At 51.0% G+C, this 55631-nt stretch carries 50 protein-coding genes and 1 pseudogene (1 of these 51 only partly in view); 39 read left to right on the top strand and 12 right to left on the bottom strand.

The window, feature by feature from the left end; translation table 11 throughout:
* Positions 1-242 precede the first annotated feature (242 nt).
* The 7 genes and pseudogenes from ABID13_RS20725 to ABID13_RS20695 all read left to right on the top strand — a co-directional run.
* Complete coding sequence (locus tag ABID13_RS20725; RefSeq protein WP_048929357.1) at positions 243-467, top strand: hypothetical protein; 225 nt, start codon at positions 243-245, stop codon at positions 465-467.
* A 19-nt stretch (positions 468-486) separates the two neighbouring features.
* Positions 487-1347, top strand: coding sequence for an aldo/keto reductase (locus ABID13_RS20720; RefSeq protein WP_045092326.1), 861 nt, complete (start codon positions 487-489; stop codon positions 1345-1347).
* Positions 1348-1368: 21 nt separating this feature from the next.
* Complete coding sequence (locus ABID13_RS20715; RefSeq protein WP_197092167.1) at positions 1369-1620, top strand: hypothetical protein; 252 nt, start codon at positions 1369-1371, stop codon at positions 1618-1620.
* Positions 1571-2083, top strand: coding sequence for a nitroreductase family protein (locus ABID13_RS20710; RefSeq protein ID WP_048929356.1), 513 nt, complete (start codon positions 1571-1573; stop codon positions 2081-2083). Before ABID13_RS20715 ends, ABID13_RS20710 begins: the two co-directional genes overlap by 50 nt.
* Positions 2084-2107: 24 nt before the next feature.
* A complete protein-coding gene (locus ABID13_RS20705) occupies positions 2108-2581 on the top strand; it encodes a flavodoxin (protein WP_048929355.1) in 474 nt (157 codons plus the stop codon).
* A 13-nt stretch (positions 2582-2594) separates the two neighbouring features.
* Positions 2595-2891 carry a Dabb family protein gene (locus tag ABID13_RS20700; protein WP_048929354.1) on the top strand — a complete coding sequence of 99 codons (297 nt, stop codon included), beginning with the start codon at positions 2595-2597 and terminating at the stop codon, positions 2889-2891.
* Positions 2892-2982: 91 nt separating this feature from the next.
* Positions 2983-3348: pseudogene (locus tag ABID13_RS20695) on the top strand (family 1 glycosylhydrolase); the annotation flags it as partial.
* Between the two features lie 197 nt (positions 3349-3545).
* Here ABID13_RS20695 and ABID13_RS20690 read toward each other — a convergent pair.
* A complete protein-coding gene (locus ABID13_RS20690) occupies positions 3546-4301 on the bottom strand; it encodes a GntR family transcriptional regulator (RefSeq protein WP_007867362.1) in 756 nt (251 codons plus the stop codon).
* 39 nt (positions 4302-4340) lie between these two features.
* Positions 4341-5201, bottom strand: coding sequence for a sugar phosphate isomerase/epimerase family protein (locus tag ABID13_RS20685; RefSeq protein WP_045092321.1), 861 nt, complete (start codon positions 5199-5201; stop codon positions 4341-4343).
* A gap of 219 nt (positions 5202-5420) precedes the next feature.
* On the opposite strand from ABID13_RS20685, the gene dctP reads away from it, so the two are divergent.
* The 16 genes from dctP (at position 5421) to ABID13_RS20605 (ending at position 25232) form a co-directional block, all read left to right on the top strand.
* A complete protein-coding gene (gene dctP, locus ABID13_RS20680; protein WP_048929353.1) occupies positions 5421-6524 on the top strand; it encodes a TRAP transporter substrate-binding protein DctP in 1104 nt (367 codons plus the stop codon).
* Positions 6525-6563: 39 nt separating this feature from the next.
* Positions 6564-7052 carry a TRAP transporter small permease gene (locus tag ABID13_RS20675; protein ID WP_007867353.1) on the top strand — a complete coding sequence of 163 codons (489 nt, stop codon included), beginning with the start codon at positions 6564-6566 and terminating at the stop codon, positions 7050-7052.
* Positions 7053-7065: 13 nt separating this feature from the next.
* Positions 7066-8343, top strand: a complete 1278-nt coding sequence (locus ABID13_RS20670) for a TRAP transporter large permease (RefSeq protein ID WP_007867351.1) — start codon at positions 7066-7068, stop codon at positions 8341-8343.
* Between the two features lie 29 nt (positions 8344-8372).
* Positions 8373-9224, top strand: coding sequence for an aldo/keto reductase (locus ABID13_RS20665; protein ID WP_045092319.1), 852 nt, complete (start codon positions 8373-8375; stop codon positions 9222-9224).
* A gap of 324 nt (positions 9225-9548) precedes the next feature.
* Complete coding sequence (locus ABID13_RS20660; protein WP_007867344.1) at positions 9549-10187, top strand: orotate phosphoribosyltransferase; 639 nt, start codon at positions 9549-9551, stop codon at positions 10185-10187.
* A gap of 346 nt (positions 10188-10533) precedes the next feature.
* Positions 10534-11406: a tyrosine-type recombinase/integrase gene (locus ABID13_RS20655; RefSeq protein ID WP_007867341.1), complete on the top strand. Its 873-nt coding sequence runs from the start codon at positions 10534-10536 to the stop codon at positions 11404-11406.
* Positions 11407-11684: 278 nt separating this feature from the next.
* Positions 11685-12191: a hypothetical protein gene (locus ABID13_RS20650; RefSeq protein WP_007867340.1), complete on the top strand. Its 507-nt coding sequence runs from the start codon at positions 11685-11687 to the stop codon at positions 12189-12191.
* A 64-nt stretch (positions 12192-12255) separates the two neighbouring features.
* Positions 12256-13503 (top strand): bacterial transcriptional activator domain-containing protein, encoded by a 1248-nt coding sequence (locus ABID13_RS20645; protein ID WP_007867337.1) that lies wholly within the window; start codon positions 12256-12258, stop codon positions 13501-13503.
* 179 nt (positions 13504-13682) lie between these two features.
* Entirely contained in the window at positions 13683-18827 is a 5145-nt protein-coding gene (locus ABID13_RS20640; protein ID WP_048929352.1) for a Cna B-type domain-containing protein, read from the top strand.
* A complete protein-coding gene (locus tag ABID13_RS20635) occupies positions 18820-19479 on the top strand; it encodes a hypothetical protein (protein WP_007867333.1) in 660 nt (219 codons plus the stop codon). Before ABID13_RS20640 ends, ABID13_RS20635 begins: the two co-directional genes overlap by 8 nt.
* 12 nt (positions 19480-19491) lie before the next feature.
* Positions 19492-20235 (top strand): BsaA family SipW-dependent biofilm matrix protein, encoded by a 744-nt coding sequence (locus ABID13_RS20630; RefSeq protein WP_048929351.1) that lies wholly within the window; start codon positions 19492-19494, stop codon positions 20233-20235.
* Positions 20236-20252: 17 nt separating this feature from the next.
* Entirely contained in the window at positions 20253-21218 is a 966-nt protein-coding gene (locus ABID13_RS20625; protein ID WP_045092313.1) for a BsaA family SipW-dependent biofilm matrix protein, read from the top strand.
* Between the two features lie 116 nt (positions 21219-21334).
* Complete coding sequence (locus ABID13_RS20620; protein ID WP_007867322.1) at positions 21335-22270, top strand: BsaA family SipW-dependent biofilm matrix protein; 936 nt, start codon at positions 21335-21337, stop codon at positions 22268-22270.
* Between the two features lie 15 nt (positions 22271-22285).
* Positions 22286-22783, top strand: a complete 498-nt coding sequence (locus tag ABID13_RS20615; protein ID WP_007867320.1) for a signal peptidase I — start codon at positions 22286-22288, stop codon at positions 22781-22783.
* A gap of 50 nt (positions 22784-22833) precedes the next feature.
* Positions 22834-24468 (top strand): BsaA family SipW-dependent biofilm matrix protein, encoded by a 1635-nt coding sequence (locus ABID13_RS20610; protein ID WP_007867317.1) that lies wholly within the window; start codon positions 22834-22836, stop codon positions 24466-24468.
* The gene (locus ABID13_RS20605; RefSeq protein WP_048929350.1) at positions 24468-25232 is read left to right on the top strand and encodes a class B sortase; all 765 of its coding nucleotides are present in this window, start codon (positions 24468-24470) and stop codon (positions 25230-25232) included. Before ABID13_RS20610 ends, ABID13_RS20605 begins: the two co-directional genes overlap by 1 nt.
* Before the next feature lie 44 nt (positions 25233-25276).
* On the opposite strand, the gene ABID13_RS20600 is transcribed toward ABID13_RS20605, so the two are convergent.
* The 6 genes from ABID13_RS20600 to ABID13_RS20575 all read right to left on the bottom strand — a co-directional run bounded on the left by ABID13_RS20600 (position 25277) and on the right by ABID13_RS20575 (position 31164).
* On the bottom strand, positions 25277-25999 hold the full coding sequence (locus ABID13_RS20600; protein ID WP_045092310.1) for an ABC transporter ATP-binding protein: 723 nt from the start codon (positions 25997-25999) through the stop codon (positions 25277-25279).
* Complete coding sequence (locus ABID13_RS20595; protein WP_045092309.1) at positions 25986-26840, bottom strand: ABC transporter ATP-binding protein; 855 nt, start codon at positions 26838-26840, stop codon at positions 25986-25988. The genes ABID13_RS20600 and ABID13_RS20595 overlap by 14 nt, the downstream gene beginning before the upstream one ends.
* Positions 26840-27955: a branched-chain amino acid ABC transporter permease gene (locus tag ABID13_RS20590; RefSeq protein ID WP_007867306.1), complete on the bottom strand. Its 1116-nt coding sequence runs from the start codon at positions 27953-27955 to the stop codon at positions 26840-26842. Before ABID13_RS20590 ends, ABID13_RS20595 begins: the two co-directional genes overlap by 1 nt.
* A gap of 10 nt (positions 27956-27965) precedes the next feature.
* Positions 27966-28847, bottom strand: a complete 882-nt coding sequence (locus ABID13_RS20585) for a branched-chain amino acid ABC transporter permease (RefSeq protein ID WP_007867304.1) — start codon at positions 28845-28847, stop codon at positions 27966-27968.
* Between the two features lie 122 nt (positions 28848-28969).
* Entirely contained in the window at positions 28970-30130 is a 1161-nt protein-coding gene (locus ABID13_RS20580; protein ID WP_007867301.1) for an ABC transporter substrate-binding protein, read from the bottom strand.
* A gap of 161 nt (positions 30131-30291) precedes the next feature.
* The gene (locus ABID13_RS20575; protein ID WP_045092308.1) at positions 30292-31164 is read right to left on the bottom strand and encodes an AraC family transcriptional regulator; all 873 of its coding nucleotides are present in this window, start codon (positions 31162-31164) and stop codon (positions 30292-30294) included.
* 172 nt (positions 31165-31336) lie between these two features.
* Between ABID13_RS20575 and dapF (ABID13_RS20570) the strand changes: the two genes are divergently transcribed.
* From dapF (ABID13_RS20570) to ABID13_RS20540, 7 genes are all read left to right on the top strand, one after another.
* Positions 31337-32197, top strand: a complete 861-nt coding sequence (gene dapF / locus ABID13_RS20570; protein WP_007867296.1) for a diaminopimelate epimerase — start codon at positions 31337-31339, stop codon at positions 32195-32197.
* Positions 32198-32346: 149 nt separating this feature from the next.
* Complete coding sequence (glnA, locus tag ABID13_RS20565; RefSeq protein ID WP_007867293.1) at positions 32347-33684, top strand: type I glutamate--ammonia ligase; 1338 nt, start codon at positions 32347-32349, stop codon at positions 33682-33684.
* A gap of 41 nt (positions 33685-33725) precedes the next feature.
* A complete protein-coding gene (locus ABID13_RS20560; protein ID WP_007867290.1) occupies positions 33726-34274 on the top strand; it encodes an ANTAR domain-containing response regulator in 549 nt (182 codons plus the stop codon).
* Positions 34275-34293: 19 nt separating this feature from the next.
* Positions 34294-35124 carry a diaminopimelate epimerase gene (gene dapF, locus ABID13_RS20555; RefSeq protein WP_007867287.1) on the top strand — a complete coding sequence of 277 codons (831 nt, stop codon included), beginning with the start codon at positions 34294-34296 and terminating at the stop codon, positions 35122-35124.
* A gap of 247 nt (positions 35125-35371) precedes the next feature.
* Positions 35372-36592 carry an LL-diaminopimelate aminotransferase gene (locus tag ABID13_RS20550; RefSeq protein ID WP_007867284.1) on the top strand — a complete coding sequence of 407 codons (1221 nt, stop codon included), beginning with the start codon at positions 35372-35374 and terminating at the stop codon, positions 36590-36592.
* Between the two features lie 26 nt (positions 36593-36618).
* Complete coding sequence (locus ABID13_RS20545) at positions 36619-37059, top strand: Lrp/AsnC family transcriptional regulator (protein WP_007867282.1); 441 nt, start codon at positions 36619-36621, stop codon at positions 37057-37059.
* Positions 37060-37133: 74 nt separating this feature from the next.
* Entirely contained in the window at positions 37134-37916 is a 783-nt protein-coding gene (locus ABID13_RS20540) for an N-acetylmuramoyl-L-alanine amidase (RefSeq protein ID WP_007867280.1), read from the top strand.
* 154 nt (positions 37917-38070) lie between these two features.
* Here the strand turns inward: ABID13_RS20540 and malQ are convergent, their stop codons facing one another.
* Genes malQ through ABID13_RS20525 form a run of 3 tightly spaced genes read right to left on the bottom strand, consistent with a single transcriptional unit; the run spans position 38071 to position 42681 of the window.
* A complete protein-coding gene (gene malQ / locus ABID13_RS20535) occupies positions 38071-39570 on the bottom strand; it encodes a 4-alpha-glucanotransferase (protein WP_007867278.1) in 1500 nt (499 codons plus the stop codon).
* A gap of 59 nt (positions 39571-39629) precedes the next feature.
* Positions 39630-40472, bottom strand: coding sequence for an endonuclease/exonuclease/phosphatase family protein (locus ABID13_RS20530; protein ID WP_007867276.1), 843 nt, complete (start codon positions 40470-40472; stop codon positions 39630-39632).
* A gap of 10 nt (positions 40473-40482) precedes the next feature.
* The gene (locus ABID13_RS20525) at positions 40483-42681 is read right to left on the bottom strand and encodes a PTS transporter subunit IIBC (RefSeq protein ID WP_082173803.1); all 2199 of its coding nucleotides are present in this window, start codon (positions 42679-42681) and stop codon (positions 40483-40485) included.
* A gap of 387 nt (positions 42682-43068) precedes the next feature.
* Here ABID13_RS20525 and ABID13_RS20520 point away from each other — a divergent pair, with 387 nt between their 5' ends.
* The 6 genes from ABID13_RS20520 (at position 43069) to ABID13_RS20495 (ending at position 51569) form a co-directional block, all read left to right on the top strand.
* Positions 43069-44097 carry a LacI family DNA-binding transcriptional regulator gene (locus ABID13_RS20520; RefSeq protein ID WP_007867269.1) on the top strand — a complete coding sequence of 343 codons (1029 nt, stop codon included), beginning with the start codon at positions 43069-43071 and terminating at the stop codon, positions 44095-44097.
* Between the two features lie 290 nt (positions 44098-44387).
* Positions 44388-44627 carry a hypothetical protein gene (locus ABID13_RS20515; RefSeq protein WP_007867266.1) on the top strand — a complete coding sequence of 80 codons (240 nt, stop codon included), beginning with the start codon at positions 44388-44390 and terminating at the stop codon, positions 44625-44627.
* A 359-nt stretch (positions 44628-44986) separates the two neighbouring features.
* Positions 44987-47146 carry an anaerobic ribonucleoside-triphosphate reductase gene (nrdD, locus tag ABID13_RS20510; RefSeq protein ID WP_007867263.1) on the top strand — a complete coding sequence of 720 codons (2160 nt, stop codon included), beginning with the start codon at positions 44987-44989 and terminating at the stop codon, positions 47144-47146.
* 1 nt (position 47147) lies between these two features.
* Positions 47148-47666 (top strand): anaerobic ribonucleoside-triphosphate reductase activating protein, encoded by a 519-nt coding sequence (gene nrdG, locus ABID13_RS20505; protein WP_007867260.1) that lies wholly within the window; start codon positions 47148-47150, stop codon positions 47664-47666.
* A 163-nt stretch (positions 47667-47829) separates the two neighbouring features.
* Positions 47830-50712: a response regulator gene (locus ABID13_RS20500; protein WP_045092305.1), complete on the top strand. Its 2883-nt coding sequence runs from the start codon at positions 47830-47832 to the stop codon at positions 50710-50712.
* 44 nt (positions 50713-50756) lie between these two features.
* Complete coding sequence (locus ABID13_RS20495; RefSeq protein WP_045092304.1) at positions 50757-51569, top strand: hypothetical protein; 813 nt, start codon at positions 50757-50759, stop codon at positions 51567-51569.
* Between the two features lie 207 nt (positions 51570-51776).
* Here the strand turns inward: ABID13_RS20495 and ABID13_RS20490 are convergent, their stop codons facing one another.
* Positions 51777-52682 carry an AraC family transcriptional regulator gene (locus ABID13_RS20490; RefSeq protein WP_007867250.1) on the bottom strand — a complete coding sequence of 302 codons (906 nt, stop codon included), beginning with the start codon at positions 52680-52682 and terminating at the stop codon, positions 51777-51779.
* 295 nt (positions 52683-52977) lie between these two features.
* Here ABID13_RS20490 and ABID13_RS20485 point away from each other — a divergent pair, with 295 nt between their 5' ends.
* The 3 genes in view from ABID13_RS20485 to ABID13_RS20475 are tightly spaced (at most 57 nt apart) and all read left to right on the top strand, a layout consistent with a single transcriptional unit that may run on beyond the window.
* Positions 52978-54054 carry an NAD(P)-dependent oxidoreductase gene (locus ABID13_RS20485; RefSeq protein WP_048929349.1) on the top strand — a complete coding sequence of 359 codons (1077 nt, stop codon included), beginning with the start codon at positions 52978-52980 and terminating at the stop codon, positions 54052-54054.
* 1 nt (position 54055) lies between these two features.
* Positions 54056-55396, top strand: a complete 1341-nt coding sequence (locus ABID13_RS20480; RefSeq protein WP_048929348.1) for a mandelate racemase/muconate lactonizing enzyme family protein — start codon at positions 54056-54058, stop codon at positions 55394-55396.
* 57 nt (positions 55397-55453) lie between these two features.
* Positions 55454-55631, top strand: partial view of an RraA family protein gene (locus tag ABID13_RS20475; protein WP_085952484.1) — the start only. 485 nt of this gene lie beyond the right edge of the window; only the first 178 of its 663 coding nucleotides appear in the window; the start codon lies at positions 55454-55456; its stop codon lies beyond the right edge, outside the window.

The raw sequence follows: 55631 nt of genomic DNA, 5'->3' as shown, positions 1-55631 counted from the left end.
GTTGCATTTACCCATGTCATGGTGCATTTACAACTTCGTGAAATTTCCAATGTGCATTTACAACTTCAATGTTGCATTTAGGATTTCAACTAACCGGGTAGGGGTAGGAGTAAAATCTGCAATACAAAAAATGAATTTCCACGCACTCAATATAGGCATTTTACATTTTGAAATGATCATTCTATACTGTAGGTGTACCAAGAAAAACGGTGCATCTACAGTTTTTTATAGGGAGAGGTGCTATGGACGAAACGGAAAAAATGGCAGGGCAGCTTCGGGAGATGGGATTTTCTAAAGCAGAAGCTGCATATTATCTGAAACTGCTTTCTGCCGGAGAATGTTCTAATTCCGAAAGGCTGCGGATTCTTGGCGCGAAACGTAAGACAGCCTTGGATGAAATCCACAGATTAGAGAGCGCTATCATGAGCATGGACACCATGCGAAACGACATCAGAAACAAAAAATAACAGTCAGGAGGAACATCAAATGGAGTATGTCACATTAAGTAACGGAGCAGCAATGCCGATGCTGGGGTACGGCTGTTTCCTGATCAGCCCGGAGGAGTGTGAGCGTTGCGTCACAGATGCCATCGAGGTCGGGTACCGGGCGATTGACACGGCACAGGCTTACTACAACGAAGAAGGAGTAGGTAACGCTGTCAGCAAGGCGGTTGCCGCAGGCAAGGTGAAACGGGAAGAACTGTTCATCACCACCAAGGTCTGGATTATGAACGCCGGATACGAAAAGGCAAAGGCTTCGATTGACGAGTCCCTGCGCAAGCTGCAGGCCGGTTATATTGACCTTTTGCTTGTCCATCAGGCGTTCAATGATTATTATGGTACATGGCGGGCTATGGAGGAAGCATACAGGGACGGCAAGGTGAAAGCCATCGGTGTCAGCAACTTTTATCCCGACCGCTTCATGGATTTAGCGCTGTTCAGCGAAGTCAGACCGATGGTCAACCAACTGGAAACCCATGTGTTCCAGCAGCATAAGAATGACCGCAGATTCATAGAAAAATATGGAGCAAAGGTGGAGGCATGGGCTCCTTTCGCCCGCGGAGAAAAAGGTATCTTTATAAACCCGGTCCTGACATCCATTGGCCAGAAGTATGGCAAGACAACCGGGCAGGTTGCGCTTCGGTTTCTTGTACAGAGCGGTATTCCTGTGATTCCAAAGTCCGCTCATAAGGAGCGTATGGCTGAAAACTTAGATATCTTTGATTTCCAGTTGAATGCTGAAGAAATGGGGCAGATTGAGGCTCTGGACCAGGGCGTGAATCTATTTATGAATCATGAAGATGCGGCCCAGATTGAAGATTTCTTTGCCCGGTTTGGCGTGAAGTAAAGGACGGAGGCAGAAACGGATTTGTCTGATGAAGGTGCCCACGACCCTAAAACGATGAGCTGTCTTCGCGATTACTACACCGGTTTGTGCGGCTATATGCACTTTCAGTATATGGGTATGATATTGGGAACCGGATGTGGCAGCCCTGATATGACCCGCAAAACCAGCCACATGAAAAAGCCTATGAGCTTGGAAAATCATTATAAATCAGGAGGAAAACAATATGGAATTTCAGAAAGTAATGAAAGAACGCTATGCCTGCAAAAAGTTTGACGGCCGCCCGGTGGAAACATCACAGCTTCATGCCATTCTGGAGGCAGGACGGCTGGCCCCCACCGCAAAAAATCTTCAGGAGCAGCACATCTATGTGGTGCAGTCTGAAGAAGCGCTTGCCAAACTCGACAATGCAACTCCCTGCCGCTATGGCGCGGCAACGGTTGCTGTTGTAGCGTTTGATAAAAACAATGTCTTTACTTATCCGGGTGAAAAACGGGATTCCGGAGTTGAGGACGCCAGTATCGTGGCAACGCATATGATGCTTGCGGCCAAGGCTGAGGGGGTGGACAGCTGCTGGATCAACTTCTTTGATCCGGAGGAAATGGCAAAGGAACTGGGACTTCCCGAAAACGAAGAAGTGCTGATGTTGCTGGATTTGGGATATGCGGCAGAGGGGACAAAACCCCTTGCAGCGCACAGTCAGCGTAAAGAGATTTCTGAAACTGTCAGCTATATGTAAACAATAAAAATGGAGGAAATGATCATGAGTAAAACATTGGTAGCATATTTCTCTGCCAGCGGGGTAACCGCAAAGCTGGCAAAATTGTTAGCAGATACAATTGGTGCGGATCTGCATGAAATTCGGCCTGAAAAACCTTATTCAAGCGCGGATTTAGACTGGATGAATAAAAAGAGCCGCAGCAGTGTGGAGATGAACGATAAATCCTTCCGCCCCGCTGTTGCAAACAAAGTGGAGAACATGGAACAGTACAATCGGGTGTTTGTAGGATTCCCCATATGGTGGTATGTGGCCCCTACGATCATCAATACCTTTTTGGAGCAGTACGACTTAACTGGCAAGAAGGTCATTCCGTTTGTCACCTCCGGGAGCAGCGGTATGGGAAATACCAATGCCGAACTTACGGAGTCCTGTAAAGGAGCCGTACTCTGCGATGGCAGGCGGTTCAATACAAATGTAAAAGCCACAGAGCTGAAAGCCTGGGCTGAAAACTTTTAAGGAGGAATCATCAATGATACGGCATATTTTTATGGCTACCGCAAAAGAAGGAACTCCCGATGAAGTAATCAATCGGAAAATGGATGAAATGCGTGCAATGAAAGACAGCGTTCCTGCAATCCAGGCAATCACTGTGGCAAGGAATCTGGGCTGGGCTGGTCCTGCAAATGTAGTCACCATGACTGTTGATGTAAAGGATAAGGCGGGATTTGACGCGCTGCTTGCAAGCCCGGCACATTGTGAAGTCGCAGACAAAGCAGTTGAGGCGTTCCGTACCGATAATTTCGTGATGGCGCAAATTGAACTTTAGAGTGTGTCTTAAAAATGCTTGTGTCCGGCTGGCGGCACCGCTTTCCATGCAAAAGCCGGTAAGCGTGCCATAGGGAAAGATAAAAACAAGGAGGGACGGTTTGAATGAAATTTACGACCGTTACCATCTGCCTATGATGGTAGTGGAAAATGGTTTGGGAGCCCATGATACGGTGGAGGCAGACGGAAGAATCCGTGATGATTACAGGATAGACTATCTGCGGCAGCACATTGAGCAGATGAAGCTGGCCGTTGAGGAAGATGGGGTTGACTTAATCGGATATACCCCGTGGGGCTGTATTGATCTGGTTTCAGCGTCTACCGGGGAAATGGCAAAACGGTACGGTTTTGTATATGTCGATAAATTTGATGATGGAACCGGGGATCTTTCCCGCAGGCGTAAGGATTCTTTTTACTGGTACAAAAAGGTCATAAAGACAAACGGAGAGGCTTTGTAAAACATGGGAAGCCATTTCACTGATAGGGATGCTGGGACCGGCATCCGGGATGTATGGAAAACCTTATTTGGAACCATTGAAGGCGGTAAAGCGGTATTGCCATGGTGAAATATGAATCACTGAAAAACTCCTTCCTGGGATGGAAACAGGAAGGAGTTTTTTTGCATTGGCTGCAAGAGATTATGGATCAGGTTTGATCAGGGCCCGGTTCCGCCCTCGGTCCCATTGGACGTCCCTTCCTCCGGCTCCTCCTTGGGGGTACGTGTAAAATACCGGAGCAGACATAGGGAATTGGAGGAAAGCCCGTTGCCGAATAGGTTGATATAATCCTCCTTGGATGAGCGCACATGGTCAATGACGGCCTGGCGTCCTTTCTCATAGTCCTGGTCCCGGATGGCATCCAGTATGGCCTGGTGCTTGACACAGGCTTTGCTCTGCAGGGAATTTTCAAGAAAGGAGAGAAAACGCATTCTGGTCAGCTGAAGCAGGATCTCGTCATGGGCTTTGACCAACCGCTTGTTATTGGAAAGGGCAACCAGCTCGTTATGAAACTGCTGATCATAGAAAAAATGCTCCTTGGCCTGGCCTGCTTCATTGGTGGATTTCATATTATTGGTGATATCCTGAAGGGCTTTCAGCTGGTCAGGTGTGATCCCTCTCCTCCATGCAAGCATGAATGCCGTGGTTTCGATCCCCTCTCGAAAATCAAAGAGATCCTGTATATCCTCTGTTGTTATGGTTGAAATGCGGTAATTCTTCTTGCCGCTCTGTTCTTCCAGCAGCCCCTCATTCTCCAGCCGCATTAATGCCTGCCTGATGGGAGTACGGCTCATGTTCAGTTCCTTGCTGAGAAGATAATCGGATACGATTTGACCGGGGAACAGATCAAAATCAAAAATCTGCTGCCGTATTGTCTCATAGGCCTTTACAGCCAGACTGCTTTCTTTTTCCATCATATCCTCCTGTAACAGCTTCCAAATGATAGAACCATTTTAATCCATTTTCAGTGAAATGTCAAAGTGATTAGGGGAGGGCAAGGATAAGTTGCGGCATGTGTTATGAAGGTAAGCGGCAGAGGCTTCTATGTCAAACAGAAGACTGTTCTGGATGTTTCCTTCCACTGCCAGTGTGCCCTTGTAATCCATTTCTATCAGCTTTTCATAGATAGCGGTAAAGTCCATGCTTCCCAGCCCGGGGAATGCACGGTTGTTATCGGAAATATGAAGGTGAGGATAGTAGGACTGATACGCTTTCAGGGAATCCAGCACAGAGGTTTCCTCTATGTTCATATGATATGTATCAGCCAGAAGGCGTATCAGGGGGCTGTCCAGACAGTCAATGATCCTGGCCCCGTCCTTCAGGGTTTTGATAATGGATGATTCCTTGTGGTTGGTGGCCTCCAGGAGGACCAGGACCTGCTTTTCTTCTATATACGGCTTCAGCTCCATCATGGATGTAAGGAAATGCTGTTCCCCGTCCCTGCTGCCGCTCTCAGGGCCTCCTTTAAAAAATCCCAATATGATCCCGCACCCCATAGCGGCAGCGTAATCAATATTCTGACGGCACCCTTCAACGGCCTTTTGCCGTTCACTGGGAATGGCGCTGCTGAGGGAGAGATGATGTGTTTTGGCATAGGCGCCGGTTGCAAGCATATCCATCTTAAGGCCGTACTCTTTTAATAAACCATGCAGTTCCTCCGGTTTGATCAATCCTAAATCAGGTAAATTTAATTCCACACCATAAAATCCTTCTCTGCGCAAAAGCCGGAACAGCATCCTGATTTCAGGAAACTGTTCTTTTGTCTCCAAGACACATTGAAAACTGGTCTTAAAGGGAAACGATACTTGTTTCATACCCGGTTGTATCCTCCATATAAATTTAATTGTAGTTTACGTTCAGCTTGAATATAGTTTAAAACAGAATACAAAATTTGTATACAAAAATTGTATACGAAAAATGGATTCAAAATTTGTGCACAATTACCATTGCGAAAAATATGGTCATTTATTACAATACCACCATAGAGATGGCTCTAAAAACTAACAAAACGTATAATCAGGGAGGTTCTTCAAATGAGAAAGATGATGAAACGTATGGCAGCAGTGACAATGGGAATGGCAATCGCAATGACGGCAACCGCCTGCTCTTCCAATTCAGGAAATGCAGCTCCTGCATCCACTCAAAAGGAAGGCACAGACGCTGCCCAGTCCAAAGAGGAGAAAGAAGAAAAAGGAACAGAGGCGGCCGGTGAGAGCTACACATTGATGTTCGGACATGCCCAGACCGAGACCCATCCATACCAGGCATGTTTCCAGGAATGGGCGGATGCGGTTGCAAAAAAGACGAATGGCGGACTTGTCATTGACCTGTACCCCAGCAACACACTTGGCTCAGAGGAGGATATCATTAACTCATTTAAGGATTCAGACACAAACTGGGGCTACAACACGGATTTTGCCCGTCTGGGAACCTATGTACCGGAGCTGGCAATGTTCAATCTTCCATATTTTGTGGAAACCATGGATGATATCAATGCGGTCAAAGAGCTGGATATGGTAAAAGAGTGGATCCAGGAACTGGAGGCTGAGAACGATATTAAGGTAGTGTCCCTGAATCTTGTGCAGGGTTACAGGAACGTGGTGGCAGGCAAGGCGGTGACCAAACCAGAGGACCTGAAGGGACTTACCCTCCGCTGCCCCAATACGGAGATCTGGAGAGCGGCTGTGAGTTCACTTGGATGCAGCGTTCAGGGAATGGGACGCGGGGACATTTATAATAATCTTGTAAACAAGGTGATCGATGGTTACGAAGATGTGTATCCCTGTATTGTTTCCGAAAGCTATTATGAGATCAAGAACGTGAATACGATTTCCGAGACACATAATATTCTGCTGTTAAATCCCGTGGTAGTTGACGCCGGATGGTTCAACAGCCTTCCCGAGGAGTACCAGACCATTCTGATGGAAACCTGCGATGAGGCAAGCAGCGCCTGCTCGGAAAAGATGCTTGGTGAGTTTACGGAAGAAGCAAAACAGAAGTGTATTGACGAGGGTATGACTGTGATCGACCATTCAGAGATAGATGTTGATGCGTTCCGGGAAGCTGCAAAGACATCTTATGAGCAGCTTGGGCTTACAGATACATATAACCAGGTGATGGAAGCACTTGGAAGATAGGGATGAGTGATTCCGGTATAGAGAGAGGTAAAACTGAGGATGAAAAAGTTTTTTGAGATTCTGAACAAGGCAGAGCTTGCAATTACAATGACCTGTGTAGTGGGTTTTACATCCGTATTAATGCTGGGGGCCGCGGTGCGCCTGACAGGCCATCCCTTAAACTGGTGTAACGATGTGGCCCTTTTGATGCTGGCCTGGACTACATTTCTGGGCGGGGATGTGGCGTTCAGGGCAGGAAGAATGGTGAATGTGGATATATTAATAGGTAAGCTTCCGGTTGCACTTCAAAAAGCAGTGGCTCTGATCGTATACGCCGTTTTGCTGGTCATGATGTTTGTGATGGTAAGGCAGGGGCTTCAGCTATGCGCCAATGTGGGCAAACGGACCCTGGAGGGGATTCCCTTTCTAAGCTATGTATGGGTTGCCGCCTCCATACCGGTTGGTTTTTCCCTGATGTTCATAACAGCTGTTAAGCGTCTGTATGACCTTATGAAAACAACAGACAGCACAGTCATATCAAAGATGTAAGGAGAAAAACATTATGATTACTGTCTTTATCGTATTTTTGATCCTTTTGATCATAGGTGTGCCGGTTGCATTTGCAATCGGTGCATCGGGAATGGTGTTCTTTTTGCAGAATACTCATTTTCCTCTTACCCATGTTGCACAGCTTCCCCTTACCCAGGTCCAGAGCATATCCATGCTTGCCATTCCTCTGTTTATCCTGGCCGGAAACCTGATGAATAACGGAGGGGTCACAAAACGCCTTGTAAGTCTTGCAACACTGCTCACCGGACATATGAGAGGCGGCCTTGCCCAGACCAGCGTGGTGCTCAGCACCCTGATGGGAGGCGTGTCCGGCTCAGCTACCGCGGATGCAGCCATGGAGGCGCGTCTTTTGGGCCCGGATATGATCAAGAGCGGTTATTCCAAAGGATTTTCCGCCAATGTGCTGACCTTCACTTCATTGATCACAGCCACGATCCCTCCGGGAGTAGGGCTGATCATCTACGGTACAACAGGAAGCGTTTCCATTGGCAAGCTGTTCTCAGCCGGTATCTTTGTGGGGCTTTATATGATGATCGTCCTGATGGTGTCTGTGGCAGTTATTGCCAGAATGAGGGGATACAAGCCCATACGCCGGGAACGAGCCACTTTAAGGGAGATCGGCATTAACCTGAAGGAGACCATATGGGCGGTTATGTTTCCTGTGATTCTGCTGGTGGGCATCAGGATGGGATTTTTCTCACCTTCCGAGGTGGGAGCATTTGCCTGCTTTTATTCTGTGTTTGTGGGCGCATTTATCTATAAGGAACTGACCGTTCAGTCCTTCCTCAAGGCATTGAAGGACAGCATTGGGGATATCGGCTCCATTATGATGATCGTATCCCTGACCGCGCTGTTTGGTTATGGGATTCCCATTGACAAGATACCTCAGAAGATGACTGCATTTATTACAGGGATCACAACCAATCCGGCGCTGGTGCTTGTACTCATCATAATACTTCTTGTATTTGTGGGAATGTTCATGGAGGGCTCGGTTGTAATTTTGCTTCTGACCCCCATCCTCCTCCCCATGTGCCAGTCCGTGGGGATTGACCCGGTCCATCTGGGGCTTCTCATGTGTGTGATAGTTACCATGGGCGTTAATACGCCGCCGGTTGGAATGAGTATGTACACGGTCAATACCATACTGGACTGTTCGCTGCAGGAATACACAAAGTCCATGATCCCATTTTTAGCCGCGATCCTTCTGGCCATTGGACTCCTGGCGTTTTTCCCGGATGCGGTTTTATTCCTGCCGCGATTGCTTTATTAACTGAAGAATAGGATGAAAGGATCATTCAGATGAATCATTTAAGCGACTGCTTTGTTTTAAAGAATGGGGTAAAGATCCCCTGTCTGGGATATGGCACATGGAGGACACCGGAGGGGAATGAGGCGGTGCAGGCAGTAAAAGATGCCATTGCCGCCGGGTACAGACATATAGACACAGCCCAGCTCTATGGAAATGAAAAGAGTGTGGGAACGGGAATCCGGGAATCGGGGATTCCAAGAGAAGAATTGTTTGTAACAACCAAACTTAAGAATACGGAACAGGGATATGACAAGACTCTGGCCGCATGTGAGGAAAGCCTTCGGCTTCTGGGACTGGAATACCTGGACCTGTATTTGATCCATTGGCCCATTCCTGCACTGTACCGGGACAATTGGAAGCAGGTCAGCAGGAATACCTGGAAAGCCTTTGAACGCTTATATGATGAAAAACTGGTCCGTGCCATTGGACTGAGCAACTTCCTGCCTCATCATATTGAAAATATTGAGGCGGAGGCCAATATACAGCCAATGGCGGACCAGCTGGAGATACATCCGTTTTTTACCCAGAAGGATACAGCTGCTTACTGCAGGAAAAAGGGAATCCAGGTACAGGCCTGGAGTCCCCTTGGCCATGGCACCGTGTTAGACAACCAGGTGCTCTGTGAGATTGGCAGCAAGTACCATAAATCATCTGCCCAGATTGCCCTGCGGTGGGAACTGCAGCAGGATATTATTCCGATCACCAAGTCCATGAACCCGGGGCGGATGGCTCAAAATGCAGATATATTTGACTTCTGTCTTACAGCCCAGGAGTGTGTCCGCATCACCGGATTGGGTGAGGATGGAAGGACGGGGCCGGATCCGGATCATATCGGCTTTTGATCCGACCGCTGCCAGAATCAGGCTCATCAAGGCGAATTTGAAGGCCTGGCCGAGGGCCCGGCCGAACCGGGAGATGCGTGCTGGAAGGCGCCTGTTTCAGGGACGTGGCCGATCAGGTTTCCGGAAACGCTGTACAGTTCAATGATCTTTAGTTCCAGCTCACTTTCATGGAGGGGATTTTCCATTGGGCACTGTTGCCAATGACCTGGCTGCATGTTCTGGATTCATGCCCTGGATTCACTCAACCCTTGTATCAGACGTGATTCTTTAGTATAATAATAGATAGATACCGATGTTGTGAACCACTGAAAAGGGGGCGTTTTTATGGATAACAAGTATGTGAAGATACATACAACCGGCTGTGAGGCACCGCTTAAGGTTACACCCGGACACTTTGCCACCAATCATGCCCATATCAATTATTACATTGATATGACTACTCTGAAGACAAGGCTCAGTGAGGCGCAGGAGATTGCCAAAAGCCTGATGGGAATGTTCCTCTATGACACGGTTGTGGACACCATTGTGTGCCTGGAGGGAACCCAGGTGATCGGAAGTTTTCTGGCTCAGGAGCTGACCGGAGCCGGAGTTCTCTCCATGAATGCCCACAAAACCATCTACATTGTGACGCCGGAGTACAACAGCAACAGCCAGATGGTATTTAAGGAAAATATCCTGCCCATGATACGGGGCAAGAATGTGATCCTGCTGACCGCATCGGTCACAACCGGGCTTGCCCTGAATAAGGGGATCGAGTCTGTCCTGTATTATGGAGGGGTTCTGAGAGGGATCACGGCCATATTCAGTGCTCTGGATGAGATAAACGGGCATAAGATCACTTCTATATTTAATAAAAGAGATGTTCCGGAATATGCGTTCTATGATTACAGGGACTGCCCGTTCTGCAAACAGGGCAGGAAGCTGGAGGCGCTGGTGAATTCCTACGGGTATACCAGCCTGTAAGGATAAAGCATTATAAGAATCATACCCTTGTCCACTGAGGGTATCAATTGTGCCGGACATCTGTCCGGCATGTTCCTTCTGCTGCATTTCCTTTGCAAAGGGGATCCGCTGCTTGATTTTTTTAACAATAAAATGTTATATTTATTTTTGTACGGGAAAAACAGAAATGGGAGTATGATTTGCGAAATAAAAAACCAAGCTAAAAGGAGGCCTTATACGGGCTTCCTTTTCTATATTTACCCGGCAAAATAAGAAACATAAAGTGTACTCTCGGAATCTCAGCCGCAAAGATGGGTGCCGGGGAGACTCCGAGAGTACACTAAACAATCTAGTAGGAGGAACGGACATGTTGAAACGAACAATTGCAGGCGGAACGATCGAAGAATACTGTCTCTGGCTGCAGCATAATGAGATGAGCCAGGGAACCATTTATAAATACAGATATTATCTGAACCAGTTTGAACAGTTTATGGATGGGTCAGCAGTTACCAAAGAAAGGGTTATGGCCTGGAAGGAAACACTTAGGGGAAATCTGTCGCCGGTGACCGTTAACGGCGCCCTGGCTGCTGTCAATGGATTTTTCCGGTACTTGGAATGGAATGACTGTCTGGTTAAGTTTATAAAAGTGAAGCAGCAGGTCTTCTGTTCCGGACAAAAGGAACTGAAACGTGAGGAATACCTGCGGCTGGTGGAGGCTGCGCGTGTAAATGGAAATGAGCGGCTATGCCTTTTGCTTCAGACCCTGTGCTCCACAGGCATACGAATATCGGAACTTTCCTATATTACGGTGGATGCGGTGGAAAATCAGATTGCACAGGTGGACTGCAAAGGAAAGGTCAGGACCATCTTTCTCACACAGCAGCTGTGCAGGCTTCTTAAGGAGTATGCGGGGAAAAGGAAGATACAGTCCGGCGCCATTTTTGTGACACGAAGCGGAAAGCCCATGGACCGCAGCAATATATGGCGTGAGATGAAAAAAATCGGAATAAAGGCAGGGATCGATCCGAAAAAGATATTTCCCCATAATCTGCGCCACCTCTTTGCAAGGGTGTACTACAGCCAGGAAAAGGATCTGCTGCGGCTGTCAGACATACTGGGGCACAGCAGTGTCAACACGACACGTATCTATACAATGGAAAGCGGGGAAAAACATGTCAGACAGTTGGAACGAATGGGGCTGCTCATAGAACATTACAACAGAATTCCTCTTTTGTTGTAAACAAAAGGATATCGTTTGGAGTTATTATACTACATATTTTTTATGTTTGCCATAGAAATGTGATTGCCTCATACATTTTTTTGAATTATCGGCACAATAAATAAGCTGGTCTAAATCAAATTTTTTCCAGCCTGTTTATTGTGCTTATTTTATTGTTCCCTCAGATGATCCGGGGAATTGAATGGATGAGGAGACAGTTACAAAGGAGAAATTTACAACAAAAGAGGAATTCTGTTGTAAATAGAAGCCAAGGTACTTTAAGTAAAGGGGACGAAGAGATGGGCAGTGAGATCATACAGGACGAAGAAGCCATGAAACGCATTGAGGAGCTGGTGGTATCGGACCGGTCCAGCACCATGCTGGTCTGTATTCAGGGAACCGAGGAGGGGGAAGTGTGCGGGGAAATTTACAGCTGCTACCTTAAGGAACCCATATGGTTCAGCGGAGTGGGAGACATGGTGCTGAAACTGGATGAGATGTGCAACTGGGTTGGTATGCCTCATGCAACAACGGATCCGCGCTTCCTGAATATGGAGACGGAAAGGCGTTACAGGGAAGCCGGTTCCCATCATCCACAGGCGGACAGGAGCAACCTGACGTACACCATGGACCAGATTCCCTTTAAGCAGGCGTTAAAGGCCAGGGAAGTGCTGATCGTCTATGTGAAATACAGACAGTTCTCCAGTTTGCAGGGAAGCATCAGAGGAAAGATCACCAAGGGCAAGGTGGTAAATTTCAGAAGCGCCCTGGAACTGATGCGCATGATCAGCATGATACAGCTGTAAACCAGGAGCAGGGAGCTTTTCAGGGCAATGGCTCCGGCACATGATGATAAAGGAGGCGGACCGTATGGGCGGTAAGATTCTGCGTGTACAGATGCTGGGTAAATTTACAATGCGTTATGGGGAGGACCACATACTGTTCCATAAAACAGGCAACGCTAAATCCGTGCGTCTTTTCCAGATGCTGCTGCTATCAGGAGAGCAGGGGATTGCAAAAAGTGAGATTATGGATTTCCTCTATGGGTGGAGCGAGGGGACTGACGCGGGCAACCGCAATAAAAACCTGAACAATCTGTGCTACCGGCTCAAGGGACAGCTGGCGGCCTCCGGCCTTCCGGAGGAGGAATATGTAGTTATACAGGATGGGATATGCAGGTGGAAGAGCAGCTTTAAGGTTGAATTAGATGCGGCCTATTTTGAAACACTGGTACATAAGGCAGAGGGGAGCCGGGGAGGTGAACGGACCGCGCTGTTCCTTCAGGCCAATCAAAACTATTACGGAGAGCTGCTGCCCATGAACCAGTCCGACATGTGGTTTTATGAGAAGAGTGAATCTTTTAAACGCCTATATGTGCAGACGATCCGGGAGTTGGAGCAGGCGTTTAAATCCAATAATGACTACCAGAACCTGCTGAAGCTTTACACCAGGGCATCTGCCGTCTATCCCTTTGAGAATTGGCAGACAGAGCAGATACGGTGCTGCCTGGAAATGTACCGGTATGAGGAGGCCATTGATATTTATAACAGAACCATGGAACTCTACGCAAGGGAGATGGGGAGTCCGCCGGCGGAGGAGATGCAGAAGTGTTTTGAAGACCTGGAACTGTTTGAACGGAAACATAAACGGAGCATTCAGGCATGGCACATAACGGACCGGTATTTTATGGGCAGGGAAGGAGATATCACCAGGGCCATATTTGAGGAAGGCGTTATCACGGGAGCGTATTACTGTACATATCCAAGCTTTATTGACTACTGCCGCCTGCTGCTTCGGGCCAGGGAGCGCCATGACCTGAACCCGGTGCTGATGTTCCTCACCCTGGGGCAGCAGGAAAAAAGAAGAGGGCAGGACAACCGCATATACCAGATGGAGCTGCTGAAGGACGTGATCGGCAGTTCCCTGAGAAAAGGGGATGCGTATACACGGTACGGAAACCGCCACTATATCCTCCTTCTCACAAGGATCAACAAGGAATCCTGCAGTATCATATTTCAGCGGATCGAATCCGCCTACAATAAGATGCCGGGCAGCCGGGGAGAATTGTGGTACCATGTGACCATGACCCAGGAACTGGAAAAGTCCATGCTGGAATAAAACTTTTATCGCCATTGCAATGCGGGATGGCGATATTTTTGCGCCGCACATAGAAAATTGGGAAAATGCATTGGATGTGGCAGGATGCAGGATACCCCCTTTGATAAAATTAGCATTAAGGAACAGTGTCCTAGATTAAGAAAAATATAAGAGTTTGCAGAACATACAGGAGGTAAATGATGAATCGGAGATTGGAAGCGGGCTGGAAGAGGATAACGTCTGGTTTTTTGGCGTTTACCATTGTAAGCATACTGATACTGGGCAATTCCGGGATTGCATTTGCCGAAGAATATGGCGACAGGTTCTACCGGGAGGAGACGGATCTGTCGGAGCTTGGCGAATTTTCCAAGGCCATGGTCAGCAATGCCAGTTTCAAAAATTCAAAAAAGGATGATGTGGTAATCAGCATTTTTTCGGAGGAGGGGGACTTCCGCCCAGGGGGGCTGGTCAGCTTGGATGTTCATCTTAAGAATGAGACGGGAACTGTGGTCACAGATGGCACACTGACATATAGCGCAAAGGGGATTCAGGCGGACTCGGCGGAGTTTTTTCTTTTGGAGGAGTCAGAAGAAGATGCATTTGATACCGGCATACCGGATGATAGTATAGCGGATGATGGCACACTGGAAACAGGTATTCCGGAAAATGAGGATGGCACAAAAGGGCTGGAGCGGATCGATGGGATCGAACTGGCTCCCGGGCAGATTTATTCAGTACGTTTTACATTTTCCATTGATGAAGATATTGAGGGGGTACGGAACCAGCAGGTAAAATTCCAGTTTAACGGAAAAGGTGAAGAAAAGAGAATACGCGTCCGTGAGAATTTTTTATATACGGTCAATTATCTGAATATGGATTCCGTTGAATTCCAAGATGGAAACCGAATAGGAACAGGTGAGATGGTCACTATGGGAATCCGTGCATCCATGTTTGATTTTGACGCAATCCTGGAAGATTCCTTTAAGGATGAGGCAGATATTGCTCCTGCTACACCGTCAGAGGCTGTTCCGGTCGTTCCACCGGCTACGCCATCTGAAGCACTTCCTGCCACGCCGTCACAGGCCCGGCCGGATATACCTACAAAGCCGGTACAAGAGATGACGGAAGAAGGCCCGGGCATACCCCGGGAAACTGAGGCCCAGGCACCCTCTGATTCGGGAGAAAACCAGACAGAGGAAACCACAGAGGCATTGCCGACAGTGTCAGGGGAAACCGAGACACAGGCACCCACGGAGACTGAGGGAACCACTCCTCTGCCCTCCGCTGGGGAAGCGGCCGCCGAGCAAGGGGAAACCGAGACACAGGAATCCACAGAATCTTCACCCACTGATTCAGGGGAAAACCAGACACAGGCATCCATGGAGGCAGGATCAACAGATCCAGAGGAAACCACAGCCCAGGCGTCAGACGAGTCAGGACTAACAGAAGCAGCAGACACAGAAACAGCAGACACAGAAGCGGCAGACACAGAAGCGGCAGACACAGAAGCAGCACCAACCATGTCATCAGAACACGCTCAAGGGGATTTGACAGAGACAGGGGTGACAGAGCAGGACCAAAGTGAAAAAATGGGGTCTGAATCCGTGGTTGTAATTGAATCAAAATCGGAAGATCCTTCAAATGGACATAAAGATACCGCTGCAAAAGATGCCGGGGAAACCCGGAAAAATGCAGATGAGGAGGAAAGCGAAGATTATACGGTAGACCTTGGGAAAGTAAATTACAGGATTGAAATGTACAACGCCAAGTTAAACGGCTTTAAGGTGAGAAAGGCAATGGTGGATGATGTAAGGGAGAATATGCTGATCTGTTCGTACCGCGTGTCCGGGAATGTGAGCCCCGGGATCTATTTTGGAAAGATTACCCAGGAGAGCAAGATAAAAGGAAAAACCTGCAAATCCACCCAGGGATTCTCACTGATTGTAACAGGTGACGGGGAGATCTCCCTGGAAGGCCGGATTGGGAATGCTGCCGTTACGGTAAGCGGACCAGTGGATTCCTTTCCTGAGGCGGACCAGATGGCTGTGAGAGTCTCCGAAGTAGGGCAGGAGCATATGGCCCAGGTGGACGAGGCGTTGGAGAAAAAGTCTCAGGAGGAGGGGATCTCTATTCAATCCTACAAAGCCCTGGATATAAAGCTCTACGCGGACGGGGTTGAGGTTGAACCGGTAGGCCCTATCAATGTAGCCTTTAAAAATCTGGAGCTGGAAAAGCGTGATCCTGCGGCTGCATCCAACACGCTGGCGGATGTACCGGGTGCAATCCAGGTGTTGTCCCGGCAGGAGGAACCGGCAGACCCCAGTGAACGGATCCAATCCGGAGGAGATGAGATCAAAGTCTACCATCTGGATGAAACGCAGGTTGTAGCAAATGAGATGAACAGCACGGTGGCATCTGACGGAACTGTAGTGATGGAAACAGATCATTTTTCCATATACATTGTGGTCAACGTGCCGGAGGCAAAAGAAGTGCCTGTGACAGTGGAACACTGGGCACAGCTGGATAAGATGACATTTGACAATAGTGGTAAAATAAAGGAATCTGTCTCCGGGAACAGACTGTATCCGGGAGCCCAAAGCGGAAGCACGTATGCAAAGCAGGAGGTAAAAATATACAGCGATGATAACCTGACCCTGCCCAATGGATCAGGCACAGGGGTGGATTACTCTATTGCAGTCTCCAACTGGAGTAAGGTTGCCCTGGGCGGTAATTATACGGTAAAAAGCGTGACCATAACCAATGCGAATTACCCCAATGGACAGACCTTTACGGAAAATGCCACAGACCAGAAGATCTATCTCACTGCGGCCAACAATAAGATAAAAATCAACTATGTGCCTACCTCGGGCACCATTAAGGGATATACGGGATTCCACGATTATAATGTTACGGTGGAAGGAAAGACCACGGATGGGAACCATGGAACCCTTAACACCAGCAAGGTGGGAATGAACAATACCTCCCTGGGAAACAGCTCCACCCGCATCGGCGTTGGGATCGGAGGAAACGGCCAGGCACAGATACGCCATGGTTATACAGGGGTGCCAAACAATGCAGGTTCCGTGGTGACAGGGATTCCCAAAGAAACCCTGGCCGCAGACAATACGATTAAGTTTAATTATCAGGATCCGGGCCTTTTTGCAACCCAGGATATCACCACCAGTGAAACATATAAGGACGGTAAAAAGGTGACCTATTATGCCAAGAAATACCTGCCGAACTATCAGCTGGGTTTTGAACGCCAGGGGGACACCTATACACTGGAATCCGTATATGACAGTTCGGGAAAAACACTTTTGAAAAACCTGGATCAGATCGTCTATACATGTGACAGCTGGAACGGATCCAAAAAACTTTATTCCAACCTGTTCTGGCCTTTGGACAGTGTCAGTTACAACAACGCGGTTAACGGAAAAAACAGAGATCCTCTGTTTGGCTATAACCATTACGGATTCCCTCAAAATGATGAGGACGTGAACAAAAAGGGGATCACCCACAACTGGTTTTTTGGAATGCGCTATGACTTTGAGTTTGTCCTGGGAGATTACACCGGGCCCATGGACTATTACTTCAGGGGAGATGATGATTTCTGGCTGTATGTGGACGGCAATTTGGTAAGTGACGTTGATCTGGGAGGAATCCATTCCGCGGAAGGCGCTTATGTGGACCTGAAGTCATGGATGCAGAACAAGGGCCTTCTAAGCGATAAGAACCAGAAACATACCATGTCGGTCTTCTTTATAGAGAGAGGAGGAACCGGTTCCTGCTGTTACATGAAATTCACACTCCCAAGCGTCACATCAATCCCAACCCCGGAATCCGAGACGGTTTCCCGCACGGTCCGGAAGCTGTGGCTGGATGGAAATAATGAGGATAAGAAACGGCCTGAATATATCTATGTCCAGCTGAAACAAGATGGCGCTTCCTACGGTAGTGCGGTCAGGCTGGAGGCCTCCAATGGCTGGGAGTATACGTGGGATAACCTGCCCAAATATAAGGAAGTAAATTCAAATGAGGAGCATGTTTATACCGTAGAGGAAATAGGAACAATTGTTGGTTATACATCAAGCATCAATGGGATGACCATCACTAATACCCGGCTCACGGATATCAATGTGAGGAAACAGTGGGTCGGTGGTGCCGGAGAGGGTTCTGTTCAGGTGGGATTGTTTAAGGATGGAAGTACAAGGACGGGTGACATTATCACACTGGACAGCTCTAATAACTGGTACGGCACATGGCAGAATCTGCCGGGGTATGATTCTGGAGGGACAAGGATCAACTATGTTCCCTATGAGGTTGACTCTTCCGGTAATAAGGTGGAAGCCGGAAGCACGGTACAGATTGGTGAGGGACAATATATTGTCACTTACAGCAGCGATCACTCTGTGATAACCAATACTTATAATCAGAAAGACCTGGCAGTGAAAAAAGTATGGGTGGATTATGAAAATGCCTACCATACGCGGCCTGAGATATTGGAGGTCCAGCTGTATCAGAATGGGGCGGCCTTTGGCGAACCTGTAAAACTCAGCGATGCCAACAAATGGACAGCAGGTTGGAAAGACCTGCCTGTAAAAGCCGATGGAAGCTCCCCGCCGTATGTTTACACGGTGAGAGAACTGGACCAGGCGGGCCAGCCCATAGAGGATGGCAGTACGGCGGTATTATCCTCCGGATACTCTTATTCAGCATCCTACGATTCCAGCGGTACGGGGACATCCGCCAATCCGTTTCAAATAACCAATACCCTTTTGGCGGCAAAACTGAGGATCAAAAAGACAGTGGAACAGAACGGCCTTGAAAATGAACCCATTGATTCTTCCTACAAGTTTGTGATACAGGTTCTGGACAGTAAGGGAGCTGTCTATACACAGACTGCTCTTGGAAATGGAGAGGAAAGCGGGGCAATCCTTGTGATTCCTTCCAAGGAAGGGCAGATCTTTTCCATTGCGGAGATCGTACCAATGGAATACACCATGTCACGTATGGAAAGCGAACCGGCAGACGCGCTCTCAGGAGCTGAGAACGGGGACAAAGTTACAGTGAAACCAGGTGACGATATCCTGGTGATTCTTACAAACACCCCTGACCATGAGAGCTATTTCCATCACACCGCATCAGTCACCAATGTAAAGGGATTTACAAATGGGGAGGGAACGGATTTCAGGCCGGAGAACCCGTTTACAGAATATCATGGAAGTGACAATCCTCAGTATATGGCATCGGCCTTTACCTCGGACTGCATCATGGTGTTTGTTGAAGACAGAGGTGTAGCGCGCGGCCAGAGAAAACTGGAGAAAGGAGATGATCTTTATGGATAAAAGAAAGGTCTTATCCAAGCTGCTGCCAATGATCGTGCTGGTATCCCTATCCATTGCAGCCGGAGTAACAGGCGCCGCGGTCATCCACTCCATGCAACTGGAAAATCCCATAAAGACGCCTGTTGTAGAAGGGGGTATAACAGAAAACCTGGACCAGGGGGCAAAGGAGGTTTCTTTTACAAATAATGGGGAGGCAGATGTGTTTTTAAGAGTTGCATTTGCGCAGTCATGGATTGCACAGGATGGCACGGTTCTCCCTAATCATATAGTGGATGCATCCGGCCAGTCTCTGCCTTTGGCTGTCCCCAGCCTTTCATTGGACGGCAATTGGGAAAGCGGGGAGGATGGATGGTATTACTACAAAAAGGTGCTTCCCGGTTCCGTATCAGGCATCCAGGACCGCAGTACGGAAAAGCTGGTCCGGGGCGTGGATTTTATAGATTTGTCAGGGATAGAGGACCAGAGGTATCAAAATGCGGAGTATAAATTCCATTTCACAATGGAGATCGTGCAGTCCAGCGATGACTGGAATGTCAGCTTGAAGGCAGTGCAGCGGCTTTTTGACAGGGACATTTCAGTGACGCCGGATAACTGGGACAACAATAAATATGGATGCAGTATTAACTGGAATGTTGATTCCGGAAAAAATTAGGAGGTGGTTGTTTTGAAACGATTAGAGATCCATACACGGCTGAAAAACAAAAAGACAGCCGGTCTCCTGATACTGGTTATATTGCTCCTGTCATTTGCAGTCACATTGGCATATTACAGTGATGTGATGACCCTGGCCAATCCCCTGGGAACTTCCCACAGCGGGGCGGCCATGGTGGAAATTTTCGACCCGGAGAGCTCGTTCCTGCCCGGAGAGACAGTGATTAAAAAAGTTTCGTTCCAAAACGCAGGTGAAATGGACCTGTTCCTGCGTGTTGAAGTACCGCCACAGGAGAGCTGGTGCCAAAAGGGACAGGGGAGCAGCCCGCCTGTTATCCTTGAAAAGGAGGCTGGCTACGACACGGATCATGTGATCAAACATTGGAATCCGGGAGTCTGGACCGATTCCGGCCAAGCAGAGGGAAATGTAGATTATATGAACATGGAGACTGAGTTCTGGTCAAAGTCATATACGGATGAGAACGGAAAGAGCTACCGGTATTATAAACAGGTCCTCCCGGCAGGGAAAACCACGGACTGTATCCTTGAGAGCATCAGTTTAAGCGATGAAGTGTCAAATGACCGGCATGACGTGGATTACAGTGATAAGATTTATAAACTGACCTTCCATGCAGAGGCGGTTCCTGTTGAGGAACATGATTCGGCACTGGGGGTACAGTCACAGTGGAATATGGTGGTTCAGGAAGACAGCAGCGGCGTACTGACATGGAGTCAGGGCAGCCGGGCCGGTGAATGATACAGGAGGACAGGAGAATGAGAATAAATGGAAAAGTGATAGCAGTGGCCGCAATGCTGGCAGTGGCCGGGATCGGCGGGACATTTGCTTACTTTAACCAGACTTTGACAGCCGCCAACATATTTGATACAGGGAAATATGATACGGAACTGGTTGAAGAGTTTAAGCCTTCGGAGGGTGAGAACTGGGGGCCTGGAACCAGTGTGAATAAAGATGTGACAATCCGTAACACAGGTACCCTACCCGTGGTAGTGCGGGTGAAATTCCAGGAAAAGTGGGTCAGAGGACAAGAGGAATTTTATTTTACAGACACCTCCCAGGAAAAGGAGCGGCCGGTCGCCATTGGAAGCCCATCCAATGCCAACAATGCATTTGAGAATGTTTACCAGGGTGACCCGGAAGACGGAATTGCCGATCCTGACGCGGATGACTCAGTGGTATTTAAAAGCATGATGCCGGACGGCGGCTGGGTTTATAATCCGGCGGATGGATATTATTACTATATGTATGTCCTTCCCGGCGCAGTAGAGAAAGAGGATGGCAGCCATGAAATTGCGGAGACAACCAAGCTCCTTGACGGAGTGACCCTGGCGGAAAATGTGGATATGGGTTCCTACAAGGAGATCCGGTATTATGCCACCACGGGTCAAAGACCTGAAAATGGAAGCAACGACTGGGTGGAATTCGCCACGGCCAGCAATGCGTCCAGCCCTCTTGGATATGATTACATTTCCACCAGGGAAATGAATGAGCGCCTGAAAGCGGATGGAAACCAGATAACCTTTATGAAATCAGTTACTGATCTCACAGATGCCAGGCTGGCCGGGTACAGTGACGCTGATTATACCCTGGTGGTGGCAGCCCAGACCGTACAGGCAACGGACCAGGCCGTCAACACGGTTTTTGGAGAAGGCGGTGTCTTTGATTTTAAGCAGCTTGGATGTGAGTGGAAGCTGATCAGCGAATCAGAGGTCCAGAAGTAAGTTCAGCTGTCCATAAAAGAATGATCAAACAGGTTATTGCCGCCTATGTTTTTTGATGGACGGACCAATATAACAAAATAAAAGCATAATAATATGAAAAAGCAGGAGGAAAAGACATGAAGAAGTTAAATAAGAAAGCAGCAGCAGGAATCGGGCTTGGAGCATTAGCCCTGGTGGGAGGAACATTTGCGTACTATTCACAGACGGCATCCCTGGATAACCCGTTGAGCACGGGCAAATATACCACCCAGCTGGTGGAGGATTACACGCCGCCAACGGAAGATTTAAAGCCGGGCGCTAAGTGGGATAAGAATGTAGGGGCGGAGAATACCGGAGATTATCCCGTCCTTGTCAGGGTAAGCATGAAAGAAAACTGGTCCTACAAGGGAGAAACGGATCCCTACAAAACCATATTGAGCGAATCGGAACTGTTTGACAACGGGACCTATGCCGGCGGAATCTTTGACGCAGACCAGGTTAATGACACCGATGGCCTGGCACCCGCAGAAGACGGCACCGTGGTACATAAGAACATCCTGACCAATGACGGCTGGATCGATGGAGGGGACGGATACTGGTACTGGAACGGCGTTCTGGAGAAAAAGGGATCAGATAAGTCCAGCACCACCCACCTGTTGGAAGGGCTGACCATGGCCACGGATATCGACCTTGGCCACTATGAGACAAAAGAGTACTATGCCGTTGCGGCAACACAGCCGGATCTGGATAATACCAGTGCCTGGACATTGATCGACTGGACCCAGGTTAGTGATGAGAATAATGACGGCCTTAAAGATATACGCGACCTGGCAGCTGTCACGTCTATTCCTGAGGGAGAGAGCCTGTTCCGCAAATCCGAATCCAATTTGGACAGCAATAAGAAGGGCTACGGGGATTCCAACTACACACTGACCGTTACCTCTGAGTTTGTCCAGGCCACCGCTGATGCAGTAAACGATTCCTGGAAAGATTTCGATATCACTGCATTGACCAATGTACAAGTTAATGCAGAGGACGGCGTGAATCTTGAGAATAAAACCGTTACACCATAATACAGAGGCTGATGAATGAACGTTCTGAAACAATTGTTTAATATCCTTTCATGGCCCGTGTATCTGTGCATTGTGGGATACCTTCTGATCGCAGCGCCCATGCTGGCCGGTTACCGGCCGGTGGTGGTGCTCAGCGGAAGTATGGAGCCCGCCTTTCCTGTTGGGAGTGTGATCTACTATAAAGGGGCCGCCTTTGAGCAGATTCAGGAGGGAGACCCCATCACCTTCCATGCAGGTGAGGATGGCTCGCTGGTCACCCACAGGGTGGTGGAAAAACAGGAGCTGAGCCGTGATTTTATCACTAAGGGAGATGCCAATGAGACTGCGGACCCCAACCCGGTTTCATATGACCGAGTGGCAGGCAGGGCGGCTGATGTGAAGATCCCCTATGCCGGATACTTTGTCACCTGCGGCAGGACACCCCAGGCAATTGGGGTCATGGGAGGGATCCTGGTGATTGGGATATTACTTGATTTTATCTGCCCGGGAAAGAAGCGGGAGGAAAAGGCATAAACGCCTGTTGGAAGCAGAGCTGTAATCCGTTTGGACAGGAGATTGATGTTATGAAAAAAGGCAAGATCATGTTATTGGGCCTGGCAGTTCTGGCGGCTGCATCGGTGGGAACTACCTGGGCGGCGTGGTCCCAGGTAATACGGACCGGCAATGAATACAGGGTTCCCAGGTACAAAACCAGCCTTGAGGAGCATTTCCGCCAGCCGGATGACTGGCAGCCAGGTATAACCACACAAAAGCAGGTATGGGTATCCAACAACCTGAAAGCAGAGGACGGCAGCCTGGAGAGCGGTGTGCCCGCCATTGCCAGGGTGGAGATCCACCAGAGCTGGATCAGGCGGGAAAATGTTTACGTCCTGGATCAGAATGGCAATGAGACAGCGGTCCCTCCCCTTGAGGGGGAAGCGCTGCCCCCTGACTTTGTAACAGACCAGGGAGAGCGCCAGTATGCGGCAATTCCTGCATTTAATAAAGAAGCCGTTATGGTGCTCCGGTCCGGAATGGCTCAGGATGCCGGCATACGCCTGAATTTGCCCTATGCAGACAAGGTGGAGGATGCCAGGGGAAAGTGGCTCCTGGTGGATGAGGAGCCGTCTGAGACAGGAAATTATATATTGTATTACATAGGGGTGATACAGCCGGGGGAAGACTCGCCGGTGTTTTTGGAAAGCGTGACCATGAACCCCCTTCTGGAGAACACCATAACGGGAAAAGACACCTATTATGAGAAGACAGAGGATGGTTACAAGCAGATTACCGTGACCCGCACCAATGCCAAATACGGGTATGACAGCAGCAGATATACCATGGATATAAAGGCCACCACGGTGCAGGCCACCAAGGCGGCGGTGGAGCATACGTTCACCGGCGGGTTTAACCAGGAAGTGATCCGCTACCTGGCCGATCAGGTGGCGGATCCCGGCGTCTATGACGCCTCAGGCCTGGAAAAGAAGCTGACCCTGGTCTACAACCGGGGAAGCCAGAGGCTTGAGTATGTACCTTACCGCTCAGGGACCGGGGAGGAGGAAGGGAACTGGTTTATGAGTTTTACGGACATGGTTCCGGGAGGTATTTACAAAGACCGCCTGAAGGTGGAGAATACCACATCCAACCAGACTGCCAGAGTCTATATGCGGATCGATCCAAGAGAGCAGGAGCAGATAAAAGACGAGCTCCTGGAAAAGATCACCATGAAAGTCATATTCCAGGGCAGTGTCCTCTATGAAGGAAAGGTGACCGGCGCCAGATACGGGGAAGGTGAGAATCTCCAGGAACTGATCCCCCTGTGTTATCTGAAAAGTGGTACATCCGAGGAAATCCAGGTGGAGCTGCAGCTGGATCCATCCATTACCTGTGACCCGGTAACGGGAGCGTGCGTCTATGCCGACCAGCTGGCCAAGATCGACTGGGAATTTATGATCCAGACATTCTCAGATAATGGCGGAGGAGGTGGTGGAGGCGGCGGAGGCGGCGGAGGCCGAAGAAGCGTAACCACCATTGATGACACAGAGGTTCCCCAGGCTGTCATGATCCCTGATCCTGAGATCCCGTTGGCAGCACTTCCAAAAACAGGGGACACCACCCCGCTGCTTATGCTGGGAGCCATGACCGCGGTCAGTTTCCTTCTGCTGTCAGCCCTGGGGGTTCTGTGGTTCAGGACTCGCAGGAAAGAGGATCAGGTGTGATGGTCAAAAAGCAGGGGATCAGGCGTACCGTCCTGACATTGTCCATTCTTTCAGTCCTGGCAATCTTTCTGGTGTCCGCGGGACTGCTGTGCCGTTCCCTGTATGAATACAGGAAAGGGGAAAAGGAGTACGGGGAGCTTCGGCAGTATACAGCCAAGGCTTCCGGACAGGAACCTGATCCCCAGTCTCCGGGCAGCCTGCCCGCCGGGGGGCAGGAGCCCATGCTGGCTGTTGATTTTGAGGCCCTTAAAAAGCTGAATCCCCATATCATTGCATGGATCCACATTCCCGGGACGCCGGTAAGCTATCCTGTGACCCGGGGTGAGGACAATTCCTATTACCTGACCAGGACATTTTCCGGTGCATATAACGGGGCCGGATGCATTTTCATGGATTACAGAAGCAGTCTGCCCTCAGAGGGCGGGAACATGGTCCTCTATGGACATAACATGAAAAACGGTTCCATGTTCGGTTCCCTGAAGCGTTACTGGGATAATGAATATTATAGGGAACACGCCTCCTTTTACCTGTACACGGCAGAGGGGGATAATTTCCTGTGCCATATTACGGACCGCCGCAGGATCCCTGCGCAGACCGACTTTTTTTCCAACATGCGGGATAAAGAGGAGGAAACAGGTGAAAGTGGCAAAGCAGACGAAAGTGGCAAAGCGGACCGAGATGCCGGGGTCACACTGGTGACCTGTGTGGCCGGGAAAAATGAGGAACGGCTGGCAATAGAGGCGGATGCAAAGCGGATAGAATGACAGATAAAAGGGAGAGGCCCAGTCCATGGAGCCTCCCCCTTTTATTAACCCATATTTGAATTGCTTTTCTTTTTTCCCAGATACGCGGCCTTTACCGACTCGTCCGCCAGCAGCTCCCTGCCGGTACCGGTCAGTGAGATCCGCCCTGTCTCCAGCACGTATCCCTGGTCTGCGATGCGCAGTGCCATGTTGGCGTTCTGCTCGATGAGGAGGATGGTCACTCCCTGTTTATTGATCTCCTTGATAATATTAAATATATCCTGGACGATCAGGGGGGCCAGGCCAAGGGACGGCTCATCCATCATCATCAGCTTAGGATGGCTCATCAGAGCTCTTGCAACGGCCAGCATCTGCTGTTCACCGCCGGAAAGAGTGCCGGCCAGCTGCCAGCTTCGCTCCTTTAGGCGGGGAAACAGGTCGTAGACCCAGTTGATGTCGTCTTCCAGGGAATCGCTTCTCAGATAAGCGCCGATCTTAATATTTTCAATCACCGTCATGTCGGGGAAGACCCGCCGCCCCTCAGGCACCAGGGTGATGCCCTTGGCCACGATATCAGGTGTATCCATGCCAAGGAGTTCTGCATTGTCAAACTGGATGGAACCGCCGGAGGCTTTTACCAGGCCGGTGATGGAGCGCAGGGTGGTGCTCTTGCCCGCTCCGTTGGCACCGATCAGGGTGACAATGGATTTTTCAGGAACCTCAAAGCTGATTCCCTTCACCGCCTCGATCCCGCCGTAATTTACTCTCAGGTCTTTAATCGTTAACATCGTCACTCACCCCCAGGTATGCTTCAATTACTTTTGGATTGTTCTGGACCTCATCCGGTGTGCCCTGGGCAATGAGCTTGCCAAAATCCAGCACATAGATACGGTCTGATATCTGCATAACAAGATCCATGTGGTGTTCGATCATGAAAATGGTCAGGTGGTAATCGTCACGGATCTGTTTGATAAAATCAGTGAGGTCCTGGGTTTCCTGGGGATTCATGCCCGCAGCAGGCTCATCAAGGAGCAGCAGGCTGGGGCTGGTTGCCAGTGCCCTGGCGATCTCCAGGCGGCGCTGGAGGCCGTAAGGCAGGGAGGAGGCAGTCTCATCCTTCAGATGCACCAGGCCCTGCATTTCCAAAAGGCTGAGGGATTCATCCCTCATCCGTTTTTCCTCCGCGTGGTTTAGGCGCAGGGCGGCGGAAAATACATTTTGTTTTGCCCGCATGTGCTTGGCAATGAGTACATTTTCAAACACGGTCAGGTTGCCGAACAGACGGATGTTCTGGAAGGTCCTGGCAATCCCCAGCCTGGTAATCTGGTCCGGCGTCTTGCGCACCGGTGTCAGGGCAGTGGGCTCCACATCACCTGCATAGAGACGGCGCATCTTGCCCTGGGGCGTATCCGCCAGTATGACCTGGCTGTTAAAGGATACAGAGCCATAGGTGGGCTGGTAGATACCGGTGACACAGTTGAAGGCGGTTGTCTTTCCAGCGCCGTTGGGACCGATGAGGGCCACGATCTCGTGTTCATTTACATCCAGCGACAGTCCGTTCACAGCAACCACGCCGCCAAACTGCATGGTCACATGATCCATATGAAGTACATTCTTAATGGTGTCCATTACTGTGCGCCCCCCTTCTTTGAGGCTGAGGCCTTTTTCTTTTTCCCCTTTAGCTTATGGGGGATGCCCCTGATCAGGCGGAACAGCCCTTCCCAGGAAAACTCCTTGTTTCCCATGATGCCGCGGCTGTAAAAGAGCACCACTGCCATCAGCAGGATGGAGAAGATGACCATACGGAAGCCGGAACGGAACAATGGGATGTGAATACCGGCAATGGTCAGCGGATCGTCAAAGAAACGCAGTGCCTCGCGGCCGGCAGTGACCACAAAGGATCCCAGCACGCTGCCTGTCACGCTTCCGATGCCGCCCAGGACCACGATCAGCAGGATGTCGTATGTAAGGGCCACCTGAAAGGTCTTGGAATCAATGGAGCGCATGAACATGGCCAGCATTCCTCCGCCCACGCCTGTGAAAAAGGAGGAGATGACAAAGGAAAGCTCCTTGTAGTGGAACAGGTTGATGCCCATGGACTGGGCGGCGATCTCATCCTCACGGATGGATTTAAAGGCCCGGCCATAGGAGGAATTGATCAGCAGCATCATAAGGCCGATGCACAGGGCTGCCAGTCCGAATACCGCAAAGATATTGGGAAATCCCGGAATGCTCTTTAAGCCGTAGGAGCCGTTGGTAATGGTGTCAAACATGGGGGCTGCGATAAAGGCCCGGATGATCTCTGAAAATCCCAGGGTCGCAATGGCCAGATAGTCGCTCTTAAGGCGCAGCACAGGGATTCCGATCAGGGCTGCCAGCCCTGCTGCGGCCAGTCCGCCAAGGAGAAGGGCCACGGGAATGGGAAGCTGTACATTGGCGATCACAGGGGAAATGCCGCTTACATAATACACGCTGGCTCGGGAGCCCACCGGGATGGTGAAAATGGCCACAACATAGGCGCCAATGGCCATAAAACCCGCCTGGCCCAGGGAAAACAGTCCGGTAAAGCCGGTTAAAAGGTTCATGGAAACAGCCACCACCGCATAGATGGCGCTTCGTTCCAGAATGGATATCTGGTAGCTGTACTCCGCTTTGTCAGACTGAAGAAAGGCCAGGATGCCGATCAGCACGGCCAGGGCAATAATGGTATAAACTTTGTTTTTGTTCTTTGTCATATTTTTCATGTTGGCCACCTCACACTTTATCGGTTGTCTTCTCACCAAAGAGGCCGGTAGGACGGATGAGAAGCATAACGATCAACAGGATAAATGTAAATGCATCGCTGAAGGTGGACTGGCCCATGGCAACCAGGGCTGTCTCTCCAAGCCCCAGGATAAAGCCTCCGATCACAGCGCCGGGGATGCTTCCGATCCCGCCGAATACAGCTGCCACAAAGCACTTGAGCCCGGGCAGGGCGCCGGAGAACGGGAATACGGTCATACGGTCCGTGAAATAAAGGATGGAGCCGATGCCGGCCAGCAGGGAGCCGATGGCAAAGGTAAAGGAGATGGTTTTATTGATCTTGATACCCATCAGGGATGCTGTCTCATAATCCTTGGATACGGCCCTCATTGCCATTCCGATCTTGGTGTGGTTGATCAGGGCGATCAGCAGGTACACCAGGATCAGGGTCAGGACAGGGGTCAGAAAGGTCACGAAGGAAGCGGACAGTCCGCCGATCTGATAGATCCTTTTCAGGAAAGGGATCTCCGGATAGCCTTTTGGAAGGGCTGTGAACAGATAGGTGGCAAGGTTCTGCAGCAGGTAGGAAACGCCGATGGCAGAAATCATAACGGACATCCTTGGGGCGGAGCGCAGGGGGCGGTAAGCCACGCGCTCAATGGACACACCCAGTACAACGGTGACAAGCAGCGTCACCGGGATCGCGATGAACCATGGAAGACTTGCCATTGCGAAGATCATAAAATAACCTGCCATCATGAAAATGTCGCCGTGGGCGAAGTTGATCAGACGGAGGATGCCGTAGACCAGCGTATATCCAATGGCAATCAGCGCATAGGCGCCTCCAAGGGAAATACCGGTCAGGCACTGCTGAAGAAATGTTGTTAAACTCATAAGAGTCTGCCTCCTGTTTTTTAATAGTAGTATCCTGAATGGGCATAAATCGGTAAAGCTGGAGAAAGGCCGCAGGGCATTGGCTGCCGCCTGCGGCCTCTGTGTCATATGTAACTATGGTCTTACTCTACCGTTGTGGTTGTAAGGAACTGGAACTTGCCGTCCTTGATCGTCTTGATGAAAGCGATATCCTTGTTGGCATCACCTGTCTCGTTAAAGGTAATGCTTCCTGTGACGCCATCGATCTGGACACCCTGTAACGCGTCACGGATCGCGGATGTGTCAGTGGAGCCTGCTGTCTCAATTGCCTTGATGGCCGCCAGGTAGGAATCATAGCCCAGGGCGGATACGGCCGGAATGATATCCTCCTGCTTATTCTCTACCAGATACTCCTTAAAGCCCTTGATGAAAGAGGAAGCCTCGTCATTGGCCGGCTCGGCCTCGTCAAAGAAGGTGGAGAGCACAACGCCCTCGGAATCCTTGCCTGCATTCTCAATGATGGTTGAGTTCTCCCATGTATCACCGGCAGCAATGGTTGCGGTGATCCCCAGTTCCCTTGCCTGCTTGATAATAAGGGGGGCAGTGGTGATGGAGGAAGGAGCAAAGATGATATCAGGGTTAGCCGCCTTAATATTGGTCAGGATTGCCTTAAAATCAGTCTGGTTGGTCTGGAACTGCTCTTCACTCACGATATCGCCGCCTAATTTGGCAAATGCGTCCTTAAAGAAAGAACCCAGTCCTGAGGAGTAGTCATCGCCCAGCTGTGTGATCACGGCCGCGCTCTTCGCACCGTTTTGGAATGCGTAGTTGGCCATTACAGTGCCCTGGAAAGGATCGATAAAGCATACACGGAAGTAGTAGTCATTGCCCTCGGTTACCTGTGGGTTGGTGCAGGAACAACCGATGGCCGGAATCTTTGCATCTGCGAAAATCTGTCCCGCGGCAATGGACACACCGGAGCCATAGCTTCCCAGAACAACGCTTACCTTCTCGCTTACCAGCTTCTGGGCAGCATTGACAGCCTCGGTCTTGTCGGACTTGTTGTCAACCTCCACCAGCTCTACCTTGTAGTCTTCGCCGTTTATCTTTACAGTGGGATGGATCTTATTGGCATAGCGGATGCCCAGTACTTCCTGGAAGCCGCCGCCTCCGTTCTCTCCTGTGGTTGGCTCAAATACGCCGATCTTGATGACTTTGTCCTCCGCCTTTTTGCCGCATCCTGCAAGGGCGCCAACAGCCAGACATGCAGCCATGGTAATAGCCATGATTTTCCTGATTCTCATAATACATTCCTCCTGTTTTGCTTGATAGTTCATTGATCACAGCGGATTTGCCAGCGCGTGTTCATGCAGCAAAGACAACTGTCCTCAATGGGAAAACAATGAATATATTATAACAGATATTATAAAAATTTCAATGAATTTTAAAAAATACTTTATTATTTTTAGGTTTTTTTAGCACACATGGAGCGTTTGGGCAGCTCTCCAAAGTGCTGCTTGTAGGCTCTGAGAAAGGTGGAGTAATTGTTAAAGCCCGACAGATAGCAGGCCTGGGTTGCCCCCGTGCCTTCGGCCAGCAGGCTGCGGGCCTTTAAAAGGCGCTTTTCCGTGATATAGTTTCCGATGGTGTATCCTGTTTCCTCCTTAAATATGCGCATCATGTGGTAAGGGCTGACGCAGTTTAAGGCGGAAAGGCTGCGGATGCTCAGGTCCTCGCAGAGGTGTTCATTAATATAGGAGATGAGGCCTGACACACGGTAATTCAGGGCGCCGTTCGGAAGATACTGGGCATTATCGTCCAGAGACACACGGTTTAATTCCACCAGGAACTGAAGGCACAGCAGGCGGCAGTACAGGGGGCCTGCAAACTCCTCCTCCTGCCAGTTCTGGGCGTGTTCCAGTTTCTTTAGCAGGGAGATGGTAAGATGGCGGGCTTCATCCTTTAGCCGCAGCACATTGGAGTGGCGGTAGGCGGCGGTGGAAAAGCAGCTGTCCAGGGAGGAGGCGCCTTCCCGGTACCGGTCCAGAAAATCAGGAGACAGATACAGGATCAGCCGCTCATAGGGGGAGGAGGCATCCACCTGGGGGCAGTGGATCTGTCCGCGGTCCACCAGCACGATGTCGCCGGGACGGAGGGAATAGGATCGTCCCTCTATGATATAGGTCACATTTCCCTCCAAAAGTACCACGATCTTGAGAAAATCGTGGTAGTGGGGCTCATAGGCGCGCTGTACTTTATCTTTTATGTGGAACAGGCGGAATTCTCCCTGAAGGAATCCCTGCTTTGGGGTGGCGGACGGATCGCTGTTTATATACATGTAATTACCTCCTTTTTTATAGTATAAAATAAATACAGCAGGATTTGCAATATAAAATAGCAATATATCTATATAATTGTAAAAAAATGCCTGTTAAAATATAAACAGAATATGCTGATTGGTGACCCGGGAACGGGGCGACTGGTGCAGAAAAAATATGGAGGGCAAGCAATTGAGGATAACAGTTGAAAAATATCATGGACTTGGAAACGACTATCTGATCTATGATCCCAATAAAAATAAAATGGAGCTGAATCCGTCTAATGTACAACTGATGTGCAACCGGAATTTTGGCGTGGGCGCCGATGGGGTGCTGGAGGGGCCGGTGCTTGACAATGACAGGATCTCCATGGTGGTGTGGAATCCGGACGGAAGCGTTGCCGAAAAGAGCGGCAACGGGGTGAGGATCTTTGCCAAGTACTTAAAAGACGCGGGCTATGTGCAGAAAAAGGATTTTACCATCTATTCCCAGGGCGGTGAGGCGGCCATCCACTATCTCAACGAGGAGGGGACCAGGCTTAAGGCTTCCATGGGCAAGGTCTCTTTCTGGAGTGATGACGTGCCTGTGGAGGGACCCCGCAGGGAGATCATCAATGAGACCATGGTCTTTGGAAGGATCCCCTACCCTGTCACCTGCCTGTCCATCGGCAACCCCCACTGCGTCATTCTCATGGATGAGATATCAAAGGACCTGGTGTGCAGGATCGGGAAATATTCCGAGAGCGCAAAGCAGTTTCCGGAAAAGATCAATACCCAGATCATGAAGGTGCTGGACCGTACCCACATACAGACCGAGGTCTATGAGAGAGGGGCGGGCTATACCCTGGCATCGGGAAGCGGGTGCTGCGCAGCGGCGGCCGCAGCCTACCGCCTGGGCCTGACAGATCCCAAGATGGTGGTCCAGATGCCGGGCGGCACACTGGAACTGGAGATCGATGAGCGGGGCATTGTGCACATGACCGGTGATGTGGGGTATGTGGGCACCATTAAATTAGGTAATCATTTTACCGAACAACTTCGCGCATTAAAGTGATATTGGTGAAAACCACGAAATCATTAAATCGCATTGACAAATAAAATATCTGCTGATATATTTTTGTTAGTATTGAGGCGGGAGCGCCACAAAGCGCCCTGCCTTTTGTATTTTATGGTTTCACAGTCTGCAAGAGAGGGAGAGGAAAGATGAGCAAATACAGTAAGGAAGACATTGTCCGCATGGTGGAAGAGGAGGATGTGGAATTTATCCGTCTTCAGTTCACGGATATTTTCGGCATGCTTAAGAACGTGGCCATTACCTCAAGCCAGCTGAACAAGGCACTGGAGAACCGCTGCATGTTTGACGGGTCCGCCATTGAAGGATTTGTCAGGATCGATGAGTCCGACATGTACCTGTATCCGGATCTGGATACCTTTGAGATATTTCCATGGAGGCCCCAGCAGGGCAAGGTGGCAAGGCTGATCTGCGATGTGTATAACCCCGATGGCACGGCCTTTACCGGGGATCCCAGGAATGTGCTGAAACGGGCGGTGGAAAAGGCCAGGGATATGGGGTTTGTGTTTAACGTTGGGCCGGAGTGCGAGTTTTTCCTGTTCCATACGGACGAGGAGGGAAGGCCCACCACCAACACCCATGAGACTGCGGGATATTTTGACGTGTCCCCCATTGACCTTGCGGAAAATGTGCGCAGGGATATTGTGCTCAACCTGGAGGAGATGGGCTTTGAGGTGGAGGCCAGCCACCACGAGATTGCTCCGGCGCAGCATGAGATCGATTTCCAGTACACTGATGCCCTTTGCGCGGCAGATAATATCATGACATTTAAGATGGCGGCCAAGACCATTGCAAAGCGCCACGGCCTTCATGCCACCTTCATGCCCAAGCCCAAGGAAGGCGTCAACGGCTCCGGCATGCATATCAACATGTCCCTGTCGGATATGCTGGGAAAGAACCTGTTTGTGGATGACACCGATGCCCTGGGCCTGAGCGCCACTGCATATTACTTTATGGCGGGCATCCTCCACCATATGAAACCCATGACCATCCTCACAAATCCCCTTGTCAATTCCTACAAGCGCCTCATACCGGGATATGATGCGCCCATCTATATTGCGTGGTCGCCCACCTCCAACCGCAGTTCCCTGATCCGCATCCCCTCCCCAAGGGGAGGAAACACGAGGATCGAGCTGCGCTGCCCGGATTCCGCCATGAACCCGTATCTGGCCCTGGCCGCCTGCCTGCGTGCCGGCCTGGATGGGATTGAGAAAAAGATGGCGCTTCCCGCCTGTGTGGAGGGCAATATGTTCACCATGGAGCCAGAGGAGATGAGGTCCAGGAATGTGGAGCGCATCCCGGAGACCCTGGGAGACGCCATTGAGGCATATGAGGGGGATTCATTTATAAAGGGAGTGCTGGGGGAACATATTTACACCAAATACCTGGAGGCAAAGGAAAAGGAATGGCGTGACTTCAGGGCCCAGGTGACGGACTGGGAAGTAAGCGAATATCTGTATAAATACTGATTGCTTACTCTCAGCGGACAAGGGACTTGGAGGTGAGACATGTGACTAATATTATCGTGGCATTCTCCAAACCGGAGGATGGAAAGAATATAAAGGGGATCCTGGTGCGAAACGGTTTTCAGGTGGTTGCTGTCTGCACCTCGGGCGCACAGACCCTCTCGGCGGCGGAAGGCTTAAGCAGCGGTATTGTGGTAAGCGGTTACCGGTTCGAGGATATGCTGTATGACGAGCTGCGCCAATACCTGCCGGGGACATTTGACATGCTCCTTATCTCTTCGCCCAGCAGATGGAGCGGCCAGGCCCCCGGCAATGTCATCTGCCTGCCCATGCCTTTGAAGGTCCATGATCTGCTAAATACATTGGAAATGATGGTCCAGGCCCAGATGCGCTTTCGCAGAAAGATGCGCGGCAAGCCAAAGGAGCGCAGCGAGGAGGAGCAGAACCTGATCGCCCGGGCAAAGCAGCTGTTGATGGAGCGGAACAACATGACAGAGTCGGAGGCTCACAGATATATCCAGAAATGCAGTATGGACAGCGGAACCAATCTGGTGGAGACAGCCCAGATGGTGATCAGTCTGATCCATGTGTGAGTTTTGACGGGAGGGAACGATGAATTTTACAAAGATGCAGGGAATTGGAAATGATTATGTATATGTGGACTGTTTTAAGGAAAAAGTAGAGGAGCCGGGCAAGACTGCAAGGTTTGTCAGCGACCGGCATTTTGGGATCGGTTCAGATGGCCTGATCCTCATCTGCCCCTCGGATGTGGCGGACTGCAGAATGGAGATGTACAATGCGGACGGCTCCCAGGGCATCATGTGCGGGAACGGAGTGCGCTGCGTGGGCAAGTATGCCTACGACCACGGCCTTGTGCCAGCGGACCGCAGACAGATCACCGTGGAGACGCTGGGAGGGATCAAGAACCTGGATCTGGACATACTGGATGGCAGGGCGGTGTCCATCACGGTGGACATGGGTGAGGCTTTCCTCACTTCTGAGCTTCCCGAGGACATCACGGTGGATGGGACGGACTACCGGTTTGTGGGTATTGATGTGGGGAATCCCCATGCCGTCTATTATATGGAAGAAATTGACAGTCTTGATCTGGAGAAGATAGGACCGGCCTTTGAACTGCATGAGAGGTTCCAGCCCCACCGGGTGAACACGGAGTTTATCCAGGTGGTGGACAGGGGACATCTGAGGATGCGCGTATGGGAAAGGGGCAGCGGTGAGACGTGGGCCTGCGGTACCGGAGCCACGGCCAGTGTGATGGCATCTATCCTCATGGGGTATGTGGATGACCAGGTGCAGGTCAGCCTGCGGGGCGGAAGCCTGCAGATCCGGCTGGACAGGGGAACGGGACATCTGTTTATGACAGGTCCTGCGGTGGAAGTATTCAGCGGAAGTATTGACATACCACGGGAAATATATTATGATTGACAAAATGACTTTAGTCATTTAACACTTTAAACTACATGTAATCAAATACACACTCTCAGGGACCAAGGGCACGAAGATGTGCGGTTATGTCTCTGTACAGGTCCTGTGATGGTGAACATTTGCTGTCTTAGCGCCCTGTATGGAGCCAGGCGGGTTTCCTGGGAGCGTTTATGTTTAAGAGCGCATCTGCTCAGTGTTCTCCCGGGGATACTCCGAGAGTACACTTCATAACAAGGAGGAGCAAATTATGTTTAAGATCAATGAAAACTATCTGAAACTGCCTGGCAGCTATCTTTTTTCCACCATTGCCAAAAAGGTGGCGGCATATCAGCAGGCCAATCCGGACAAGACCATCATCCGCCTGGGGATCGGTGATGTGACCCTTCCCATTGTCCCGGCCGTGGTGGAGGCCATCCATAAAGCAGCTGACGAGATGGGACATGCCGAGACATTTCACGGCTATGCGCCGGATCTGGGATATGATTTTTTAAGGGAAGCCATTGTGCAAAAGGATTATATGGCATGGGGATGCCGGATATCCCCGGATGAGATCTTTATTTCCGATGGGGCCAAGAGCGACTGCGGCAATATACAGGAGATATTCAGCCCGGACAGCAGGATCGCGGTGTGTGACCCGGTGTATCCGGTGTATGTGGATTCCAATGTCATGGCCGGCCGCACGGGTGAATATGATGAAGCAAAGGGAATGTGGAGCAATGTGATCTATATGCCCTGCCGGTCAGAGAACCACTTTGTGCCGGAGCTGCCAAAGGAGACTCCGGATCTGATCTATCTGTGTAATCCCAATAACCCCACAGGCACCACGCTCACAAGGGAGCAGCTAAAGGTGTGGGTGGATTATGCCAACCGGATCGGGGCCGTGATCCTTTATGACGCCGCCTATGAGGCATATATAGCCGAGCCTGAGGTACCTCACAGCATTTTTGAGATCCAGGGGGCCAGGACCTGTGCCATCGAGTTCCGCTCATTTTCCAAGAAAGCGGGATTTACCGGCGTCAGGCTGGGATTTACCGTGGTGCCCAAGGACCTGATGTGCGGTGATGTGATGCTTCATTCCCTGTGGGCCCGCAGGCACGGCACCAAGTTTAACGGAGCTCCCTATATTGAGCAGAGGGCGGGGCTGGCCGTGTATTCAGAGGAGGGAAACAGGCAGGTCATGGAACAGGTGGCCTACTATATGAGGAACGCCAGGGTCATTTACAATGGCCTTAAGGAAGCGGGATATATGGTTTACGGAGGCGTAAACTCCCCTTATATCTGGCTTAAGACAGAGCAGGGGATGACCAGCTGGGAATTTTTTGATCATCTGCTGGAACAGGCCAATGTGGTGGGAACTCCGGGAAGCGGTTTCGGCCCCAGCGGGGAAGGATATTTCCGGCTTACCGCATTTGGAACCTATGAAAATACAGTGGAAGCAGTGGAGAGGATAAAAGCCCTCAGAAAATAGAACTGCCAAGGGAGGAACAAGAGAGTATGGATGATATTGACCGCAAGATCCTGAAGCTGTTACAGGCCAATGCAAGAATGTCCCTGAAGACCGTTGCAGAGAACACATTTCTGTCTTCGCCCGCCGTATCCGCCAGGATCGAGAGACTGGAAAAGGAGGGGATCATAACCGGATATCACGCCATGGTGGATCCCATGAAGCTGGGCTACCACATTCTGGCGTTTATCAACCTGGATGTGGTTCCGGAGGACAAGCCGAAATTCTATGCCTACGCAAAGGAAGTGCCCAATGTGCTGGAGTGCAGCTGCGTTACGGGAGAGTATTCCATGCTGATGAAGGTGGCCTTTCAGAGCACCATGGAGCTGGATATGTTCATAGGGCAGCTGCAGAAGTTTGGAAAGACAAGCACGCAGATCGTATTTTCCACGCAGGTAGGTCCCAGAGGGGTGGATGTGGACGAAATTTAATTAAGGTTTTGTCAACATTTGTCTCACCTTCACATATGGTATAATGTAGAGTCATATGTGAAGGAGAGTCTGATATGGCAGACCTTAAGAGAGTGATTATAGATGCCGGACACGGCGGTGTGGAGCCTGGAGCCATGTTTAACGGACGGCGGGAAAAGGATGATACCCTTAGGCTGGCTCTTGCAGTAGGACAGATACTGGAAAATAATGGAGTGGACGTGGTTTATACAAGGACCACCGACACCTTTGATACGCCACTGGAAAAAGCGCAGATTGCCAACCGGTCGGGGGCTGATTATTTTGTCTCCATTCACCGCAACGCCATGCCGGTGCCCGGCACTGGAAGCGGTGTGACTACATTGGTGTATCAGGACGAGGGCGTGCCGGCCATGCTGGCGGAGAATATCCAGCGCAACCTGGTGGAAACCGGATTTAACGACCTGGGGATCCAGGAACGGCCGGGACTCATTGTGCTGCGCCGCACCCAGATGCCGGCCGTGCTGGTGGAGGCAGGATTTATTGACAATCCACAGGATAATCAGTTTTTTGACGAGAATTTTGAAGCCATTGCCCAGGCCATTGCGGACGGCGTGCTCCAGACCATACGGGAACAGGAGCAGCAGCGCCCGGAGTATTACCAGGTGCAGATCGGGGCATTCCGAACAAGGATGCCTGCGCAGAGACTGGTGGATGAACTGCAGTCCAGGGGATTTCCTGCCTTTATGGTCTATGACGATGGCCTGTACAAGGTCAGGGTGGGAGCATTCCTTAACATGGATCATGCGGTCCAGATGGAACGGAATCTGCGCAATATGGGATATCCCACAATGCTTGTCAGGGAGCGGGCCATCTATTGACAGGGCAGCGCGCGTATGCGGTCACGGTGCCGGGTATATGATATTAAATGATATGGAACGATATGGAAAATGCTGCCGCAAAACGGTTGATCAACTGTTTTGCGGCAGCATTTTCATGTGTTTGTTTTTACTGTTAAATGCTGTCCCTGGCGGTTTACCAGTTCCAGCGTCCGTACCGAAGCGTGACAGCCCCTATGGTTTCTAAGAGCGCTTCCGTTACCTGGCCTGGCAGCAGGCGCCATTTCCAGTTTTCTCCAACTGTGGAGGGGGTGTTGATGCGGCATTTATTGTCCAGCCCCATATAGTCCTGAAGGGGGATGATACACAGCCTGGCCTGGCTGCGCATGATCAGGCTGATAAAGGACAGATACAATCTGTTTTCCGGAGTGTAAAAGTCGCACAGATAGTCACGGGCCAGCTTTCTCTCCTCAGGGGTGATGGAGCCGTACCAGCCTGTGATGGTCTCATTGTCATGGGTGCCTGTGTAGGCCACACAGTTTTCCGGGTAATTGTGGGGCAGATAATCGCTGGCACAGCCCGAATCCCTGGAATCAAAGGCAAATTCCAGGACCTTCATGCCCGGGAATCCGCTGTCATATACCAACCGGCGGACGGAATCCGTCACATATCCCAGGTCCTCGGCTATGATCTCCTTTTCGCCCAGTGCCTGTTTGACTGCCTGGAAAAATTCAATCCCCGGCCCCTGCTCCCAATGGCCGTCCACAGCCGTATCAGAGCCGGACGGGATGGAGTAGTATTCATCAAATCCACGGAAGTGGTCGATCCTTACCACGTCATACAGTCTGTAGCAGTAGGACAGGCGGCTGATCCACCATTGGTATCCGGTCTGCCTGTGATATTCCCAGCGGTAAAGGGGATTGCCCCAGAGCTGGCCTGTGGCGGAGAAGCCGTCCGGAGGGCAGCCCGCCACAGCGGTGGGCACATTGTCCTGGTCCAGCTGGAACAGTTCGGGATGAGCCCAGGCGTCCGCGCTGTCCATGGCCACATAGATGGGGATGTCGCCCACAATGCGTATTCCCTTTTTGTTGGCGTAGGATTTTAGTTGGTTCCACTGTTTGGAGAACAGATACTGAAGGTACTGGTGGAACTCGATCTCGTAGTACAGCTCCCTGCGGTAGTAATCCAGCGCATTCTGCCAGCGAAGCCGGATATCCTCAGCCCATTGGGTCCATGCCCTGCCTCCAAACCTGGATTTAACTGCCACGAAAAGGGCATAGTCCTCAAGCCACCATCTGTTTTCTTCCAGGAAGTTTTGAAACTCCGTGTTCCGGCTGATGTTGCTGCGTTCATAGGCCTTTTGCAGCAGGGGAAAACGCGCCTCATATATTTTAGCATAGTCCACGGCGTCCGGTGTTTCCCCAAAGTCCGCTTCCTCACACTCCTGCCGGGTAAGGACTCCTTCTTCTATCAGGTCCTCCAGGCTGATAAAGTATGGGTTTCCTGCAAAGGTGGAAAAGGACTGGTAAGGGGAGTCACCGTAACTGGTGGGTCCCAGGGGGAGTATCTGCCAGTAGGACTGGCCAGCTTCCTTTAGCTGGTCCACGAACTCATAGGCCTCCTTTGAAAAACAGCCGATCCCGAACCTGGAAGGCAGGCTGGCAATGGACAGTAAGATTCCGCTTTCTCGTTTCATTTATTCCGCACTCCTTTTTGTGGGCAATGCCCTGGTTGATTTTATGGGCAATGCCCAGGTCAATATTCGATCATGGTCCCAAAATGGTCAGACACAACAGGATAAAAGGTTCCGTTAAAGATGGTCCGGCTGGTCCTGACACGGAGAGGCCGGTCAGTCCAGATATAGTCGATGCGCATTCCCGGAATATCACCCCGTTCCTTCCAGCCGTCAATGGCATGGCTGACCGTGATCCCGCTGTCTTTGTCATCCGCCATATCATAGCTGTCATGCCAGCCTGACCGTAACAGAAGATCCCGCCCTTCTCCTTTTATATGGGAAGGGGAGTTAAAGTCGCCCATGAGCCAGGTCCTTGAGCCGGCAGAGCGGGGGAGGTTTTGGCTGATCCTTGCCCACTGATCCTGGAATGGCTCTTCACCGTCATCCCACCATCCCATGTGTACACTGTAGAAATATTCCCTGCCCCAGGGAAGGTCAAGAGAGATCCCCAGGATCTTTCTTGTCTTCCAGTTGGAATAGTCATGGATACCCGTAATGTAAAACTGATGTGTGTCTGAGACAGGAAAGCGGCTGAAAACAGCCAGGCCTTCGTCATATTTGCCGTAACCTGTTTTTGCCCCGCACCAGGTCCACTGGTAAGGGATGCCGCGGCTGGCGAACATGCAGGCCAGTCGGAATCCATGGTTATCCTGCCTTATACCGTTTTCACAAGGCATACAGGGAACATATCCGCACTGTTTCAGGGTCTGCAGGTCAACCGGGGAGGAGGTCTGGGTCTGATTGACTTCCTGAAGGGCGATTATATCAGGCTGTTCTTTCCATATACCCCCGGCAAATGCCAGGAGTTTGGATTCATAGTCTGTCTCTTCCAGACTGTGTGTGTTTAGAGTCAGGAGTTTCATATGGAATACCTCACAGTATATCGTTGATGTCGGATTTCAGCACATCTGCCTTGGGGCCGTATACGGCTTGGATGCCTTCGTCCTTTTTGATCAGTCCCATGGCTCCCTCAGCTTTCCAGGCGGGCAGTTCGGCTACCTTACCCACATCTTTGACAGTGACCCGAAGGCGGGTCATGCATGCATCCACCAGCACAATATTATCCCTTCCGCCCAACAGGGAAATGATGCGTTCTGCCTGGCTGTTTCCGGAAACCGCGGCGCCTGCAGATGGACTGCCTGTTTCATCCGCTGCGCTGTCGTCCGTATAATTACCCAGGCGCCCGGGGGTGGCGAAGCGGAATTTTCCGATCATAAAATAGGCAATGGCATATCCCGCGGCAAAGAAGACAGCAATGCAGATGACAAAATGGATGACATCGCCTCCCAGCCCGGCCCGGATGGACATGGGAATACGGGTGAGAAATTCCAGGTTTCCAAAGGAGTGGAGCCTCAGGTGGATGATGCCTGCCATGGCAAATGCACATCCCTGAAGCACTGCGTATACCAGATACAGGGGAAGCGCACAGAACATGAACATAAATTCCAGGGGCTCGGTAACACCTGTGAGGAATACCGCCAGCACGGTGGACAGGAACATGGACCTGTAATTTTTGCGCTTATCCGGGTCCACACGGCGGTACATGGCCAGGGCAATACCCAGCAGGAGGCCGGTGGCGCCGATCATCTGTCCCACTTTGAAACGTGCCGGTGTCACGGTGGCCAGCAGGTTCTGATACCCGGCGGCGTCTCCTGCATTCTGGAGGTTGATCAGGTCGGTGGCCCATGCCAGCCACAGAGGATCCTGGCCAAACACCTGTGAACCTGCGTTGACGCCTGTGAGGATGGTATAGGTGCCGCCAAAGGAGGTATAGTTCATGGGTATGGTCAGCATGTGGTGCAGGCCAAAGGGAAGCAGGAGGCGCTCCAGGGTTCCGTAGATAAAGGGGGCCAGCACCGGGGAGGTGGAGGAGGAATTGGCTATCCATACTCCAAAGGAGTTGATGCCTGTCTGTACCACCGGCCATACAAGAGCCAGTACCAGGGAAATGATCACGGACCATGCAATGACGACCATGGGAACAAAGCGTTTGCCGTTAAAGAAGGCCAGGGCATCGGGAAGTTTTCTGTAGTTGTAATACTTGTTGTAGATGACACCCCCTGTAAAACCTGCGATGATGCCCACGAACACGCCCATGTTCAGGGCGGGGGCTCCCAGGACAGAGGTAAAGTAACCGTTTACCAGGATCTCCTGTCCAAGGAGGGTACGGGTGACGGCCGCCGGATCATTCAGGTCCGCGCTGCTGACCCCGAACAGGGCGCCGGTGATCACATTGATAAGGATAAATGCAATGACTGCCGCGAATGCGCCTCCGGCCCGCTCCTTTGCCCAGGAGCCGCCGATGGCAACTGCAAAAAGGATGTGCAGGTTGTTGATAATGGCCCAGCCTATGGTTTCCATGGTGCTTCCCAGTGTGATGACCAGGTTCATATCCCCGCCAGCCATCTGGATCAGCTTTCCCACGCTGATCATGAGACCTGCGGCAGGCATGACAGCGATCACGGTCATCAATACTTTTCCTAGTTTCTGGAGAAAGTCAAAATTGATCAGGGATTTTGACTTCTTTTTAGCAGGTTTTGATACAGGGCTGTCATCGGGGGCTGTTTGGGAAGATTCCGCCTCAGGCGGGCACTGGTCCAGCAGGGTGATGACCGCATCCTTTCCCGCTGTTACGGGGCCAAGGGCAGCGTTCATGGAGCGGCCCTCCATGCCTCCGCAGATGAGTACCGGTGTGATGGTGTTGACCTGTTTCTCCTCCAGGCCCTTGAGATCTGCTTCGGCCAGCAGGTCCCCTGCCTTTACTTTGTCACCCGGTTTGACATGGCAGGTAAAAAACTCTCCTTTTAATGAAACGGTCTCAAGTCCGAAATGGACCATGACTTCAATGCCCTCATCCGAGCGCAGGCCATAGGCGTGAAGGGTGTCGGCCACTGAGACGACTTCTCCGTCAACAGGGCTTACCAGCCTGCCGTCCCGGGGCAGGACCGCGATCCCGTCCCCGATGATCTTCTGGGAAAATACCGGATCCGGGACATCTTCCAGGGGAACCGCAGTTCCGGTTAAGGGGGAGAGGATCTGGATACCAATACAGCCATCGGTGTTCTTGTTCATTATGTAACCTCCTGAAATGATTTGTTGCATGTTTGCCGTGTTAAATAGGTTGCCGTTTTAGATGGATTGCTATGTTGAAAAATATGTTGCATTGATTACGCAACCGATTGCGTTAAATATAATCTGTTTGCGTGAAGAAAGCAATACTTATTTTAAAAATGAAGTGTTTTCTACCATTTGCACAAAGAAAACAGCCTGTATTTGTGCAAATTCCCCTCTTGTATTGAGGGGGGAATCATGGGGAACAGTGCAAATGATGAAACTAAATCGCGCAAACAGCGCAAAAAAGTTTGACAAACGTTGCATTAAACCTTACAATATAGAATAAGGATCTATTTTACAACGAATGTCCTGAACCGTTACAAATTATCAATAAGGAGGCGTCCTATGCCTGTTACAATTAAAGATGTTGCCGCCCTTGCGGGGGTGTCCCCCTCAACCGTAAGCCGCACCTGCAAAGATCATCCGTCCATCAGCCGCCAGACCAAGGAGAAGGTGCGCCAGGCCATGGCAAAGCTGGGATATGAGCCGAATTTCCAGGCCAGCAGCCTGGCCACCCAGAATTCCCGGACCATCGGCATCATTTTGCCCCCCTCGGAGTGGGAGGCGTACCAGAACGCATTTTATCTGGAGGTCATCCGCGGGATCAGCCAGTACTGCAATCAGAGACAGTACATTAATACGGTGATCACCGGGCAGAACGAGGAGGAGATCCTTCAGGTGATCAAGAACATGGTCAGGACAGGTCTGGCGGAAGGGTTTATCGTCCTGTATTCCAGGGAACAGGATCCGGTGCTGGATTATCTGTACGAGGAGGGGATCCTCTATGTCCTGGTGGGAAAGGCGTACAGGAATGTGAACCAGACCATTTATGTGGATAACGACAATGTGCTTGCGGGCAAGGAGACTGCTGAGTATCTCCTGGAACTGGGGCATGAGAGGATCGCCTATCTGTCCGGTGACCATTCCCTGCTGTTTAACAACGACAGAAGGATGGGGTATATGCTGGCATTGACAGAACGGGGGATCGGTTTCTTGCCGGAACTGTGTGTGGAGGTACCCTCCGTACCTGAGAAGCAGAATGAGGTGCTCCATGCACTGCTGACCCGCACGGACAGACCCACGGCAGTTCTGGTCAGCGATGATATCCTGGCGGTGGCCCTGGAAAAGGGGTGTATGGAACTGGGGCTTTCCATACCCGGAGATGTGTCCATTATCTCCTTTAACAATTCCCTTCTTGCCAGACTGACCGTTCCCTCCCTCACATCGGTGGATGTAAATTCCTGCCAGCTGGGAACCCAGGCAGCTGCCCAGATGATCGAACACGTGGAAAATCCCGAACTGGTTGCCACTAAGATTATTGTACCACATCATCTGGTAGAACGGGACAGCTGTGCTGTTTACAAAAGGCCGTAGGCTGGCTTAGATCCGGTTTTGGGACTGTTTCGGATAAAATTCTGCTTACGAAAATTCTTAAAATCTGCTATAATAAAGCAAAGAGAACGCTTGTTAAGTTCTGACTGCAGATCGTAATTTTCAGGCACGCTCCAGTAATTTCCCGGGTAAACAAAAGGATTTGTTTCGCTCAAATTCGCTGAGTGAGACAGGTCCTTTTTTTGTATCATAGGAAATTCAGACGGAATTCCTATGATACAAAAAACGCTCCGGTAGATTAATATGAAAATAAAAAAGGAAGGTATTTAAGTATGAAACGAATCAAAGCGGCATGTATCAAACAAACCCTGCATTTTTTGCTGAAGGAGGATATCAACCACGACCTGGCAGTAAAGCTGGTGCGGGAGGAAGTGGACAAATATAAGATGCAGCTGGACCGGAACAGGACCCAGTACAAGATCCTTGCAGAGTCAGTGGAGCCGGATGGGTCTGTAATGGTTGAGATTTTAAAGCAGTATAACACTTCGCCGGTGGGAACGTATCTGGATTGAAAACCGGTCGGCGGGGCATCGGGGACCGGATCCTTTTGCCCCGCTTTTTCTGTACATCTAAAGCCGAGCCTCCGCACGTCTGTCTGAAGATCAGGGGTTCTAAAACATTTGTCTTAAAAGACCCCTCTCCCGGCATTTTGTCAGTGCCAATTCCCGGAAGTCCCACAGTTTCTGGCATTTTTCTGAAATACATCCTATCGTATATCTTCCGCTTGAAAAACACAACATTTAGTGTTAAAATCATATACTGTTGCACAAGCAACAGAATTTTCCAGTATTTTATGATAGGATACCCATATACTTCCGCTGAAGGGAAAGCGGGGGGTATGTAAGCATGTGGATAAAGGAGTGTAGTAAAGATGAAGATTATTAAGAGGAATGGCGCGGAAGAAGATTTTGACATAAACAAGATCGTGGTAGCTGTGTCAAAAGCTAATACGGCGGCCGGAAAGAACAAGCTGAGCCTGGAGCAGATCAAGGATATTGCCGATTATGTGGAATATAAATGCGATAAACTGAACAGGGCGGTGTCTGTGGAGGAGATCCAGGACATGGTGGAGAACCAGATCATGTCCACCGGCGCGTTTGAACTGGCTAAGGATTATGTGAGATACCGCTATCAGCGCTCCCTTATCCGTAAGGCCAATACCACGGACAACCGTATCCTGTCTTTGATCGAATGTAATAATGAGGATGTGAAACAGGAAAATTCCAATAAGAACCCCACGGTCAACAGCGTGCAGAGGGATTATATGGCCGGTGAGGTGAGCAAGGACCTGACCAAGCGTATGCTTCTTCCCCAGGATATCGTGGAGGCGGACCAGGAGGGGATCATCCATTTCCATGATTCGGATTACTTTGCCCAGCACATGCACAACTGTGACCTGGTAAACCTGGAGGATATGCTGCAGAATGGAACCGTGATCAGCGAGACCAGGATTGAAAAGCCCCACAGCTTTTCCACTGCCTGCAATATTGCCACCCAGATCATTGCCCAGGTGGCCAGCAACCAGTACGGCGGGCAGAGCATCAGCCTGGCTCATCTGGCTCCCTTTGTGGACGTGTCCAGAAAGAAGATTTATGCAGAGGTACTGGAAGAGGTTAAGACATTCGGCTGCGCGCCTTCTGACGAAGCCATCCATGAGGTGGTGGAGAACAGGCTGCGCAAAGAGGTGATCAAGGGCGTGCAGACCATACAGTACCAGGTCATCACACTGATGACCACCAATGGGCAGGCCCCATTCCTGACCGTGTTCATGTACCTGAACGAGGCAGGGAATGAGCGGGAGAAGAAAGACCTGGCCATGATCATTGAGGAAACCCTAAAGCAGCGTTACCAGGGCGTAAAGAATGAGTCCGGCGTATGGATCACCCCCGCATTCCCCAAGCTGATCTATGTGCTGGAGGAGGATAATATAGAGGAAGGGACCGAGTATTATTACCTCACTGAGATGGCTGCCAAATGTACGGCAAAACGTCTGGTCCCCGATTATATTTCCGAGAAAAAGATGAAAGAGCTGAAGGAAGGCAACTGCTTCCCGGTGATGGGATGCCGCAGTGCGCTGAGCCCGTGGAAGGATGAGAATGGGAACTACCAGTTTTACGGCCGTTTTAACCAGGGAGTGGTGACCATCAATCTGGTGGATGTGGCCCTGTCCTCAGGCGGGGATATGGACGCTTTCTGGAAGCTGTTTGATGAAAGGCTGGATCTGTGTTACCGGGGCCTTATGTGCCGGCACAACCGCCTGAAAGGAACCCTGTCAGACGCGGCGCCCATCCTCTGGCAGAACGGCGCGCTGGCAAGGCTGAAAAAGGGAGAAACCATTGACCGTCTGCTGTACGGCGGATACTCCACCATTTCCCTTGGATATGCGGGACTTTATGAGTGCGTGAAGTATATGACAGGGCTGTCACACACAGACCCCGGAGCAACTCCCTTTGCCCTGGAAGTGATGGAGTATATGAATAAGGCGTGTAACCGCTGGAAGGAGGAGACCAATATTGGTTTCAGCATCTACGGTTCCCCCATTGAAAGCACTACCTACAAGTTTGCGAAATGCCTTCAGAAGCGTTTTGGGATCATTGAGGGGATCACGGACAGAAGCTATATTACCAACAGCTATCATGTGAATGTGTCGGAGGAGATCGATGCGTTTTCCAAGCTGAAATTCGAGTCCCAGTTCCAGGCGCTTTCCACAGGCGGCGCCATCAGCTATGTGGAGGTCCCCAACATGCAGCACAACATTCCCGCCGTGCTCCAGCTGATCCGTTATATCTATGACAACATTATGTACGCGGAGCTGAATACAAAGAGCGATTATTGCCAGGAATGCGGGTTTGACGGAGAGATAAAGATCGTCACAGACGAGAGCGGAAAGCTTGTGTGGGAATGCCCCAAGTGCGGAAACCGGGATGAGAATAAGCTGAACGTGGCCAGAAGGACCTGCGGTTATATCGGAACCCAGTTTTGGAACCAGGGAAGGACCCAGGAGATAAAGGAAAGGGTGCTGCATTTATAATATGAACTACGGTGCGATCAAAAAATATGACATTGCCAACGGAGAGGGTGTCAGGGTATCCTTGTTTGTGTCAGGCTGTTCCCATCACTGCACAAACTGCTTTAACCAGGAGGCCTGGGATTTCGCCTTCGGCCGTCCTTTTACCGGGGAAACGCAGCAGGAGATCCTGGCGGCCCTTTCCCCGGAATATATAAACGGCCTTACCCTTTTGGGCGGAGAACCCTTTGAGCCGGAAAACCAGCGTGTGCTGGCGGGGCTTTTAAGACAGGTAAAAGAGAAATATCCTCAAAAGGATATCTGGTGTTATACGGGATATCTGCTGGACCGGGAGCTTTTACAGGAAAGCAGGGCCAGGTGTGAGGTCACGGATGAGATGTTGGGCATGATCGATGTGCTGGTGGACGGAAGGTTTGTGGAGGAGTTAAAGGATATCAGCCTGGCCTTTAAGGGATCCTCTAACCAGAGGATTATAGATGTAAGGCGGTCACTGTGCAGCGGACATGTTGTGATTAAAATGTAACAGCCTTTAAAATGATGTCTGAACTGTTAGAAAATGATAAGAATATAAGAATATCTGCCTCCCGGCGCGTTGCGTTTGCTTTGGGTTAATGTTATAATTATTTAGTTGTGACTTAGCTCAGCTGCAAGTTAAGCTGTAATGTTTGCCGTAGGAGGCTTTTATTATGATAAAAAGGTCAAAGGAAGAGATACAGGAGTTTGCCGGTGAGATCCTGAACCGATATTTTTGTGATTGTGATGTGGACTTCCTGATATCCACCTTTGCAGATGATATTGTCTGGCTTGGGGCAGGGGAACTGCAGAAGGCGGAGGGAAAAGAGGCGGTGGCCGCCTGTTTCCTGGCCGGCCGGGAGGACCTGTCACCCTGCGATATGTATGATGAAGTGTATGAGGTCCGATGCCTGGGCGGCGGCTGTTACCTGTGCGAGGGAACCAGCCGGCTCCAGTCCAAGGAAGGCACTGGCGTGTATGTCAAGGTGCAGCAGAGGGTCACCTTTGTGTTTCAGGAACAGGACGGGGAACTGAAGGTTGTCCATATCCATAACTCGGTGCCCTTCCAGGACATCCAGGAGGGAGAGCTGTTTCCGGCGGAAGCCGGAAGGGAGGAATATCTGAGACTGGAGGGAGTGCTAAAGCGCAGGGAACAGGAATATAAGCAGCAGGCGGATTTCCTGAGCCAGCTCTATAATTCCGTGCCCTGCGGCATTATCCAGTTTTCCACGGATCCCTGCCACAGGGTGGTCAACATAAACAGGATGGTGTGGGAATTCTATGGATACGGGTCCGAGGAGGAGTACCGCGCCGAGGTGAAAAGTCCGGTGCAGCTGGTAAGGGATGAGGACCGGGCGTGGATCGTGGGGCTGATCGACAGCCTTTCCCTGGACGGGGAGAATGCTTCCTACATCCGCCAGGGATCTCGCAGGAACGGACAGCCGGTATGGCTCAGCGTGGTCATGGGCCGGATCGTCAATGCGGACGGGCTGGAGGTGATTCAGGCCGTGTTCACGGATATCACTGATGTAAAGCGCATGGAACAGGAGCAGGAGCGCCAGCAGCTCATCGAGAACCGCTCTCTGAGGGCTGCGATCTGTACAGCCTATCCCCTGATCGTGAGCGTAAACCTGACAAAGGATACATATAACTGCTTTATTGAAGAACAGAATGCATACCCGGTGGAGCGCCAGGGCCGGTATTCGGACATGGTCAGCCATTCGGTCCCACTGATCTATCCCAGCTATCGGGAGGATTTTGCAGCTGCGTTTGACCGGGACAGTGTGCTGGCCCGGTTTGCCTCAGGGGAACGTGAGCTGTATATGGAGCTTCAGCAGATCGGTATGGATGGGGTATACCACTGGATATCCGTACAGCTGATCTATGTGGAAAATCCTTTTAATGGAGATGTGCTGGCCATTGACCTGGTGAAAGTCCTGGATTCCCAGCGCTCAGAGCAGGCCCGCCAGGAGCAGCTTTTGCGGGATGCCCTGGCATCTGCCAAGGCCGCCAACCGGGCTAAGTCTGATTTCCTTTCCAGGATGAGCCATGATATCCGCACGCCCATGAATGCCATTATCGGCATGAGCACCATCGGACAGCTGAAGCTGGAGGATCAAAAAAGCGTTCATGATTGTTTTAGGAAGATCGATGCATCTTCCAGATATTTACTTTCATTGATCAACGATATACTGGACATGTCCAAAATCGAGACCGGGAAAATGGATCTGACCAGCGAGTATTTTGATTTCACGGAGCTGATCGGGGAGATCGATCAGATCATCTATCCCCAGGCCAGGGAAAAGCGGATCCGGTATGAGATATACCATCAGGAACCGTTGGAGCAGTACTATATCGGGGATGCCCTCAGGGTGAAGCAGGTGCTCATGAACCTGCTGTCCAATGCCCTTAAGTTTACCATGGAGGGCGGCAGCATACAGATCTGCATTCAGGAACAAAAGCGCACCAATGGTTTTTCCTATATCCAGTTCTGTGTCAAGGACACGGGGATAGGAATGTCAAAGGAGTTCCGCACCCGTATCTTCCAGCCCTTTGAACAGGAATCCCCGGAGGTTGCCCGCAATAATGTGGGAAGCGGCCTGGGCCTCTCCATTGTGTACAATCTGGTGCAGCTCATGGGAGGCACCATAGAGGTGGAGAGTGAAAAAAACAAGGGGACGGCATTTACGGCAACCATCCCTCTCAAACTGGTGGAGGATGACCGGCAGAAGGAGCAGCAGAGAAAGCAGAAGGAGCTGATGAAAGGTCTGGATGTGCTGGTGGTGGATGACGATCCCGTGGTGGGATGCCAGTGTACGGAGATCCTCAGGGATGCGGGAGCTGTTTGCGTGTGGGTGGACTCGGGATCCAGGGCGGTGGAGGAAGTGAACCATTACCTGAAGAACGGGAAGTATTACCATATCGCCATGATCGACTGGCAGATGCCGGACATGGACGGGGTGGAGACTGCACGGCGGATCCGCGGCCTGGTGGGGCCGGATACCACCATTATCATGATATCGGCGTATGACTGGACTGTGATTGAGCAGGAGGCCAGAGGCGCGGGCGTGGATTATTTTATTTCCAAACCTCTGTTTAGGAGTTCCATCTATGATGCGTTTGCAGGTGCCGTTGACCGGACCCTTCCGGCGGCGGAAAAGGTGGAGAAGACGGATCTGCGCCATTGCAGGGTCCTGCTGGCAGAGGACAATGAACTGAACAGGGAGATTGCCAAAACGCTGCTGGAGATGCACGGCATGGAGGTGGAAACAGCCCATGACGGGCAGGAGGCCCTGGACCTGTTTGAAAAGAACGAGGCAGGGTATTATGATGCCGTGCTCATGGATATTCGGATGCCGGTGATGGACGGACTGGAAGCTACCAGGTCCATTCGTGCACTGGCGCGCCCGGATGGAGGGAAAGTGCCCATACTGGCCATGACGGCCAATGCATTTGAGGAGGATAAGGTGACGGCTTACAAGGCAGGGATGACAGGGTATCTGGTAAAACCCCTGGATATCGACCTGGTATTGGATGAACTAAAGAAGTTTGTGTGACGCGGCAAAAGGCAGGAAGCATACCGGAAGGCAGGAAGCATACCATGAAGAGACGGCAGGGCAGTTTGGGAAGGGAATCCGTTGATACGGCTCCCACGGCCGCTGACTTTCCAAGGCGGATGTGGGATAAGAAGGATATCGGTCCCGATTACAGGAAATACCTGAATATGTGGCTTAGGGCCGGCGTGGACTTAGGATGTGTGATCCTGGTCCCGGCCGCGCGTTATCAGCCGGACATACGGGAATATATGCTCTCATATTTTGGAGATGAAATAATGGTCCTGGAGCGCGGAGAGGATGGGGCTGTCACTAAGACCGTGATAAAAAGAAAGGACATATTCTGCTTTTGCAGTACGGAAGACCTGCTGAGGGGATGTATTTCCATTTACTGGGGAACCCGCTATGAGATCCATCGGACGGCTCTTCCCTACAACCGGGTGCGCCGGGAGCTGTTCCTTCCGGTGGTCAACTGGCTGGCGGACTGCCCGGCGGATTTTTACAGCCCCAAAGCACCGGGCGCAGATGCGGTGCCGCGGCGGCTTAAGGAGGAACAGCCCTCCCTCTATCATTATGGGAAGGATGTTTACCGGTTCGGAAACCGTGGACGCAGATGGGAATGGTGGGGACTGGGCGCCCCCGGGGCTTTCGGGAAAAAGAGGCAGATGAGATCAGCCTGCCTTTCCTGTGAACTGGAAAAAGGACAGGTGTTTATCCTTCAGACAGGCAGCCAGGTGGATATCTGGTACCTGAAGCGGGGGGATGCCCAGGCCTTCGTGGAAGAGCAGGGACGGGAGAAAAAGATCGTGGTCACCGTGAAGTCGGAGCCGGTTATGACCCGGTCCTTTCGGGTGCGCTGATCCAATGCTGTTGATAAACGGATACCTTCCGTGGACAAGGGGGGCGTGTGTGCCCTTGTCCACTGAGGGTATGGAATGCAGATAATATTACATGTTAAACGGGTATGGATAAGCGGGGATCCATACCCGTTTGTATATATATCTTAGTTTGTACATATATCTTAGTTTGTATATATCCTGGATTCCCGGTCTGCCCGGAGTTCCGCCTCACAGCGTGTTCCTGTACTGCCGCGGTGTCATTCCGGTCAGCTGTTTAAATTTCTTGGAGAAATAAAAACCGTCCTGAAAGCCGGTCCTGGCAGCGATTTCCGCAATGGATAAAGGGCTTTCCAACAGCATTTCCTTGGCGGCTTCCACCCGTATACGGCTGACATAGGCCATGGGGGATAGGGATAAGTGCCGGTTAAACAGCTTTATGACATAGCTGGGGCTCAGGGATACGGTGCTGCACAGCGTCTTTAGGGTGATGTCCTCCATGTAGTGCTGCCTGATGTATGCGGTGATCCGGCGGAGCCTGCGGGTGTTCATGTCCTCCCGGTCCGGGGACTGGTTCTGGAGGGCCACACCGCACAGGAACTGCTGGAGTATGTTCTTTTCCTCCCAGTAATTGATGGGATCTGAATCTGTCCGCATCTTATGGATTCGGGACATCAGCTCCCGCAGTTTGGCATAGTTGTCCATGGAGCATGCGGCCGGAAGGTCAAAGGGCTCCTGGCTGCGCTTAAAGGACCACTCCTCATTTTCAGGATAAGGTACGGACTGATAGTGATAGCGGGCGCTTTCATCGTACAGCCAGACCTCGTTTTTATGTGCGGCAACGGCGCAGGATATGTTGATGGAGTAATAGTCCACCAGGTTCTTGCCCGGGTTCAGATTATATGGGATTCCTTTGATGGAGGGAATGTAGACCAGATCCCCCTCGCATACCTGGCAGATTTCCTCCCCCACAGTGAAAACGCCCTGTCCCCTGGTGATCAGATAGAACTCATGGCGGTCCTCCTTGCCTGTCTTGCCGCGATACCATCCGGAGAAATTCCTGCGCCGGCTGCTGTTGCCAAGATAGGGGATCAGAAACAGGTTTTTTGAATCAATGAATGTCTGCAGATCTAACATTTGCTTCCCCCCTGATGATTGTGGTGTACTCTCGGAGCCCCCTGGTGCTCAGGTTTGTGTGCGGCCGGCGGAAAATCAGCCGGAAATCTGAATACCGGGGGACGCGGAGAGTATGGATCCAATGATAATGCCATTATATCTCCTTTGTCATGAGATAGAAACGGAAAATGATAAATTTTAGTACGATTTTTTACATGTATTGCAATAAAATCCATGTTCATGAGGGGATATCTGTGTTATTTTTTCCATATAAGCCATATGAGCCAAAGGAAGGCCGCAGGAGGGGCAAAGAGAGATGACAAATGTATTATGTACCAGATGGATACCCGGAGAGTGTGAAGCGGAGTATGGGGATGTATTTCAGTTCATCTGTCCGGAAAAGGAGGGGGGAAGCTTTACCCGGGAGGAATTGCTGGAACTGATGCCCCGGGCTGACATATTGTTTTCCATTGCAGGTACTCCTGTTACAAGGGATATGATTGATTGGGGAAGCAGTCCTGAGCATGGAAGGGGCGTTGGGCAGGGGAGCAGTCCTGAACAGGGGAGCGGCATTGGGCAGGGCCGCGGCCTGAAGATCATAGCCAGCCTGGGGGTGGGATATGACCATGTGGATGTGGAATATGCCGCTGAGAAGAGGATTCCCGTGGTAAACAGTCCCACCCAGGTGACTGAGCCCACTGCGGAGCATACCATTGCCCTGGTTATGGGGATTTTCCACAACCTGTACCGGTATACGGCCCAGGTCAGGGCGGGGATTTGGAATACATCGGCCTTTGGGATGACCCAGACCTCCGTATCGGGCCATGTGCTGGGGATCGTGGGAATGGGCCGGATCGGGCAGTGTGTGGGGAAAAAGGCCGCCGCCCTGGGAATGAAGGTGCTTTACTATGATCCCCTTCGCCTGGCGGAGGAAAAGGAGAGGGAGAATGGGTTTGAGTACGGTTCCCTGGCGGAGGTGCTGGAGAAAAGTGACTGCGTTACCCTGCATGTGCCCTACACGGGAGAGAATCGCCATATGTTTGGAAGGGAGGCGTTTGCCCGAATGAAGCAGGGCGCCTATTTTGTCAATGCATCCAGAGGCGGCCTGGTGGATACCGCGGCTTTGGCAGATGCCCTGAGGTCAGGACGGTTAAAGGGAGCGGCCCTGGATGTGTTTGAAAAGGAACCGTATACCACAGGGGAGCTTGCGGGTCTGGATCAGGTGATCCTGACACCCCATGTGGCCAGTGAGACGTGGGATGCCAGGATGAATATGGCAAGGGAGTGCCTGGACGGAGCCAGGGAGCTGCTCCTGGGAAACAGGCCCGCCAATGTGGTGAATCCCCAGGTATTGGAATACGTTGATAAGGGCAGGGAGACAGGGGAGGAATGATATGGAAAAAATAAATGAGATGAACATAAAGACAGCCTCCTGCCCCTCTCAGCTGAGGATCACTGACATGAGGTTTACCGATATTGTGGGAGCGCCCATGGACTGCACCATTCTCAGGATCGATACGAATCAGGGGATCAGCGGATACGGGGAGATCCGGGATTTCTCCAACCGGTTCTACGCCCTGGAACTGAAGCGCCTGATCCTGGGAGAGAATCCGTGCGGCATCAACCGTATATTCCGAAAGATCCGGCAGTTTGGGGGACATGCCAGGCAGGGCGGAGGCGTCAGTGGGATAGAGGCTGCTCTGTGGGACCTGGCAGGTAAGGCATATGGGATTCCCGTTTACCAGATGCTGGGAGGAAAATGCCGTGACAGTATAAGGATCTACTGTGATACGGACGTTGGCGGAAAGCACACAGGATCGGATATGGGGCGTGCCCTGCGATCCAGGATGGACAGCGGATATACCATGCTGAAAATGGACTTGGGCGTGGACCTCCTGGTCAATGTGGAAGGCGCCCTCAACGCCCCTCTGGGATATGTGGAACGGATGCGCCGGTTTGACCAGGAGGAATTGTCCTTTGGAATAACGGATAAAAGATATGCTGATTTTATGAGCGTCCCTCATCCGTTTACCGGCCTTTCCATCACGGAGACGGGCCTGGACTATCTGGAGGATTATGTAAAACAGGCCAGGGACATGGTGGGGTACGAGATACCGCTGGCCATTGACCACATTGGACATGTGAATTATCAGACCTGTCTTAAGCTGGCCAGGCGGCTGGAAAAGTTTAATATTTTCTGGATGGAGGACTGTGTGCCCTGGTTTTACACAGAACAGTGGAAAGCGCTCAGCGACCACACCTGCATACCCATGTGTACGGGTGAGGATATATTCGGCCGCGAGGCCTTCCGCCCCCTGATCGACAACCGCGCCGTATCTGTAATACATCCGGACGTGCTCACAGCGGGAGGGATCGGGGAGACTCTGCACATTATCACAATGGCGGAGGAAAAGGGAATTGCGGCCGCGGTACATATGGCGGAGACGCCGGTGGGATGCATGGCTGCCGCCCATGTATGCGCGGCGGCGGGGGATAACCTCCTGGCCATGGAATATCACGCCCATGATGTGGACTGGTGGGACAGCATGGTGAAGGGAAGTACACAGCCTATTGTGGACAGGGGATGGCTGAAACTTAAGGACAGGCCGGGGCTTGGGATCGAGGAACTGGATGATGAGGTACTTGTAAGCCACATCAATCCCCAACGGCCGGGATTGTGGAAGAGCACGGACGAATGGGACCATGAATGGTCTCATGACAGGATTTGGAGCTGACCATAAAAGGTGTACTCTCGGAGACTCCGAGAGTACACAAAATTAATGAGGAGGATCATACCAATGTGGAAAAATGAAGACGAAATGTTTGCTTTAATGAAAGAGAAACTGTACACGCCTGTGGTGGGGGATATCCTGGATGTTATGGGTTATTCCCACCAGTTCCTGCCGGCTGCCATCCAGCCCCTGAGGGATGGCATGAAGGTGGCGGGCAAGGCATGTACCATTCTGGAGT

This window comes from Enterocloster citroniae (genome assembly GCF_040545455.1).
Lineage (GTDB): Bacteria > Bacillota > Clostridia > Lachnospirales > Lachnospiraceae > Enterocloster > Enterocloster citroniae.
Note: the sequence above shows the minus strand (reverse complement) of the source record. Positions and strands in the feature narration are given on the sequence as shown.

What these genes read in the sequence shown, in the direction of transcription:
- ABID13_RS20725 (WP_048929357.1), top strand. Translation starts at nt 243, where the DNA reads ATGGACGAAACGGAAAAAATGGCAGGGCAGCTTCGGGAGATGGGATTT.
- ABID13_RS20720 (WP_045092326.1), top strand. Translation starts at nt 487, where the DNA reads ATGGAGTATGTCACATTAAGTAACGGAGCAGCAATGCCGATGCTGGGG.
- ABID13_RS20710 (WP_048929356.1), top strand. Translation starts at nt 1,571, where the DNA reads ATGGAATTTCAGAAAGTAATGAAAGAACGCTATGCCTGCAAAAAGTTT.
- ABID13_RS20705 (WP_048929355.1), top strand. Translation starts at nt 2,108, where the DNA reads ATGAGTAAAACATTGGTAGCATATTTCTCTGCCAGCGGGGTAACCGCA.
- ABID13_RS20700 (WP_048929354.1), top strand. Translation starts at nt 2,595, where the DNA reads ATGATACGGCATATTTTTATGGCTACCGCAAAAGAAGGAACTCCCGAT.
- ABID13_RS20690 (WP_007867362.1), bottom strand. Translation starts at nt 4,301, where the DNA reads ATGGAAAAAGAAAGCAGTCTGGCTGTAAAGGCCTATGAGACAATACGG.
- ABID13_RS20685 (WP_045092321.1), bottom strand. Translation starts at nt 5,201, where the DNA reads ATGAAACAAGTATCGTTTCCCTTTAAGACCAGTTTTCAATGTGTCTTG.
- dctP (WP_048929353.1), top strand. Translation starts at nt 5,421, where the DNA reads ATGAGAAAGATGATGAAACGTATGGCAGCAGTGACAATGGGAATGGCA.
- ABID13_RS20675 (WP_007867353.1), top strand. Translation starts at nt 6,564, where the DNA reads ATGAAAAAGTTTTTTGAGATTCTGAACAAGGCAGAGCTTGCAATTACA.
- ABID13_RS20670 (WP_007867351.1), top strand. Translation starts at nt 7,066, where the DNA reads ATGATTACTGTCTTTATCGTATTTTTGATCCTTTTGATCATAGGTGTG.
- ABID13_RS20665 (WP_045092319.1), top strand. Translation starts at nt 8,373, where the DNA reads ATGAATCATTTAAGCGACTGCTTTGTTTTAAAGAATGGGGTAAAGATC.
- ABID13_RS20660 (WP_007867344.1), top strand. Translation starts at nt 9,549, where the DNA reads ATGGATAACAAGTATGTGAAGATACATACAACCGGCTGTGAGGCACCG.
- ABID13_RS20655 (WP_007867341.1), top strand. Translation starts at nt 10,534, where the DNA reads ATGTTGAAACGAACAATTGCAGGCGGAACGATCGAAGAATACTGTCTC.
- ABID13_RS20650 (WP_007867340.1), top strand. Translation starts at nt 11,685, where the DNA reads ATGGGCAGTGAGATCATACAGGACGAAGAAGCCATGAAACGCATTGAG.
- ABID13_RS20645 (WP_007867337.1), top strand. Translation starts at nt 12,256, where the DNA reads ATGGGCGGTAAGATTCTGCGTGTACAGATGCTGGGTAAATTTACAATG.
- ABID13_RS20640 (WP_048929352.1), top strand. Translation starts at nt 13,683, where the DNA reads ATGAATCGGAGATTGGAAGCGGGCTGGAAGAGGATAACGTCTGGTTTT.
- ABID13_RS20635 (WP_007867333.1), top strand. Translation starts at nt 18,820, where the DNA reads ATGGATAAAAGAAAGGTCTTATCCAAGCTGCTGCCAATGATCGTGCTG.
- ABID13_RS20625 (WP_045092313.1), top strand. Translation starts at nt 20,253, where the DNA reads ATGAGAATAAATGGAAAAGTGATAGCAGTGGCCGCAATGCTGGCAGTG.
- ABID13_RS20620 (WP_007867322.1), top strand. Translation starts at nt 21,335, where the DNA reads ATGAAGAAGTTAAATAAGAAAGCAGCAGCAGGAATCGGGCTTGGAGCA.
- ABID13_RS20615 (WP_007867320.1), top strand. Translation starts at nt 22,286, where the DNA reads ATGAACGTTCTGAAACAATTGTTTAATATCCTTTCATGGCCCGTGTAT.
- ABID13_RS20610 (WP_007867317.1), top strand. Translation starts at nt 22,834, where the DNA reads ATGAAAAAAGGCAAGATCATGTTATTGGGCCTGGCAGTTCTGGCGGCT.
- ABID13_RS20605 (WP_048929350.1), top strand. Translation starts at nt 24,468, where the DNA reads ATGGTCAAAAAGCAGGGGATCAGGCGTACCGTCCTGACATTGTCCATT.
- ABID13_RS20600 (WP_045092310.1), bottom strand. Translation starts at nt 25,999, where the DNA reads ATGTTAACGATTAAAGACCTGAGAGTAAATTACGGCGGGATCGAGGCG.
- ABID13_RS20595 (WP_045092309.1), bottom strand. Translation starts at nt 26,840, where the DNA reads ATGGACACCATTAAGAATGTACTTCATATGGATCATGTGACCATGCAG.
- ABID13_RS20590 (WP_007867306.1), bottom strand. Translation starts at nt 27,955, where the DNA reads ATGAAAAATATGACAAAGAACAAAAACAAAGTTTATACCATTATTGCC.
- ABID13_RS20585 (WP_007867304.1), bottom strand. Translation starts at nt 28,847, where the DNA reads ATGAGTTTAACAACATTTCTTCAGCAGTGCCTGACCGGTATTTCCCTT.
- ABID13_RS20580 (WP_007867301.1), bottom strand. Translation starts at nt 30,130, where the DNA reads ATGAGAATCAGGAAAATCATGGCTATTACCATGGCTGCATGTCTGGCT.
- ABID13_RS20575 (WP_045092308.1), bottom strand. Translation starts at nt 31,164, where the DNA reads ATGTATATAAACAGCGATCCGTCCGCCACCCCAAAGCAGGGATTCCTT.
- glnA (WP_007867293.1), top strand. Translation starts at nt 32,347, where the DNA reads ATGAGCAAATACAGTAAGGAAGACATTGTCCGCATGGTGGAAGAGGAG.
- dapF (WP_007867287.1), top strand. Translation starts at nt 34,294, where the DNA reads ATGAATTTTACAAAGATGCAGGGAATTGGAAATGATTATGTATATGTG.
- ABID13_RS20550 (WP_007867284.1), top strand. Translation starts at nt 35,372, where the DNA reads ATGTTTAAGATCAATGAAAACTATCTGAAACTGCCTGGCAGCTATCTT.
- ABID13_RS20545 (WP_007867282.1), top strand. Translation starts at nt 36,619, where the DNA reads ATGGATGATATTGACCGCAAGATCCTGAAGCTGTTACAGGCCAATGCA.
- ABID13_RS20540 (WP_007867280.1), top strand. Translation starts at nt 37,134, where the DNA reads ATGGCAGACCTTAAGAGAGTGATTATAGATGCCGGACACGGCGGTGTG.
- malQ (WP_007867278.1), bottom strand. Translation starts at nt 39,570, where the DNA reads ATGAAACGAGAAAGCGGAATCTTACTGTCCATTGCCAGCCTGCCTTCC.
- ABID13_RS20530 (WP_007867276.1), bottom strand. Translation starts at nt 40,472, where the DNA reads ATGAAACTCCTGACTCTAAACACACACAGTCTGGAAGAGACAGACTAT.
- ABID13_RS20525 (WP_082173803.1), bottom strand. Translation starts at nt 42,681, where the DNA reads ATGAACAAGAACACCGATGGCTGTATTGGTATCCAGATCCTCTCCCCC.
- ABID13_RS20520 (WP_007867269.1), top strand. Translation starts at nt 43,069, where the DNA reads ATGCCTGTTACAATTAAAGATGTTGCCGCCCTTGCGGGGGTGTCCCCC.
- ABID13_RS20515 (WP_007867266.1), top strand. Translation starts at nt 44,388, where the DNA reads ATGAAACGAATCAAAGCGGCATGTATCAAACAAACCCTGCATTTTTTG.
- nrdD (WP_007867263.1), top strand. Translation starts at nt 44,987, where the DNA reads ATGAAGATTATTAAGAGGAATGGCGCGGAAGAAGATTTTGACATAAAC.
- nrdG (WP_007867260.1), top strand. Translation starts at nt 47,148, where the DNA reads ATGAACTACGGTGCGATCAAAAAATATGACATTGCCAACGGAGAGGGT.
- ABID13_RS20500 (WP_045092305.1), top strand. Translation starts at nt 47,830, where the DNA reads ATGATAAAAAGGTCAAAGGAAGAGATACAGGAGTTTGCCGGTGAGATC.
- ABID13_RS20495 (WP_045092304.1), top strand. Translation starts at nt 50,757, where the DNA reads ATGAAGAGACGGCAGGGCAGTTTGGGAAGGGAATCCGTTGATACGGCT.
- ABID13_RS20490 (WP_007867250.1), bottom strand. Translation starts at nt 52,682, where the DNA reads ATGTTAGATCTGCAGACATTCATTGATTCAAAAAACCTGTTTCTGATC.
- ABID13_RS20485 (WP_048929349.1), top strand. Translation starts at nt 52,978, where the DNA reads ATGACAAATGTATTATGTACCAGATGGATACCCGGAGAGTGTGAAGCG.
- ABID13_RS20480 (WP_048929348.1), top strand. Translation starts at nt 54,056, where the DNA reads ATGGAAAAAATAAATGAGATGAACATAAAGACAGCCTCCTGCCCCTCT.